This is a genomic window from Idiomarina sp. 017G (assembly GCF_004362265.1).
Taxonomy (GTDB): Bacteria; Pseudomonadota; Gammaproteobacteria; order Enterobacterales; family Alteromonadaceae; genus Idiomarina; species Idiomarina loihiensis.
This window is the reverse complement of the sequence record NZ_SNWT01000008.1, coordinates 1-54,472: the sequence shown is the minus strand read 5'-3', so window position 1 is coordinate 54,472 and position 54,472 is coordinate 1. Positions and strand designations below refer to the sequence as shown.

Below are 54,472 nucleotides of genomic sequence, written 5' to 3'. Positions count from 1 at the left end.
GACACCACAACTCTACGGCGGAACCTACACACTATTCCAGCATATGTTGCCTTCATTTGGCATTGAAGTCCGTTTTGCCGAATCGGATAAAGCAGAAGACATAGGCAAACTTATAGACGATAAAACTAAGGCAGTATTCTGCGAGAGTATTGGCAACCCGGCGGGAAACATCGCCGATTTAGAAGGCTATGCTGAGGTCGCCCACCAGCATGGCGTTCCACTGGTCGTGGACAACACGGTTGCTACACCGATACTTTGCAAACCCATTGATTTTGGCGCTGACATTGTGGTGCATTCACTGACCAAATATATTGGGGGTCATGGCAATTCAGTTGGCGGCTTAATAGTCGATGGCGGACGGTTTGACTGGGTTAAGCAAAAACAACGCTTTCCTCAGTTTAGCTCACCGGAGCCAGCTTATCACGGCGTAGTCTATACCGACGCTTTTGGTCCGGCGGCTTTCATAGCCCGCGTTCGTACTGTCGCTTTGCGTAATACCGGTGCTTGCTTGTCACCCTTTAACGCCTTCCTGTTACTGCAGGGTTTGGAGACTTTACCTTTGCGTATTGAGCGCCACTGCGAAAACGCGCTGAAAGTGGCTGAATACTTACAGTCGCACCCAAGCGTAGACTGGGTAAACTTTGCAGCGCTGCCAGAGCACACTAACTACGAGCGAGCGAAAAAGTATATTAAAAATGGGGTTCCTGCGTCGCTGTTAACTTTTGGCGTTAAAGGCGGCTACGATGCTGGCGTTGAGTTTTACGATAAGCTGAAACTGTTTAAACGCCTGGTCAACATTGGTGACGCAAAGTCACTGGCCTGCCACCCGGCCTCCACAACTCACCGGCAGTTGTCTGCTGGCGAACAGGCCGCGGTTGGCGTAAAACCAGAAGCTATTCGTTTATGTGTTGGCATTGAAAATGCGGAAGATATTATTGCCGATATCTCTCAGGCACTCGCTTGAGCACCCACAAAAAAGGCCACTGTTGAAGTGGCCTTTTGTCAGAACAACAATACGTTAGTCGTCTTTTTTCAGGTGAACGTCCATTTGGGGAAAGGGAATACCAATGCCCTCCTCATCCAGACGGTCTTTAATTCGCTCTAGTAAATCCCAGCGGGTCGGCCAGTAGTCCTCATTTTTCGTCCACGGGCGAACATTAAAGTCGACCGACGAATCGCCAAGGTTGGTCACCGTAACAACAGGTTCAGGATCTTTTAATACCCGCTCATCGCTGGTAATCACATCCATCAGTGCTTTCTTCGTCTGCTGTAGATTCGCACTGTAACTTACACCAATAACCAGGTCGATACGGCGCAATTCTTCTCGGTTATAGTTAACAATAGGGCCACCGATAATTTCAGAGTTAGGCACAAAAACCACCTTACGGTCAGGGGTTTTCATAATGGTCTGAAAGATATTAATTTGCTCAACGGTTCCTGAAACACCACCAGCATCAACATATTCACCCGCACGAATTGGACGGAACATAATAAGCAGAACGCCCGATGCGATATTAGACAGGGAGCCCTGCAACGCCAGACCAATTGCCAGACCTGCGGCACCTAGTATGGCAATGAAGGAAGTAGTTTCAACGCCCACATGCGACAGTGCCATCATGATAGCGGCAATGAATATCACCGTTTTTAAAATTGCACCGACAAAGCTGATAACAGCACCGTCGACCTGACGCTTTTTCATGCCTTTGGTCATCACACCTGTCACGGTGTTAGCAACAATCTTACCGACGACAAGTATCGCAATAGCGATGACAAATTTAATCGAGAAACCGATCAGCATGTCCTGATTATCGTTAATCCACTGGACGATGTTATCCATACAAATTCCTTATTTCACGAAGACTTTAATTAATGACTTATTATTACAGTAATCATAAACGTTTTTGCCCGCAAGTGGGATCACAAGCGAAATGAGTAACGTCCGTGCGAATCTGGTGTTCCCATGTACTCCATCATTTTAGCCAGCCCTTCCGGGGTTTCCAAATTCGGCTTAACCGTCCCTTCAGCACTGAAACTCTGGCTATTAATGCTGCCTTTAAAATCTAACCCCAGACTGTTGTTGCCATTCATGGCTAAGCCCACCGAGTTATTCTCGTTACAGCTAAGTTGTACCGGGAAGTCTCCCAACGACTGCCATTGATTATTCACCAACACCCGAATTTGCTCGCCTTGTGCCTTACCTTTTAACTCGTCACACCAACGTACCGGACCGGGCGCAGTAACGACAAAGCTGTCTAAGGACAAACGCCAGTTCCCTCCGGTTTTTAAAGGCAAGCGGGTATTTGCCAACTGCAGCAGAGCATTAACATCGCCACTGGCCGTTATATCTTTGGCCCCGACCTTGGTGGACCCCGCCAGCAGACGTCCATTCAGCGCAAACGGATTGTTCTTTGCCGGCAAATTGACATCCATCACCAGTTCACCCAGAAATACCGACGACACCTGCCAATTCCAGCTAAGGTTAGTCAGTACGATATCGTCAACTGCAACCTGCCCGGCAACACCATTCCACAAACTCCCGCTGACCTGAGAGAGCCTGATGTTATCCGGCAAAGGAAACCAGTAGATGACCCTTGCCGGTAACATCACCAACATGGCAACCAGATACACGACCACTAACCAGGGTATCCAGCGTTTTAAGTTCATGAAGCCTCACTTACTAATAGTTTACGTAAACGCACCTGTCCGGGCGTATTTAATTTCGCAATATCAACAGCTTTTAGTGATAACCCCTGGCGTTGCTCCAGTTCGGCTAAAAAGCTTAATAAATCAGAAAAAGCCACCTCATCAACACTTAACAGATACTCCTGCCCCTGAGGCTGCAAACGCGCGATTTGAATATCCTGCGCAGCTGCAGCACGGTTGATACGTTGACTGACAGAGCCTGATGCACTTTGTTGTTCAGAGCTGCTCTCTTCCAGTTTTTTATAGCGCGCTATTGCCTGCTGAACCCATTGGTATTGCTGCTGTTGAGCTGCAAGCTGACGCTCTGCATTGGCTACTGCCTGAGAGCTGGGCTGCCAAATGACAAAGTACAGAAAAGCAATAAACAGTACTCCTGCCAAAACAGCTAACAAGCTCTGCTCGCGCTGGTTAAACTGTTGCCAGCGTTGCTTGCCTAAGTCCAGATAAGGCGTTAAATGACCTGTAATTCTGTTCATGACTGCGCCCCCTGAGCATCGAGTTGCACGGTTAGAGACCCCGAAACTTGTTCACCACGGTTACTCATTGAGCCCGCTTCAACAGTTAACCCTTCGGCTTTCGCCGCCTGTTGAAAAGCCTCAAATTGAGAAAAGCTGCTGGCGGTTGCCTGTAAGCGCAACTCATTGTTCTGAAAACGAAGTAACTCAAGCTGCAGCTCAGGCTGCGACTTAAACGCAGGCGCCAGTTGCTGCAAAACCGCAAGCACCGAAGCTTCATCCGCACTACCCAGTCCAAGGCTTTCCAGTTGCCGTTGCAACTGTACTTTTAAATTCACAATACGAGTCTGGCCTGGAAAGGCGTCACGATAAAGTTGCTCAGCCTGCGCTTTTAAGGCGTCCCGCTGAGACTCCAGTTGCCAATAGCGTACGCCGTTTAACAACACGGCCAAAACAAAGAGTACACTTGCGGCAGTAGCCAGCCCCTTCCAGGGTAAATCAACTGAACGTTTTGCCCGTTGTGAGCGATAAGTTCCCTGCCTTAAGTTAATACAGTTCCCTGTCGCGATACTTTGCACGGCAATAGTAAAAGGCACCTCAATATCAGCAGGCGTTAAAGGCGCTGGCGATTGTGGCCAGTTGAGCGCGCCATAGTGAATAATTTCCGTTGGATTGTTCTGTTCAGCAGCAAAAGCTGGTGCTAACTGAGCAAACTGCTCTTTTTCTATGGTAAAGCCCTGCCACTCACCAGTTCTGACAATAACACTGTCGGCAAGCTCTATGGCCTGCCAGGTATCGTTCTGATGCGGCAACAAGAAGCAGTCGGGTACCCAGAAAGCCGAATCAATGCCGGCTTCGGATAACACCCGCAACCAATAATTCATTCGTTCTTTAGCAACTACAGCAACTGGCAGCTCTGTGCCTTTGACATCCGGCCAGGCAAAATGCAGCTGCTCAATATCACTTGCCAGCTCTTCTTCCAGAGCATAAGGAATAATGCGCTGCAGATGCCTTTTTGTGCCTGCGGGCAAAGTCACTCTTGTCATCGAAACATCTTGCCCGGGCAAGGCCACAATGACTTCGCAACGGTTGGCTTTATCTTTTAACTGAACAAGCTCTGCTACCGAACTCAGCTCTCCACTGGCTATTAATTCTTGCTGTCCTTTATGCCAGACCAACCAGGGTATGGGTTCTTCGGTACCATAAGCCGGTAACCGCAGAATCAGTGTTTCATGCATAAACTAATCTCCCATCGCCCGGTACAGGGTTTGTACTCGACCTTCGTTTAAATGTAATACCGAGCGCGCTCTCATTTCTACCTCGCCCCACTGAATCATTGCAACCAGCTGAAAATACTCACTACTCACGGTCAGTTCCGGCAACTCACCTTCTAATTCCGACCTCACTCCCGAAAGCTCAGCCAACTCAGCGAGTTCCTCATCGGATTCGTAGCCTTGTGGTGGTCGGTTATTCAAAAACGCCATAGCGTCAGCAAGTGCTAACTTACCTTCGGTAACCCCGGTTAAAACCGCAGCCTGATCCTGTTCCAGAGTATTAATATTAATTTTTAAGTCTGTCTCATTGGGAATAACGCAAGCAACAGAGTTTAAAGAATTGACAATTTTAGCGCTGTATCCACGCACCATTCTTAGTTCACTCATCTCAAGTAGTTGACTGTTTGCGGCCAAATAAGGCTTAGGTAGACTCTCGTAATCAGGGTCTTCGGCACCGTTACTGCCCGACAACTGACTGTCTTCATCCAGCCAGTCTACCAGACTGTCGGTTAAAATTTCGGCCTGATAGTTATCAATTTCCAGTGCTTCCAGCAGCGCTTTGTATTGTCGTTTGCGCTTTTCCAGAGTTCCGGGATCTTCTGCATCGGTAACCAGGCTATTAAGGTTAAAGCAACTGTATAAATCCCTGACTTTCGCGGCAATCTGCCCGCCTTCTACCGGAAAAGGTCCGCTGCGCTGAGCCCAGTTTTGCTCTTTGTGCGCAACTCCATCGTTCTCTTCCAGCTCAGTTTGCAGCACTTCTTTTAGAACATCCTCTGCGCTTAACCACATCCAGTAGCTTTGTTCAGCTTGCTGCAAGTTGCCCATACGGGTTATTTGCAACTGCAGTTTGCCGCCTAAATTCACTGCAATAACCGACACAATAGCAATAACCAGCAAGACGGTTATCAGTGCCGCTCCGGCTTGTGATGACTTACGCGGGTTAATTGGCACGTTGCAGCCCTCCGCTATTAGTTTCCACTTGCTGTCCTACTGCGGCTATCAAAAACACGCGTCTGATGGTGCCAAAGTTTTTGCTACGAATGGTCACTTCAACGGCTTGAGGCAAATCACCTGCGCTTTCCCAGTTGTCGCTCCAGCCTTGTTCTAGTCCCTGATTCGCGTTACTCACGCCATCACTGCGGTAAAACCGAAAAGACAGTTCTTCAACGCCTTCTAATAAGGTCTGAACGGATGGCTCTGAGGAGCGATCGTTAACGAAAGTCTCGGTTACTCGCTGTAAATTCCCATCCCATAAACGGTAAACTACCGGCTGCAATTCGCTACGGGGCATCATATTACCGGGGTTATCAAAACCACTTCTGACAAAGGCCAGCACACCGCCGTCAGAATCGAAGTAACTCGGATCATTACTCAGGTATTGATGGGTAACCTCGACACCCGATGGTCGCGTTGGTTTAGCGACCATTTGCCGAATATCCTGCTGTATCAGCAACTGGCTAAACTGCAAACGTTCCAGTTGTTCGCGCTGTTTTTGAGATTGCTCTTCGGTATTGACCATTTGGTTCAGAACCTGAAAGCTGGCAATACCGATAATGGCAAATATCACCATGGTCACCAGCACTTCTACTAAGGTAAAACCCTTGTTTGCGGAGTTAACGACCATTGCTCGTTCCTCCCGCTGAATCCGGTTTACGCACATAGCGGGTTAGCCGAAAGTGCTCACGACCGTCCTCGTTTTTCATCACTTTCACCGTCACTGCAACAACATTCGGCGTGACGGTTTCAGTCACTTGTTGCTGCCAGTACCAGGTAACATCGGCCTGTTCCTGCTGGCCGCTCCGTTTATCTTCAAGTGGCCACTTTTGTTCAAGCGACAATTCTGCGAGGCGGTTAGAAGCTACGTACTGAGCAAAGGTTTTATCCTGTAAAGCACTTAACCCGGTTAGATGCCCACTAGCGGCCTGTAGTGCAGCAAGTGCCGCCAGACTGAACACCGACAAGGCAACCATCACTTCAATTAAGGTAAAGCCACGCACCCACCGCATAGTTACTCCGGAGCCTCGGCAGAAATACTGACTTGCCAGCTGTTTTCAGCAATAAGCCAACGTTCAGCATCGGGGTCGTTTAAATGCTCAATATGCACTTCAAACAAAGTCATTTCACCACTGGGCAGAATCAGAATATCGGGAATGATGCTGTCTTCGTCACTTTCCTCAGCAAACAACCCGCTACTCAGCGATTCGTTTTGTTCTAATATCTTCAGACCCCGGCTAGTAAACTGCCAGCGTAATGGCCATTCTGTTTCCTGCGCCCGCAAGCCACGAGCGTTTTGTTCGCGCCATTGCTCATCTTTCCAGAATAAGAAACGATAGCCATCTTCTTGAAACTTTAATCCGAGAGGTTGTTGTCGAACCATGGCGTATTCGCGCGCATAGTTTAGCTGTTGACGTAAACTCACGCCCGCATTTTGAGGAGAGTCCTGCCCACGATCACCACCGGGCAGTGTAAACATGACAGCGCTGGCGATGAGACCAAGAATGGCCATCACCAGCATGACTTCAATTAAAGTAAAACCAACCGAACAACGCTTATTGATCACGATTGTTGTTGCCAATCATCCAGTTGCCAAAATCATCATCTGTTCCGGGCTGACCGTCCGGGCCCGGGGAAAAAATATCAACATCATCGTACTGCCCCGGGTTCAGGAGTAAATAGTCATTGCCGTAAGGGTCCTGCGGTAAACGACGAATATAACCGCCACTGCGGTAGCTGCGAGGCTGCGGATCCATGTTCGGTTCATTGACTAAAGCCTCAAGTCCCTGCTCGGTCGTTGGAAACATACCGTTGTCTAAGTGATACTGAGCCAGTGCGTTTTCTAAAGCGACAATATCGGCTATCACTTTTTGCTCGTTGGCCTTTTCCTGATTACCGAGTACATTTGGTAACACCATAGTGGCCAAAATACCGATAATGGCAATAACCACCATTACTTCGACCAATGAAAAACCTTGTTGATTACGTCTCATAGCTAAAGCCCTACACTATTATTTAATTGTAAAATGGGTTGAATGATAGACAGCACAATAAAGAAGACGATACCTGCCATCGTCACTATCAACACCGGCTCAAATACTTTTAAGCTAACCGACACCAGATTTTCAAATTCTTTGTCCTGATTATCGGCTGAACGTTTTAACATTTGTTCCAGTTCACCTGACTTCTCACCTGCCGCTATCATGTGCAGCATCATTGGTGGGAACAACCCCGTTTCCTGCAACGCACCGCGCATTGACGCCCCTTCGCGAACGCGTCCGGCCGCTTCATCTACCGCCTGGCGTATGGCTAAATTACCAATCACTGAAGAGGTAATGCGTAACCCGTCAAGCAAGGGAACCGCCGAGGACGTCAGTATACTTAAAGTCCGGGCGAAACGGGCAGTACTCACACCTCTTATGACCTTACCCAGCATGGGAAGTTTTAACAGCCTGCGATGATATTTCAGGCGGTTCTTGTCATTTCTCAACCACTGGTTAAAGGCCACCAGTACCAAAGCAATACCAATAAGTAACCACAGCCCCCAGTTTTGCAAAAATTCACTAATGGCTATCATCGCCAGAGTGGTTGGCGGCAAGTCCTGGCCCATGGTTGAAAAGTTATCCACTATTTGCGGCACAATAGAAACCAACAGAAAAACCACAATGCCAATGGCAACCAAAGTCAGCATAAGCGGATAAATTAGCGCCTGAGTCAACTGGCTTTTCATGTGCTGCCGCTGCTCGGTATAGTTTGCCAGCTCATCCAGTACGGTGTCTAAATGGCCGGATTTTTCACCTGCAGCGACCATTGCGGTATATAAAGAATCAAAAACACCGGGAAACTCCGACATAGCTTCGGCAAGGCCATAACCTTCAACCACTTTACTGCGTACCGACATCAGTAACTTTTTCAGGCGCGGCTTTTCGGTTTGATCAGCAACGGCTAACAATGCCTGCTCAATGGGCAACGCTGAACCTACTAAGGTGGATAACTGACGGGTAATTAATGCCAAGTCCTGCGCTTTAACCTTACGCTGTGGAAGCCCAAACCGGGGCTGTAAGGTTTTCTTTCTGTCTTGATCAGCGGCAGGTTCAATGGTTAAAGGCATTAAGCCTTTTTCACGCAATAACTGACGTACCTGTCGCTCAGTATCGGCTTCCAGTACGCCCTTTTTCTTTCTGCCGCTAGCTTCAACGGCTTGGTATTCAAATGCTGCCACCCTCTACTCCTCGCGGGTAACCCGCAGCACTTCTTCCAGCGTTGTCTTGCCTTTCAGTACTTTTGCTAATCCGTCCTGGCGAATACCGGGCGTCGACTGGCGAATATACTTTTCAATAGACTGTTCGCCGTGACCATTATGGACTAACTCACGTACATGGTCGTCCACCAGCAGCAGTTCGTGAATACCGGTTCGTCCACGATAGCCGGTGTGATTGCATCGTTCACAACTCCCTGCACGATAAATCACACTCGTATCTGAAGCATCAAGGCCCAGCATATTCTTTTCTTCGTCATCAGGCTGGTGCGGCTGTTTGCACTCGCTACAGAGTGTCCGCACCAGGCGCTGTGATAACACCGCCAATAAGCTCGATGAAAGCAGGAAAGGTTCTACTCCCATGTCTTCCAGACGAGTAATAGCGCCGGCGGCAGTATTAGTGTGCAATGTAGACAAGACCAGGTGACCGGTGAGCGACGCCTGCACAGCAATCTGCGCGGTTTCTACATCACGTATCTCACCAACCATCACTACGTCCGGGTCCTGGCGCAAAATAGCGCGTAAGCCGCGGGCGAAGGTCATATCCACCCGAGGGTTAACCTGGGTCTGCCCAATACCATCAATGGCGTATTCTATAGGGTCTTCGACGGTCAGGATATTACGGTCTTTAGAATTAATTTCGCTCAGTCCGGCATACAACGTCGTACTTTTACCTGAGCCCGTGGGGCCGGTTACCAAAATAATGCCGTGGGGTTTGTAAATCAGTTCCTGGAAAATTTTTCGGTTTCCGTCAGTCATTCCCAGTTCAGTCAAGTTAAGCCTTGCGTTGTTCTTATCCAGCAAACGCAGTACCACCCGCTCGCCGTGGTTCGACGGCATAGTCGAGACCCGAACATCCACAGCCCGGCCAGCAATAAGCAAAGAAATACGACCATCCTGCGGAACGCGTTTTTCGGCAATATCCAGCTGCGCCATAACTTTTATGCGCGACACCAGCAGCGATGACAACTTACGGTTTGGTCGTAAAACTTCGCGCAAAACGCCGTCTATGCGAAAACGTATAAGCAAAGCTTTCTCAAAAGTCTCAATGTGAATATCCGAAGCGCCCTCTTTTATCGCCTCGCTCAGCATAGCGTTAATCAGCTTAATAATAGGCGCGTCGTCTTCGCTTTCCAGCAGATCTTCGGTCTGCGGCAACTCATCAGCCAGAGAGAATAAATCGGACTCGTTGCCAATGTCTTCCATTAACTGCTGGGCTTCCGATGAGTCTCGTTGATACGCACGGGTTAACAAGCTTTCAAAGTCACTTGCAGCGTGCTCCTGAAGAGTGACCGGCTGCCCCAGCGCGCGCCTCACTTCTTTTAACGCAGCAGCCGAGATACCGGCACGGCAATGCAAAATTAACGGCTCACCCTGCTCAACCACCACGCCAAAGCGTTTAGCAAAGCTAAACGGGAGGCGAGCTGTTGCAATGGCACTGGCTTCAGTCATTTTGCGGATCTTCATTCTGTTCGTCGCTTTCTTTATCGCTTTCTTCGCTATTCTTCTTGTCGCTCTTCTCGCTACCTTGTTTTTTCAGATATTCGTCAAAGCCCGGCGGTAACGTCAGTTCACTGTCCCAGTCGTTAAGCAACGGTGAATCCTCAGAAGGCATTAGAGAGATACCGCGCGAACGTTCATCCAATTGCAGCGCCCGCATATAATTGTACTTTGCCGAACTTAACTCACGCATGCGGTTACCGTCACGGACTATGGTTGGACGGATAAAAACCATCAGGTTGCGCTTTTGCTTAGAGGTTGACGTAGAGCTGAATAATTTACCTAAAATTGGTATGTCGCCTAATAAAGGAACTTTAGAGACCGACTCCTGCACGTCTTCGTCAATTAGACCGCCCAGTACAATGGTCTCGCCGTCGTCAGCCATAACCGTGGTTTTCAGTTCCCGCTTATTAATAATCACGTCAACCGCAGTGGCACCGCTTAAACTGGACACTTCCTGTTCTATCGTCATTTGCACGGCGTCCCCCTCGTTAATTTGAGGCGTTACCTTTAACTTAATACCTATCTCGGTGCGATCAACCGTCTGAAAAGGGTTGTCATTGTTATCCCCCGTAGTAGAGCCACTAATCGTAGGGACTTCCTGACCGACCAGGAAGCTCGCTTCTTCGTTGTCGACGGTAACAATACTTGGCGTGGCCAGAATATTTGAGCGAGTATCCTGTGTAACCGCCTGTACTACCGCTGCCCAGTCGTTCTGAATGGTGCCGAACATCATGCCGTTTACCGAACCCAATAAATTCGCCAGCAACGAAACGTCACCAGGTTCATCCGGTTCTGTCGTCGTCACCTCGACCCCGCCATCTGTTATCCGGGTCGTCGTTGTACCTTCCCTTTCACGTGCCTGATAAGCACCTGCAGCCAAACTCCCTATAGGTACCTGATTACCGTTATTATACTGAACCATACCGCCGTCTTCGCTGATCCACTGCACGCCAAAGTCAACGTTATCGCCTTCCATAATCTCGACAATAATAGCTTCAACCTGAACCTGAGCACGACGGATGTCTAAATCCCGAATCACTTTTTCCAGCGACGCCAGCATATCTTTTTGGGCGGTAATAACCACCGAGTTAGTCGGCTCGTGCGGGCTGATACTGACCGTTTCATCACCTCCGGTACGACGACGCTGCGTTGCATTACCGCTACTTGACTGCTGTTCAACTTCAGCCTGAATAGAGCGGCTGACATCTTTCAATACTTCAACCACCTCAGGCGCTTTCGCGTATTTTAAGTAAAAAACACGAGTGTTCCCCTCGGTTTTTAAGTCCTGATCAAGCTGTTTAATCAACTTAACAACTCGGGCTCTAGCACGGGGCTCACCGCTAACAATAACGCTATTACTGCGCTCATCAGCAACAATTTTAGGAATAAGTAACGCCGGTACGCCTTCATTATTTTTCTCGAACAGCGACTGAGCTATACGAACAATTTCACTGGCTGACGCATACTCCAGACTAATCATATCAACATCTTGATCGCCAGCCCGATCCACCCGCTCAATAATCTCTACTAAACGCTGCACGGTTTCAGCGCGCCCGGTCATCATGATCACATTTGATGGGTCATAACTGACGACCATACCGCCACCGCTTTGGTCATTTAGCTGACGCAATAAAGGAGCAAGCTCCCGTACGGAGACATTCTCTACCGGCACAACCCGGGTCACCATTGTGTCGCCCAGCATTTTTGTGTCACTACCAATAACAGGCAACGAAGAGGTTTTTGCGTCTTTATCACGAATGACTTTCAGGACACCGGACTCCATTTCAACAGTGGCAAATCCGTAGACCTCAAGAACATTAAGAAAAAACTGATAGTACTGCTCTTCATCCATCACATCATAGCTGCGCACATCTATTTTGCCCCGCACGTTAGGGTCGATAATGATGGTTTTACCTAAGTTTCGGCCGACAACCTGAATAAACTCGTTAATATCAGTATTTTTAAAACTGGCGGCATATTCTTCGCTGCTTAATGGTGAACTCATCAGTGTTAATGCCAAACCGAGAGCTCCCAACCATGCTTTTAAGCCACTCTTTGCCACTGTCATATCAATTATCCTGTTTTACCGGTAGCTCAAACGACAGTTCCATCCTTTCACCGCCGCGCTCAATTTCTATGGTGACCCGCTCTTGTTCCGACAGTTCCTGACTAGCAAGCATGGCCTGCTCCATGTCGGTCAAATCGTAGCCGTTTATAGCCACTGCAAGATCACCGTTCTGGAATCCAGCATCCCGAAATAACTCGGGGTTCTTACCTGAATTCAATTTGTATCCTTTTAACTCGCCATTAATTTGTACTGGCGAAATATTCACGTAATCGAGTAACGACGAAGGATTATCAGCAACCTGGGCCAACTGTTGTTCAACAGTCGCATCATCATTAACCGGATTGCTGTCATCACTATCGACAGGTATCAGCGCACCAGAGTTATCTGAGTCACCTACAATTAAAGACAGTGCAGGCCTGTCCTCACCAATGTCTTCCATTTTCAACGTTTCTAATCGGCCGTTATTATCAAGAATAACGCGATCGGCATGAATCTCTTCTACAGTCACCGATGAACTGCCAAGGCTCTCACCAATAATGTAGGTTTGTTGCTTGCTGCCTTGCTGAATAATAGCTGCTGAACGTTCAGGATTAGAGCTGGCAGAGACGCCTATCAGACGGACATTTAATGATGTTTTCGGCGCATTTTGAACGCTTTTAGGACGGTTCCCCCGCTCTGCTGCTCCGAAAAGATTCAGCGTCGTTAAAGTCTCTAAATTCATCGAGCCAGTTGCAGTAGAATCAACCGTAACTATAGGTAACACCGCGCTGTCGTCGGGCTCTGCAGGGTTAATCAGTGACCAGGTAAACCGGGCCAGCAATACCGCAACCAAAAACCATGCGAAAGCCGTTAGCGCTTGCATTAAGCGGCGCCACATTTGAGTATCTTTAAATATTTGTTGGAGTCGGGCAGTCACTTTATTCTTATTCTTGTTACACTGACAAAAGGCGATTCATGCATTCTAGCGCAGGCGACATGAGTCAACAATCGATTAACACAAAGTTTATAACGAATTCGTTGCGTTTTTATGACAAAAACTCGAAAAGAAAGCCCCATTCGTCTGGATAAATGGCTGTGGGCAGCAAGATTCTACAAAACCAGAGCACTTGCCCGACAAATGATTCAGTCAGGCAAAGTACATTATGACGGGCAACGTAGCAAGCCTTCTAAGGTAGTGCAGGTTGGCGCTATTATCACTTTGCGGCAGGGCTTCGATACAAAAGAAGTTGAAGTCATGGAGCTAAGTGAGCAACGCCGCGGTGCCAGCGAGGCGCAACTACTCTACAGAGAAACTCCTGAGAGCATAGAAAAGCGCGAGAAAAATGCGGAAGCAAGAAAGCTTAATGCGTTGTATAATCCGCACCCGGATGGACGGCCAGATAAAAAACAGCGCCGTCAACTTATCAGAATGAAAGATAGCGGTGAATAAATCGCTTGTTGTCGATAAACAGGAGTGCCCATGGAATACCCAACTGATCAATTGTCACGCTACACCTTTGAAGAGCAAGATGTGCGGGGTGAGCTCGTTCAGTTGACCAGCAGCTATCAAACTTTGCTCCGTGGTCATAACTATCCTGCACCTGTTCAGGAGTTACTTGGGCAAATGATGGCCGCAGTATCACTACTAACTGCCACTTTAAAGTTTGAAGGCCATATTGCGGTGCAACTTCAGGGCGATGGGCCACTTAACTTTATTGCGGTTAATGGCAATCATAATCAGGAGTTAAGAGGCATCGCACGATTAAAATCCGAGCTTGGTGCAACGGATTTACAATCGATGATAGGAAAAGGTCAGTTGGTCATTACCTTAACCCCGGATACCGGTGAGCGTTATCAGGGCGTTGTCAGTGCCAGCGCCGATTCAATTGCAGCCATGCTGGAAGACTATTTTGAACAGTCAGAACAGCTACACACCCGGGTCTGGCTGCACGCCGACGGCGAACATGCAGCAGGAATGCTGTTACAGCGCCTGCCTGCAACCGGCATGGACTTAACCGGGTTCGAACATCTGGCCACTTTAACCAACACCATTACAGCCAAAGAAATTTTCACACTACCGGCTGAAGAGCTATTGCATCGTCTTTATCATGAAGAGCAAGTGCATCTGTATCCGTCACAGGAAGTCACTTTTGTTTGCGGCTGTTCACGTGAGCGCACGCTGGAGGCACTGGCCTCAGTAAGCCCGGAAGAAATTCAGGAAATTTTAGCCGAGGAAGGCGAAATTATGATGACCTGTGATTACTGCCTGACCGAGTACCGTTTTAGCCCCTCAGACTTTAATTAATAGATAAAGAAAAGCCTGCTCAATTAGCAGGCTTTCTCGTTTAAAACTATTTTTTCTTCTTCAGAAACTTCATCAAGCGTCTGCGTTTTCGCTGCTGCGACAAAGTAAGTTGGTTTTTCTTACCTTCATAAGGGTTAACCGGTTCACGGAATTCTACTTTTATTGGCGTACCCATAACGCCCAGAGATTTCCGGAAGTAGTTAATTAAATAGCGCTGATAAGCCCCCGGTAAATCCTTTACCTGGTTGCCGTGAATAATAATACGTGGTGGATTATAGCCACCTGCGTGCGCATATTTAAGTTTCACCCGGCGACCGCTTACCAGTGGCGGCTGATGCTCTTCCTGCGCCATTTCCATTATTTTCGTCAGCTTAGAGGTACTAATGCGTTGCGTTGCGCTGGCATAAGCCTCTTCAACCGACTCAAATAAATGACCAACACCTGTACCGTGCAGCGCGGAAATAAAATGCAAACGGGCGAAGTCAACGAAGCCTAAGCGTCTATCCAGCTCGCGCTTTATCTCTTCTTTGTGGTCGTTTTGCAAACCATCCCACTTATTCACCGCAATAACAATTGAACGACCGGCATTTAATGCAAAGCCAATTAAGTTGAGATCCTGATCACTGATAGTTTCACGTGCATCAACCACAATAAGGACAACGTTTGCGTCCTCAATTGCCTGCAGGGTCTTAACCACCGAAAACTTCTCGATAGCCTCACCAATACGCCCACGACGACGGACTCCTGCGGTATCAATCAGAACATATTCCCGCTCGTTCCGCTGCATAGGAATATACACGGAATCGCGAGTAGTGCCTGGCATGTCATAAACGACAACCCGCTCTTCACCTAATATGCGATTGATTAAAGTTGATTTACCGACGTTCGGACGACCAACAATAGCCAGTTTAAGTGGCAGCTTATCGTAGTCAATTTCATCATGCTCCAGCTCTTCAGACTCAACGTCCTTGGGCACGATAACATCGGGGTATTCTTCCGCTATTGGCTTAAAGCAAATTTCCAGTAACTGCTCAACACCACGGCCGTGAGCCGCCGCAATACCGTAAAGTTCGCCTAAAGATAACGAATAGAAGTCGGCCATTGCCGAATGGGCATCAATACCGTCAATTTTATTACAGACCAGGTAAACTTTCTTATTCTGCTTACGCAAATGGTCAGCAATGGCTTGATCACCAACGGTAACACCGTCACGCGCGTCCACCATGAAAAGAACCACATCGGCTTCGTCAACAGCAAGCAGCGACTGCTTTGCCATTTCTTCGTCAATGCCTTCTTCATCACCATGAATACCACCGGTATCAATAACAATAAATTGATAACCGTCGTAATTTGCCTGACCGTATTTACGATCCCGGGTTAACCCGGGAAAGTCCGCTACCAGTGCGTCGCGAGTTCGCGTTAAACGATTAAAAAGCGTGGATTTCCCCACATTTGGGCGCCCGACGAGCGCGACAACAGGTAACATCTCTTATTCATTTCCTGATTGAGTATCGAGCGCGATGATATCACCGTCCCGAGTTTGTACATACATAATGTTGTTATCCACGACAGGAGCAACATAGACTCCATCGCCGCCAACGTCGTAACGACCAACAATGTTGCCGGTTTCACTGTCCAGCCAATGCAAGTAGCCTTCAAAGTCACCAACAACAATATTACCGCGATGCCATGCGGGGGCGCTTAGCTTACGCCCAAACAGCTCGGTGTTACTCCAACGCTCAATACCACCGCTCTGGTCAAGTGAGTAAACGTGGCTGTTCACATCGGTTAAGAAAATTCGGCCACTAGTCACCAACATGTTTTCAAATGCTTTGTAGTCGCGTTTCCAACGTACTTCGCCACTCATGAGTTCAAGCGCGACCAGCTCTCCGTTAAACGCAACCATATACAAGGTAGTTCCCTGCGTAGCGGGTTTTGCGTCAACGTCGGCTAAACGTTCCAGTTCTGTACTTCCACTGGGCTTACCAATAGGCTGACTCCAGGCTTGCTGCCCACTGTCTGCAATTAGCACCATACCAGAACCGTTGCTATCACCAACGACAACACCACCACTAATAATCGCCGGAGCGGAGGCACCACGAACAGTCAGCATGGGTGTCTGATACTCATATTCCCATTGCTCTTCACCGGTTTCGGCGTCCAGACTAATAACTTTCCCACCACCAGTGTGAACGACGACACGGCCTTCGCCAACGGCTGGGTCTGACATGACCTCGTTGTTCACCTCGGTATGCCAAACAAGATCGCCAGTTTCAGCATCCAGAGCAACAACATCACCATTTTCAGTGCCCAAAAAGACACGGTCATACTGAGCAACTAAGCCACCAGATATGCGCGCCGGGAAAGGGCTAGCAAATAAGCCGCTGAACCAACCTTCATCCGTAGCTTCATCAAATGTAATACGCTGACGCAAATCAATTCGCCAAAGGCGTTCACCTGTGGACTTATCAAATGCGCTGACGATGCCATTGCGGTCGGCGGCGAAAACCTTGCCATATTCAACCACAGGATTCAGTCGGGAGAAGTGCTCACCTATACCGCTTCCAACTGAGGCGTCCCATAAAACTTTTGCTTGTACTTGCTCGGAAATAGGCTGAAGTACAGCAAACTTAGGCTCTTCATCATCGTCGCCGAATATAGAGCAACCACTAACAAGAACTGCAGCAGTCAATAACAAACTGCCTTTGGTAAAGCGTTTAATCAATTGCATTATGACTTAACCAGGCTGTTGAGTTTCATTTGCAGCGCCGGAGTCAATGACTCACCAGCCTGCAATGCGCGTTCGTATGCGGCACGAGCTTCTTCGGTATTACCCTGCTCAGCCAAAATGTCGCCTTCAAGCTCTGCGGCAAAGCCCGCATAAGCTTCTGGCAACGGTTTCTTAACCAGACTTAAAGCAGCGTCAAGCTGTTCCTGAGCAATTAATACCCGAGCTAACCGGATACTGGCTAAGGCCGACATGTTTTCGTCTTCAGCGCTGTCGACTACCGACTGTAACGCAGTAACCGCTGTTGCTAAGTCAGCGCGCTCCACCGAGTGCTGAGCCAACTGCAAAGCCACCAACTGCGCGTAAACATTTTTGGGGTTCTCGCTGACAAACTCTTGCGCTTCCAGTACCGCGTTCTCGCTACCTTCAGAGAGTTCGGCCGTCAATTGCTCGTAATTTGCTGAAGCACGCTGCTGAGTTTCCAGCGTATGCTGGTCATAATAACGCCAGCCATAAAACAAACCAAAGCCAATAACCACGCCGGCAACAATACCTTTACCGTGTTCTTTCCAAAACTCTTTTAAACGTTCTACTTGTTGTTCTTCGGTATTATCCACCTGACTACCCTCTTGTCAGCGGCTGCAGAAACTCAATAAGTGCCTGCCAGCCCAGAGTTTGTTGTTCTTCAGCAGTGCGTAACGGTTTTACGGTTACCTGCTGCTGAGCGATTTCATCCGCACCGATAATGAGTGCCACTTGTGCACCCGACTTATCGGCTTTCTTCATTTGTTTCTTCATAGAACCGCCACCACAGTGGCTTACCAGTCGCAGTTCCGGCAACTCATTTCTCAGCTGTTCGGCAATTCGCGGGGCATTTAGTTCCGCTTCTTCGCCTAGCGGCATTAAGTAAGCATCAACCACTCGTCTTGGGGTGAGCTTACCTTGTTCCTGTAGCAACAGCACCAAACGTTCCATGCCCATGGCAAAACCGACTGCAGGCGTAGCCTTACCGCCTAATTGTTCAACCAGACCGTCATAACGACCACCGGCACAAACGGTACCCTGAGCGCCCAGAGCCGTGGTGACCCATTCAAACACGGTACGGTTGTAATAATCCAGACCACGAACCAAACGTTCGTTTAAAGTATATGAAATACCAGCCGCTTCCAGACGAGCCGTTAGTTGTTCAAAATGCTCTTTCGATTCAGCGTCCCAGTATTCGGATAGACTAGGCGCACCTTCCAGAATCTTCTGAGTCTTTTCGTCTTTACTATCCAGAATACGCAACGGATTGCTTTCAAGCCGGCGTTTACTGTCGTCATCCAGCTCGCTTTCATAGTCAGACAAGTAAGCTTTTAACGCATCACGGTAATTCGCCCGAGCTTCATTAGATCCCAGAGAGTTCAGTTGCAGCTCGACCTGATCGGCAAGACCAAACTCGCGCCATAATCTGGCTGAAAGCAGAATGACTTCCGCATCGGCATCGGCACTTTCTAAACCAAAGGTTTCAATGCCAAATTGATGGAACTGACGATAACGCCCCTTTTGTGGGCGTTCGTAACGGAACATAGGCCCCATATACCACAAACGCTGAATTTGGTTGTACAACAAACCGTGCTGATTACCCGCGCGCACGCAGCTCGCTGTCCCTTCCGGACGCAATGTTACGCTTTCGCCATTGCGGTCATCAAAGGTATACATTTCTTTTTCGACAATATCGGTAACTTCACCAATAGAGCGTTTAAACAGTTGTGTGCTTTCCAGCACCGGCATACGGATTTCGCTATACCCGTAGCTTGCAGCAACGCGTCGTATTACTGCTTCAACCTGTTGCCAGGCCGGACTCTGCTCTGGCAACAAATCATTCATGCCACGAATTGCTTGGATTGTATTCGCCACGGAACCTTCTCGTCTGGTTATCGATACAGAAAATAAGCGGGTATTATAGGGACTTTGTCGATGCGGGTAAAATCAACCGTTAATTTCTTTTACGTCAATTTTATTAGCTTCAATGAACTTTACCTGCTCGCGAATTTGGGCTTCCAGTTCATCTACTAAATTCTGGTTATCCAGTCGGAGTTTTTGACGTGCTCCGCCAATGTACAAACCACTTTTGTTTTTTGCGCCGGCAAGACCGACATGCGATACCAGAGCTTCGCCCGGACCATTCACCACACAGCCTATTATTGAAACATCCATTGGAATAGTAATATCTTCCAGGCGCTCCTCTAAAGCATTAACAGTGTTAATAACATCGAATTCTTGTCTGGAACAACTTGGGCAGGCAATAAAGTTGATACCCCGCGCGCGAATACGCAGTGACTTTAATATATCAAAACCCACTTTAATTTCTTCAACCGGATCGGCAGCAAGGGACACCCGCAACGTGTCGCCAATACCTTCAGCCAGCAACATGCCTAAACCAACTGACGACTTCACCGCACCGCTGCGCTTACCACCGGCTTCTGTAATGCCTAAGTGCAAAGGCTGATCAATTTTTTGTGCCAGTAAGCGATACGATTCAACGGCTAAAAATACATCGGAAGCTTTAACGCTGACTTTAAAATCGTAAAAGTCCAGCTTATAGAGAATATTGACATGCCGCATTGCGGATTCAACTAACGCCTCAGCTGTCGGTTCTCCGTATTTTTCTTGCAGATCTTTTTCTAGTGAACCGCCATTAACCCCAATACGAATTGGAATGTTACGTTCACGTGCTGCATCGACTACGGCTTTAATTCTGTCTTCGTGACCAATATTGCCCGGATTAATACGTAGGCAATCCGCGCCATATTCGGCAACTTTAAGCGCAATACGGTAATCAAAATGAATGTCAGTAACTAAAGGCACTGGGCTGCGCTGCTTTATTTGCTTAAAAGCTTCGGCGGCTTCCATTGTTGGTACAGACACACGAACAATATCGGCACCAGCTTGAGCCAGCGCTTCGATTTGCGCTACGGTCGCATCAACATCGGTTGTTTCAGTATTTGTCATGGACTGCACAGCAATCGGTGCGCCATCGCCAATAGGCACATTACCTACATACAAGCGGCGTGAAGGACGGCGTTTAATTGGATTTTCGTGCATCATAACCTTAAATTGACCTCTACTGCTCTTCTGACGGTACGGTAAAGCGCGCGACACGACCAGTCCGGAACTGGTCCATATTAAAGGCATTACCGTTAAAGCTGACATTAACAGCTTCAGGTTTACACAGTGTTACTGAAAAAGGCGCTTCGCCAGGGACTGGCATACGGTAGCCTGCAGCTTTTACACCAACAGCCTGAGTTTCACCGGAAGCATCATCAATTTTAACCCAGCATTCTTCATTAAACTCTAACACCAGGCTGGCTGAAACCGCTTCTGGTTGCGGCGACGGCTCAACAGCTTCTGACTCGACCGAAGTTTCAGCTTGGTTATCTGTCTGCTCGGCAGTTTCAGTTGGTAACTCTTGGGTATCGTTAACATCATTAGCCGCCGAATCAGTGTTAGCGGCCTGCGATTCGTCGTTATTCTCGTTGTCATTCTCGCCGCTTTCACTAACGGGTTCTTGTACCGACTCGACCGCAACATTCGTGTCATCAGCTTCAACTTCTGACTCTAATATAGCTTCATCTTCATTCGGCGCAATTTGTGGCTCTGTCGGCTGGTTTGAAATTTCAATATCACCGACGTTATCAGCTTCATCATCAGTATTTACCGGAGAAACTTCTGAACTTTCCTGCGTGCCAGTTTCGCCTTCACTAAAACCAAGATCCGGCTCTTGCCACCACCAAATAACCAAGGCCACAACAATAATGATAACCACATAAGTAATTAACATTAAGCGGTTGTCACTTTCCTCGTGCTTTTTACGTCTTGAGAAGCTCTGCATCTGGCTGCTTTCAACTTCTTTATAGCCTCTGGCTTTATAAGCCTCAAACAGCTCGGTATCGTCTAAATCAAGCAGTTTGGCGTAGGAGCGTAAATAACCTTTAATAAAGGTTGCCGTAGAGAAAGTTGAATAATCATCGGCTTCCAGCAATTCAATAATCTGCTTTCGCAAACGCAACTGGTCTGCAACCTCGCGTTGCTCTAAACCTTTAGCTTCACGAGCTTCTCTCAGAATTTCACCAGGACCTTTACTCGGCTTTTGCTCTGTTTCTTGTGCCGCTTCCGATTCTGGCTTTTTGTTATCTTGTGTTGATTCGTTTTCAGCAGTCATGATTGTAAGGGGTTTCCCTGTTATGGTTGAGCTGCGTCGTGACCTACCCGAGCCAGACATTCGGCTTTATTGGCCTCAGCTCTGGCATGATGTGGATACGCTGGATCCAATGTCACTTTATCAAAATACCTGAGTGCTTTTTCCCAGTCACCAGCCACACACAGTGCAACCGCATAGTTATTGTACAATGCACCGCTCATAGGTTGCCATGATAATGTCTGTTGGTAAAGTGACAAAGCAGAATCAACGTCATTTGTCGCTAAATACCATTGCCCTAAGGCAAGATTGGCATCCAGAGACCGGGGATTGTTCGTCAATGCGGTTTGCAAATGCGGATGCGCAAGCTTCAATTTCCCTTGCGCCAAATAAGCAAGTCCAAGCTGCAACCGTACATCATTACCCACAGATACCGACTGTTCAGGGTTAGCGGTACAACCATATAGCGCTGCGGCTATCAATAATAAAGCGGTTCGCATTATCACACTCCTTGTGCCTGCGATTCTGTTAATTTACGTGGTCTTTACAGCTATTGCTTCCCCACCACGCTGTTTCTGCTGACGTTTCAGTATACGTTTTGTACGATCGATGACATCGCCCACTAATTGCCCGCAAGCTGCATCGATATCATCCCCACGAGTCTTCCGTACCATTACCGTCAAACCGTACTCCATAAGCACTTTGGCAAAACGGTCAATTCGCGAGTTACTGGAGCGTCCGTAGTCCGAACCCGGGAAAGGATTAAATGGAATAAGATTAATTTTACTCGGGGTATCTTTTAAGGTTTTTGCCAGCGCATGTGCCTGATCGGTTGAATCGTTCACATGATCCAGCATGACATACTCTACCGTTACTTTACGCTGAGCTTTTGACTGCTCAACATAACGACGGCTGGATGCCAGAAATTCTTCAATATTGTACTTCTTATTAATAGGTACAATCTCGTTGCGCAACTCATCGTCTGGCGCGTGCAACGAAATAGCCAACATCACATCAATGCGTTCACGCAGTTTTTCCAACGCAGGAACAACACCTGAAGTACTTAACGTAACGCGGCGTTTGGATAAACCGAAACCCAGGTCATCTAACATTAGCTCCATTGCCGGAACTACATTATTTAAGTTAAGCAAAGGTTCCCCCATGCCCATCATAACCACGTTCGTTACGGGTTTAATTCCGGTCTTGCCATAAGCCCCTAACAGCTGATTCACCCGCCATACCTGACCGATGATTTCTGCCACACTGAGGTTACGGTTAAAGCCCTGAGCCCCGGTTGAGCAGAAAGTGCATTCTAATGCACAACCAACCTGAGAAGACACGCACAACGTAGCGCGATCACCCTCGGGTATCCATACTGTTTCCACGTCCTGACCGTCGAACAGGGTCATAGCGAACTTAATCGTACCGTCCGATGACTGCTGTTGTTCGCGAACTTCAGGCGCGCGTATTTCTGCGACTTGCTTGAGCTTTTCACGCAAGGCTTTATTAAGATTCGTCATCTCATCAAAGTCATCGACACAAAAGTGATACAGCCACTTCATTACCTGTTCAGCACGAAAAGGTTTCTCACCCATCTCACGAAAGAACTCTTTAATTCCCTCACGATTCAGGTCGAGTAAGTTCACTTTTTTATCTATTGCGTTGGTCATAAAGCTCCGGTTTTTTGATGTGCTTCGACGTATTGTAGCCTGACATTCATGTCAGGTGAGCTCCTGACATAAACGTCAGGCTACCTACATCTTAGATCTCACCTGATGCAATAGCATCAGGCTACATTCAAATACAGTCTTAGCGAGTACGCTGGCAAACTTCTTCGTCGCTGAAGAAGTAAGAGATTTCACGTGCAGCAGATTCAGTTGCATCTGAACCATGTACCGCATTTTCGTCTATAGTTTCAGCATAGTCGGCACGAATAGTTCCTGCCAGTGCTTCTGCAGGATTCGTAGCACCCATGATGTCGCGGTTTTTACGTACAGCGTCTTCACCTTCAAGAACCTGAACAACGATAGGGCCTGAAGTCATGAATTCAACCAAAGCACCAAAGAAAGGACGTTCTTTGTGTTCTGCGTAGAAACCTTCAGCCTGTTCTTTGCTTAAGTGCATCATTTTAGCACCAACAATGCGAAGACCAGCAGATTCAAAACGGTTGTAGATAGCGCCGATTAAGTTTTTTGCAACTGCATCAGGCTTGATAATTGATAGAGTGCGCTCTAAAGCCATGGTTATAAACTCCAATAAAATTAAGGGATAAATCAGTCGCGCGGATTATACGTGAGATCGGCGCAGAAATCGAATACCCAGTGATTGTTTTTTCATTCATTCTCAGCTAGGATGAGAGAACTTATATAGCCATATAGACGTCTATTTGACGATAAGGAGTTCTGACATGGCGAACAATGAATATGAACAAGCCACCCTTGGCGGAGGTTGCTTCTGGTGTGTTGAGTCAGCCTTCCTTCAGGTAAAAGGCATTCAGTCAGTTAAATCGGGCTACACTGGCGGGCATACCATCGATCCAACTTACGAGCAGGTTTGCAGTGGCGAAACAGGACATGCCGAAGTTGCACAACTCCAATACGACCCAGAGCAGATCTCTTACCGTCAAATCTTAGAAATCTTTTTCACTCTGCACGATCCAACTCAGGTGAATCGTCAGGGCAACGATGTGGGTACTCAATATCGCACATCAATTTTCTATCATAACGACGCGCAAAAACGCGAAGCGGAAAATATTATTGCGGAACTTGAAGCCGATGCAGCATTTGCGGCTCCCATCGTAACGGAAATCACTGAGTTAGGGACTTTTTACCCGGCAGAGGACTATCACGAAAATTATTACGCCAGAAACCCGGAAAACCCGTATTGTCAGGCGGTAATTTCACCGAAGCTGGCTAAGTTCCGTAAAACCTTTGCTGGCCTGCTAAAGGACTAAGCAGCGCCTCTTAAGGTTCCGATAGTGCGGTGGATAAGCTCTACCGCACTATCGATATCTGCTTCGGACGTGTAACGCCCAATACTAAAGCGCAATGAACTCATTGCCAGCTCATGTTCAACGCCTAATGCTCTTAACACATACGAGGGTTCAACACTGGCCGACGTACAGGCCGAGCCCGATGAGAGCGCAAGATCTTTTAACGCCATTAGCAACAGTTCACCATCAACTCCGGCAAAACTGATGTTAGTAATATGCGGAACCCGTTGCTGGTCAGAGCCATTCAAAGTTACACCTTCTAACTGGCTAACCCCTTTCCATAGTCGCTGACGCAAGTTTTCAATTCGTGCGGGCTCCAGTTCCAGCTCGTTAAGAGCCAGTTCCGCCGCTACACCCATACCGACAATTTGGTGAGTTGGTAACGTGCCTGAGCGCATGCCACGCTCATGACCCCCGCCATGCATTTGCGCAAGCAGACGAACTCGCGGAGTGCGGCGTACATACAACGCCCCAATACCTTTAGGGCCATACATTTTATGAGCAGAAAGAGATAGTAAATCGACCGGTAATTCCGACATATCCATTGGCACTTTGCCGGACGCCTGAGCGGCGTCAACATGAAATATTGTGCCATTTTCACGGCACAAGTGACCTATAGCGGTTATATCCTGAAGCACACCTATTTCGTTATTAACCAGCATTGCGCTCACTAACACCGTATCTTCGCGCAAGGCTGAGCGGAACAAATCCATATCCAGCAAGCCGTCAGTTCCGACATCCAGATACGTCACTTCAAAGCCTTCTTTTTCCAGCTGTCCGCAGGTATCTAAAACCGCTTTGTGCTCGGTTTTAAGTGTAATAACGTGTTTGCCTTTATCTGAGTAATACTGAGCTGCGCCTTTTATGGCGAGGTTATCTGACTCAGTCGCACCTGAGGTAAAAACAATTTCGCGCGCGTCGGCATTAATAAGGTCAGCAACCTGATTCCGGGCAATATCGACAGCTTCTTCTGCCTGCCAGCCGTACTTATGCGAACGCGATGCCGGGTTACCAAACAAGCCATCCTGCGTTAAACATCCCATCATTTTTTCTGCTACAACAGGGTCTACCGGCGTGGTTGCAGCATAATCAAAATAAAGAGGTAACTTAGACACTTGCTTGCTCCTGACAACTTAAAGGCAATATTATAGGTGAGAGTTTAACTTAATCTCTTCTTCACTGTGGTTATGCAACGCATTCTGCCTATTCAGAACGTCACCGACGTCCTCTTTCTTCATCAACTCGGCCAGCGTAATACCGTCGAGAAAGTCGGATATTCTGTCGCTTAACCCTTCCCACAAAGAGTGGGTCAAACAACGTTCGCCGCCCTGACAGTTAGCTTTACCCTGACAACGTGTTGCATCAATTGACTCGTCTACCGCGTGAATAACGGCACCAACAGAAATATCGTTTGCGGCACAGCCCAGACGATAACCACCACCGGGACCTCGCACACTGTCCACCAACCCATGCTTACGTAAGCGCGAAAACAACTGCTCTAAATACGACAGAGATATTCCCTGACGCTCAGAAATATCCGCTAACGGCACGGGACCATTTGCCGTAAAAAGCGCAACGTCCAGCATAGCTGTTACTGCGTATCGACCTTTTGACGTCAGGCGCATGGTGGTTTCCTCTGCTGTTTAATTCATCGTTAATGTATTGAGATTCTACATTCCCGACTATTTTAGTCAAGTATTACCCGTTGATTTGTCCACAGAGGCTAAGATGCCACGTAAAATATTAATTTCATTTTCTTCCGGGCGGGCTCGGTTAAATAAACGACGCAATTTCGTCATGACTTGTCCGGGGTGCTGAGGAACAATGAACCCAGTCTGACCCAGAGTCTTTTCAAGATGCTCATAAAACCGTTCTAAATCTTCAGCGCGCGGGTACTCCGGTAAATTTTCCGGAGCGCGTTGTTTCGATTCAAGCCACTGCATGCGTAATTCATAACTCACAGTCTGCACCGCCATAGCCAGATTCAGTGAACTGTAATCGGGGTTAGTTGGTATGTGTAAGTGAAACTGACTTTGCTGTAGCTCTTCGTTGGTTAATCCACTGTTTTCACGGCCAAATACCAGAGCAACCTGATGCTGGCTGGTCTCCTCCAATACTTTTGCCGCACACTCTCGCGGGCCTAGCAGCGGCCAGTCTAAAGTTCGATTCCGGGCACTGGTGGCAATAACCAGACCACAGTCGGCAATCGCCTCCTGCAAAGTATCCACAATAGTCGCCGACGCCAGAATATCGGTTGCGCCAGCGGCCAACGCCGATGCGTGACTGTCAGGCTCCTGCACAGGGTCAACTAAGGTTAGTTTAGACAACCCCATAGTCTTCATGGCACGGGCGACAGAGCCTATGTTTCCGGTATGAGACGTATTCACCAGAACAATACGAATGTTATCAAGCATGGCGTTTCCCTTGAGTTTTTCTCGGCTTATGGAAAAGTTTGGCATGATACCGTAACACTGGTATGATCCGCGACCGAAAATTGTTCTTTTACAGCACAGGTAATTGGTATGCATCCGATGTTAAATATTGCGGTGCGCGCAGCGCGTGCGGCCGGCAAAATTTTAGTTAAAAATTTCGACCAGGGCAGTCCTGTTGAAGCCGAATCAAAAGGTTTGAACGACTGGGTTACTGATATGGATAAAGCCGCAGAGCAGGCTATTATCAACACCATCAAAAAGTCTTACCCTGATCACGGCATCATCGCAGAAGAAAGCGGTACTCAGGCTGGAAAAGAAAACGACTTCCAGTGGGTTATTGATCCGCTAGACGGCACCACCAATTACATGCGCGGTATCCCCCATTTTTGTATCTCTATAGCGTTGCTTCACAAAGGCTCTGTTCAACAGGCCGTTGTTTATGATCCTATGCGCGAAGAATTATTTACCGCTACCCGCGGCGCCGGTGCGCAGCTAAATGGTCGTCGTTTACGTATTTCACCTAAAGTGGAATTAAAAGGCGCTATTTTAGCAACGGGTTTCCCGTTCAAAATGAAAAACCGTTTACCGGAATACCTGGAAATGTTCAGCAAGTTGTTTGAGCACTGTGCCGACGTTCGTCGCGCAGGCGCAGCAGCACTAGATTTAGCTTATGTTGCGGCAGCACGCCACGATGCATTCTGGGAAATGGGTCTTAAGCCCTGGGATATGTTGGCTGGCGAATTATTGGTTCGCGAAGCCGGTGGCATAGTCAGTGACTTTCAGGGTGGCCACAACTACATTCAGTCGGGCAATATAGCAGCCGGTGCGCCAAAAGCATTAAAACAAATGCTGGCACAAATTCGCTAAGCTCTTTCTAAAAACAAGAGCAGTAAGCCCAAAAGCAAAACGCCGTCTGAGCTAACCCAGACGGCGTTCTTTTTTATAGTTCGATTTCTTCTAAATCGAGTTCAAGCGAGTAATCCATATCAGAGAGTTCTTCCCGCAACCGGTACTTCTCTTTTAGTTGTTCTATTTCACGCCATTTACGTTTTGCCGCGCGACCCTTACCAGACTTGTCATTAACCTTTTGCAGTTCTTCTGAATGATCCATGTTATGACCCTCTGCTTTTTTGATACAACTTTTTTAATTATGGTATTTAGCGCTGCAGTTAATCTGTTTGTTAACAAAAAAACCACAACTCATAAGTACCACACACCAGGCCACATTAAAAGAACTTTGTTACGCTTTTGTTAACAAATGATGGCGAAGGTGTGAAGAATTAGGTGAGCAATTCAACTTGCGGATAATGCGTTTTGAAAAATTCGCGGACTGAACCGAGCTGCTGAATGGGGAATAGATGGTCACTCGAGACTTGATAATTAAAAGGGAACTGTAAAATAGCGTATTCCTCGTCGTATTCGCCCACCGCTACGCGTTTCAGCTTTTTATTGGGGACTTGTTCCAACCCAACACGTAACTTTTCACCATTAACATCCAACAAAGTCATGATATTTTTAACTTTGTTCTGCTCTCGATCTCTGGGGCTAATGAGCGACGCAGAGGCAACGATTACGGCTACGAACAAAACTGCAAATCCCTGGCCGATAAAGTGCAAGACCATAAAGTAACTAAGGTAAATGGTTAATAACCAGAGCCAAGCAGGAATGCCTTTGGTTTTCCGGGCCAGCCTCGCCCTAACGGTTTGTTCTTTATACATCTTTCAGCTCGTCATTTGTTTAAGTTCTATTAATTGTTGAACGACTTTCTCAACATTTGACGGTGCCCGTTTGGGCTGATAATTCAAAATATACTCGACCAATCCTTTACGTTCAAGAACGGGAACGCTGGGAGGTGAAGACAGCTTAACCCGTGCGCTGCGGTGTGAGAAAAACACAACGCCGTCTATCCATATAGATGCGCGGTTTTTCTTCAAATGCTCAGCCAAAACATGAATTTGTTTTTTTAACTGTTTTATTGGATTGCGAACTTTCGCTGTATATCGGCCACCTTTACGACCTACTTTATGGGCTACCCAATTAGAAGATTGCTCATCTCCCGTTACTTTAGAGTTGTTGTTCTTCACTTCGACTACAAACACGCCGTTAGGGCCCACAACAATTAAATCCAGCTCCGTGAAGCCGCGTTTTGCTCGCGAATTGGGTACATCAATCTGGTTAAACAAAACATAGTTATCGGGGAGTTTCTCTAAAAGCTGCAGTGTTTTTAATTCGCCTCTGGCGCCCGAACGCTTAGTGGATGCTGCTCCAATAATGCTGAAGAGGTAAATTAGTCCGACAATCCACCAGAAATTTGGTAATTTGTACATTAAAAAACCCGCAATAGGCGCGCCAATAATAGCGACCCATACGCGGGCTTTATTCACTTCTTGCGAAAGACAATTTTTGGTTATGTACTGCGTGTCGGCCATGACAATTTGACTACTTTTCCTTGCAAATAAGGGGCTATATTAAACCATCAAAGCAGACATCCGTCAGCTTTAACCCTTAGTTATCGGCTGGCTCCTTCAGCAGAATAAAGTGTTCGATCAAACGAATCATCAGCTCTTTTTGATTTGGTAAGCTCTCAGCTACCAGTAGTGCCAGAGCCACGAGAGTGTTGTCGTTAATCAACCGCTCAACAGGCTTAGCTAATAAATGCTGATTTAATCGCAGATACCACAAAAATAGGAAAGAACCCGAGCGTTTATTACCGTCGGCTAAGGGATGATTCTTGATAACAAAGTACAACAGATGGGCAGCTCGGCTTGCTATGTTGGGGTAAAACAACTCATCTGCAAAACCTTGTTCTATCGTCGCTAATGCCGAGGAAAGTCCATTGCCACGAACCTGTCCGAATAATTCAGTGGCTTCGCCTTTAGCTATAAGTGTTTTTCTAAGCTGTTGAATGGCATCGGCTGCATTATCTGGATCCAGAGCCTGCATACCATTTTGTCTGGTGCCTATTTCCGCTAAAACTTGCTCGTCATAACCTTGCAGCAGTGACCAGGAACGAGCGTACTCACTTATAACCTGAGCAACGGCTTCACCAGCTTCAGATACCAAGCCTTGGTTGCTCAGTGTACGACTGAGTAGATTCAGAGCCTGTTCAAACTCAACGCCCCGCTCTTGCAGCCGACGTTGGTTTAAAGTGTAGCCTTCAACCAGGTGCTCTTTTAATATTCGGGTTGCCCATTGGCGGAACTGTGTCGCGCGTTTGGAGCTCACGCGGTAGCCCACAGAAATAATGGCATCAAGGTTGTAATGTTTTACACGACGGCGGACTTGTCGTTTACCTTCTTGCCGAACTACCGAGAAATCCTCGGTAGTTGCCATTGCTTCCAGTTCATCTTCCCTGTAAATATTCTTCAGGTGCAAACCGATGTTATCGGTCGAGGTATCGAATAGTAATGACATCTGAGCTTGGTTCAGCCAAACTGTATCCTGTTCCAAAGCCACTTCCAGTTGTGCTTGCCCATCCTGGCTCTCAAATATTTGAATTTGCTTGTCGTTCACGCTTTATCCCTCATCCTTGAGCTTGATGTTTTCACTAAACGTTCCAGCATAGTCAGCATTTCTTCTTTCGGCCACAATGATTTCATTAAACCACCAAAGCCGTCATTCGTCAGCTTTAATCCCTTACTGCTTTTGCCTTATTGCCTCAATCAGTTCGTCTTTTGTCATTTCGCTGCGGTTATCAATATTGAGTTGCTGCGCTCTATTGTATAACTCATCTTTGGTGCGCTCTTCCAACCGACTATTGGGGTTACCTGTCCCTTGGGTAGTGGTGTTATCGGTAACCCCCTCCTCGCGTCGCTGCTTATTCACAGTGCGACTGGCAATTTCCTCTGCTTCGTCTTCACTCTTTCCGTCATCCAGCTGTGACTGCTTAATATGCTGATACATACGCTCGTCTTTGTCGCGCCAAACGTCTGGCATAGCTTCCTCCTTAATCATTAAAATGTCAGTGCGTTTCGCTTTCTCCACTTTTAAGCCTAGTACAACACATCTTAAAATGAAGACACGCAGGTCATCTTTACGGTTTATAGAGTAGAGCAGGTTTAGCTGTGAAGATCTGATTCACAAAGGCTAACGTAATTGAGTGAAAGACATTAAGTAGCCTGTTTATGAACCTGACTGAATCTGAAGTATCACGCGTTATAGAAATGGCGTGGGAAGACCGCACGCCATTTGAAGCTATTGAAGAACAATTTGGCCTGCAGGAAAAGCAGGTTATTAAGTTTATGCGTTCGCAACTTAAGCCGGGCAGCTTCCGCTTGTGGCGGGAACGTGTATCGGGGCGCAATACTAAACATCGTAAACTGCGCCCTGCGGAAGTGTCGCGCGGCTACTGCCCAACACAATATAAACAGCGTTAGGCAACAACCTACTAAAGCATACTTTTCAGAACCTTGTCCTTGCGGATAAAGTGATGATGAAAGGCCGCAGCAACGTGCAAAGCAACCAGTGCCATAAGTGCTATTGCCAGCCAGCCGTGCAGTTCCCGGAATACAGCATAGTTCTCAATATCGACAGTAAGCGCCGCCGGTAAGCGGAACCAGCCAAATACGTCAATTGGCCGCCCGGCAAAGTACTGCATTAAGTACCCTGAAATTGGCATGGCGAACAACAGCAAATAAAGCAGCCAGTGAGAAGCCTTGGCGACAAATGTCTGCAAGCTTGATAAGTCTCCGGGTAATGCCGGAATTTGATGGAACAAACGATTCACTAAACGGGCAATAACCAGTACGGCAGCCACAACACCAAAGGCTTTGTGCACGGTTAAAATGCTTAACTGCCAAGGTTCTAAAGAACGAACCATCAATAGACCAGCCGCCAGCATCGAAATAACCAAAGCCGCCATAGCCCAGTGGAACAAGCGCATCGACAAGGAAAACTGTTGTGTGTTATTCATTACCCTGCTCCTCCAGCTCGCCCATTAACGCTTCTTTTGCTCTGCGCCTATAAGACTCAGCATAAGCAGCAGACCTGGCACGGAGTATAGGGTCACGGGTTGCCTCAATACCGGTTGGTAACACCAGAGGGTCGTAATTTATACCGTGACATTCGCCCTGTAACTGCGGCGTTACCCCGGTAATAACAATTTGTCCCGCTGTAATCTGCTCACGGCTGTCCGGCCATGCTTTTGCTGGATTGTTCTCGTCATCTTTCTCATTTGCCAAAGTAAAAACCCAGTCAAAAACGATATTTTCTTTCGCTACCCGGTTGGTAATTTCTTGATGCAGAGCGTCCACACCCTCTAAGTTGTCAGAAGAAACTGAAACCGTCGGCTGCATAGTCCAGCGTACGGCTTGCTTTTCACCGTTTGAATTCACCAAATAAAACGCATTAATGCTGTTATAAGTTTCGGCAGCAAAACTTCCGCTGGGTTGGTATTGCCCTTTCCAGCTTAAAAAGTCACTGCTTTCAGGGTGTTCGGCAAAAAACTTTTGTATTGCTTTAGAACCGGCCTGAATCGCCTGAATTTGCTGGTAAAACGTATGCGGATCTTTAACAGCCATTACCGGCGGCGTGTTCATTGCAATACGCCATTGCTCGGTCGAACTCATGGCAAAGCTCAGAGCTAAACTGCGCACCGGTGCTTTTAAGTCAGGCGCTGTTGGATTATTCCCGGCAACAGAAAAACGCCCGATAAAAGGCATGGATCCCGTTTCAAATAGTGCCGCTTTTGAATAGCTGGCTAATTGTCCGTTTGAACGAAACTCACCACTAAGGCAAATACCTTTTGCGTGAGCTCTGCGGAAGCCTTCATGGCCGGTTTCTCCCTGCTGTAAATTCACAAACTCTTGCGCACTAACTTTGGGGGGATCATCGGCTGCCACGCTCATCATTGGCGCCAGCAATAACACCAGATATAGCTTCTTCATGTCAAAAGTACTCTTGTTATCATTTCTTTGGTTAGAGTATATCAGTCAATCGAGCACTGCGAGCAACGCTCTTTCCCTGTTAGTAGCTTGGAAATGCGGTTACGGTAGCGCGCGAAAAATAAGTAGGCTTTATCGGCAAACCACCGAATGAGAGGCCAGCGTAAAGGCGCGATCATCCAGCCTTTACCCACCTGCGACCAGGCCGCATAGGTTACATCCAGACCATAAATCATTTCACCGGAACTGGTCTGCCCGTGTAAATACTGGTTAGCCTTAGCAACGTCTACTGCAGGATAGCGCTGATTAAAATCCGGCTCGTTAATGTTCTCAAACTGGATCTTTCTTTGTTCGTCCAACTTCCTTAAATGACGCATTTCTTTCACGCACAACGGGCATCCACCGTCGAAGAAGATAACAAGTTTTGAGCTTTGCTCTGACATTAGAACCACCGTTTTGCGAATTACACCTTCTTATACGTTGTTTTTGCGTATTTGACTCATAATGTAATGCGAAAATCGGTCTGCAAATGCCTAAGGCTTATTTTCCCCGCTGGTCATCAATGGTATAAAGTTAAGTCTCTATAACAAAAACATAAACCATTCATCAGCTAAGGAACCTCAGCAGTTGTTAGTTTTCCACAAGGTCAGTCAGTTTAACGGGCATCGGTGTATTTTCCGTCATTTATCCTTAACTGTTGATGCGCCCCGCGTTTGCATTACCGGCCCCAATGGCATTGGCAAAACCACTCTGCTTTTATTAGCGGCAGGGCTTATCTCCCCGCGAGAAGGGGAAATTACCTATCAGAAGCAAAATGTTCTTCTGACAAGCAGTAAAAAGAACATAGGCATAAGCGCCAGCAAAGTTGCCTTACCAGCATTTATGACGGTGAAGGAGTTACTTAAATTTCACGCGCTGCAATTTAACTGCCCTACTAACAAATGGACCAGCGAGTTTGGGCTGGAGCCATATCTGGCAACTAAAGTCTCAAACCTCTCTCTTGGTAACTATAAAAAGCTGAGTTTAATTACCGCCTTAATGCATAAACCCGATCTGCTGCTACTGGATGAACCCGGTAATGGGCTTGATGAGCAAACTCGGGCGGTGCTGGAAAAGGTTTTGAACAGTTATCCGGGTCAGATTATCGTCGCCAGCCACGAGACTGTATTTTCGGACAATACCGACGTGCAGCACATCGCTCTGGAAAACATCATTGATGGTGCGGTGTGAGTTACTGGTTATTTCGAATCAGAATTTACCATGAGTCACTGAAGCAATGGCTGGACAGCCTTAGACAAATTAGCATGGGACTGGTGGCACTGTTTCCTCTCGCCCTGCCAGCACTTATTATGCTGCCGCTTTTGTCGATAGGCATTATGGCCAGCCCGGAAACCAGCGCATCGGTTTATCTGAACACCCTATGGGGCTATTTGTTGTTGCTGTATAGCTGGATGAGTTTTCAGCGGGACGGTATTTGCGCCACCCACTACCAGCTTTATATAAAATCATTGCCGACCAGGCCGCTCGTCAAATCCTTCAGTAACTTGGGGTTAATACTGTACGGAGCAAACTTTTTTATTCTGGGGCCGCTGGCTTTACTGCTTATTGTGGCGTTTCAGCAAAATGGAAGGCTGTTGTCCGGCGACGAGCAGCTTTGGTTTGAGCTAATTCCTTTAACGGGTGTCGTGGTCTTCGCTGCTTATTACGGTTTTGTTGCCGTTAACAACAGGCTTCCCTGGTTCAGCTTGCTGCTTTTTCCATTTCTTGCTTTTGCATTGCCCTGGGAATTAACCAAACCCGAATGGCTGCTACTGTGGAGCGCCGCAATTCTGGTTGAGCGTTTTATACCAAGCTTCTCAGTAGCACCCGGTAAATGGCCGAAAGGGCTGTTTCGGTTGCTTTTACAAGCCGACACCGACTCCCCCAACGGCGAGAAGTTAAGACTGGTGACTTTGCTACTGCTCATCGCTATCACTCGTCTCAGCGTTTCTCAAATAGCACCCGAAACGCAGCCATACCTTCTTAATTTGGTTAGTTTTGTCAGTGCAATATTATTAGCAAGTAGCTTATTCGGAACTCAGGCCCTTAGAAAACACTATCATTTGTATTTGAGCAGCTTGCCGGAAAAGCCGTTAGTTCAGCTGGGTAAAAGCGTTATTTATGCTTTTATTAAAGCGCTGGCAGGCGTGTTGCTTATCCTGCTATCGGGTATTTTTACAGAACAACAATGGACATTATGGCTATTGTTTTATATCAGCACAGCGCTTGGCATATTATTGCGGCCGCAGTGGTTTCTGTTGTTTCCCTGCGTGGCAGCACTTCTGGTTTTTCTGTCTTCGGCTGCATTGTAAAAACAATAGCCATTTTGCTTAGCTCATAATACGACATTGCCGCGCTGCCAACTTTAGTGAGCAATGCTAGTCTCTTTATGACACCTGGCGCAGACGCGCTGTAACTCGCTCCAAAATAAGAGGCAAGGATGCCAAAACTCTCTAAAATTCGTTTCATTTACTTAGCGGCATTTTTTATCGCTGCTTTTTGTACCTTCCCCGCAGCCGCATGGCAGGACTCAACGCAAACACAGCTCGCAAAAGTGTACGAACAGGACACAACCATTCCCATTAGAAACTACTTAGTAAGTGAAAAATACGACGGTATCCGGGCCATTTGGACAGGATCGCAACTACTGACCCGACAAGGCAATCTGATATCAGCTCCGGAATGGTTTACTGCACCACTACCCGCCGTTTGGCTTGACGGTGAGCTGTGGACAAAACGCCAGAATTTTGAGGAATTAAGTTCTATTGTGCGAACCCAAACACCAAAGAATAACCGTTGGCGGCAAGTGAAATATATGGTGTTTGATATGCCTGACGCGCAACTGCCTTTCGAGGAGCGATACAAAAATTATTCAAGCTTAATTGAGCAAATAAACGCTGAGCATATTAGGCCGGTTAAGCAGCAACGGTTTCATTCCAATCATGAGTTAAGCGAACACCTGCAAGCCATGGTTGATCAAGGCGCAGAAGGCCTGATGTTGCACTTAGCTACAGCGCTTCATCAGTCGGGTAGAAGCGACGCTTTATTAAAATTAAAACCCTATTTCGATGAAGAGGCAGAGGTTATCGCCCATTTACCCGGCAAAGGTAAATACACCGACATGCTCGGGGCGCTGCGCGTGCGCAATCAGCAAGGCATTGAGTTCTCTATTGGCACCGGCTTCACCGACGCCGAACGCGCTAACCCTCCGCCTGTCGGCAGTATCATTACCTACAAGTATCACGGCTACACCAGTAATGGCGTGCCACGCTTTGCCAGCTTTTTACGAATTAGGGAGGTTGTAGAGGGTGAATAAGCTTTTAGACACGGTGCGTATGCAAAAAATACAAAGAAACCACGAATTGACAACGTTGCGCAACACGCTACACTAAGAGCTCATGATCAAAACTTATCACTGATATCTATTATGTTTAACCCAGCCCACCCAGGCGAATTTATTCTAGCAACTTATATGCAGCCTTTTGGCTTGAGTTGCCGGTATTTAGCTACAAAGTTAAATGTTTCTCCATCCACTTTAAACAGAGTTTTGAAATGCCAAAGTGGTATAAGCCCTGAAATGGCGTTGCGTTTATCGAAAGCTTTGGGCAGAAGCCCGGAGAGTTGGCTAGCGATGCAGGATGCATACGATTTATGGCATGCCGGAAAAAATTTAAGTTTAGATAAGGTTCAAAAGCTTGATCTTACAGTCGCATCATAAATGCCTAACAGGCTCGCGATAAGCTGAGCTTTGAACAGAGTCCCGCATCCAGTCAATTCACCGCCAACAACTGGACATTACTTTACAAGATGGCGGTAGCGGTATGAGCGAACAGCAACTTGAACACGCGCTTATCCCCTTTTACAGCACTAAAGTCAGAGGCTCAGGTATTGGCTTAACACTGTGTCGCGATATTGTCGAAGCCCACGGAGGTAGCATTAACTTAAGTAATCAACCGAGAGGGCTTGAGGTTAAGCTTTTGCTTAAACTCCCATCATAACGTCCCAAAACGAGTATTGATATTTGTACTCCAGTGGAAGCGTATAAGACACCGTCTTTTCTTTTCCATTAATGATGAGCTTAAAACTGACTTTTTCCAGGAGCTTTTCAGGCATGCCCTTTTCGTAGTGCAAAACAACAGACTCCCGGCAACCCACCTTACCCGCGCATTTAGATATCGTTGACTCAACCTTTAACGGCTTGAAAAGCTCACCCGATTCAGAATAGTGCTCCAGAACCACCGACTCGGGTATAAGCTCTACGCCGGACTCACCACTCAAATTGAAGCTTAAAAATGATTTTCTCCAGGTCGACTCCGGCGTTCCTTGATGACTATTGTACACATCGTTCAAATGCGTAATCTCGACCAAATCGCTAAACCGACTGTCTGCGTTTACTTTATAAAGAGTGCTGTAAAACTCGTACTGGTTGCCATCATTGTCAGCATACTTATTTTTATAGGGAACAGGTGACCCACCCCGCTTTACGGCATAGTTGTAATGCCCGCAACCAGCGAGCAATAAAGAGGCCAGAGCTGTCAAAATTGTCAGTCGTTTCATAATAAGGTCTCGACACCGTGAAGCCGATTTTCAAATATTTTAAAGTACGCCGTCATCTGAGCAGGAGCAACATCTTTTACAATAAAGGCTGCTTACCCATCCCGCTTTTTTTCCCGTAGGCTCAAGAGCTGGTTAGACCTGCCGATATAAATGAATTATTGTTAACTGGAATATCCAGATGTTTAATCGCCGCCTCAAAAATGAACTCGAAGATCAGCGTAAGGAGTTAGCGATGCTCCGCCAACTGGCTAGCCAGATGGATCGGGGGATGCTGTCCATCACACTGAACTCCGATTTATGCATATCTGCCGTAAACCAAAGCTTTGCTGATGTTCTAGGTTACCAACGCGAACAGCTGTTAGGACGACCCATGTCAGAGATTGTGCCAGCTTACGTTCCGAAGCTAGCTTGTTTTCGAGACTTTAATCAGGCCGTTGCAAAGCTCGCACCGATAAGCGATGACTACCGCTACTTGCGTGCTGATGATTCCCTCGCCTGGCTTCGTATCAGTTGGCTTCCGATACAGAACGCGGACGGCAAACTATCCCATGTACAGGGATATGGCCGCGATGTAACCAAAACCATTGAAGGAAAAAAAGAGAGTGAAGCATTCATTGATGCGCTGATCCGCTCCACTGCGGTTATTCAGTTTAACCTTGATGGCACGGTAATTACCGCAAACGAACAGTTTCAGGACGCCATGGGTTACCGGCTCGAACAGATTGCAGGCAAGCACCACCGTATATTCTGTACACCAGAAGAGATTGAGTCGTCCGAATACACCGCATTCTGGAAAAAGCTAAACAACGGAGAGTATGTAGCAGGCCGCTTCAAGCGCGTCGACAGCCGTGGCCAAGAAGTGTGGCTTGAAGCCACTTATAATCCGGTGTATGACGCCGAGGACAACTTATCTAAGGTTGTGAAATTTGCCAGCGTGGTCACCGACCAAGTGGAGCGGGAAGCTCAGGTAAGAGAAGGTGCAAGCGTCGCCTACGACGTTTCACAACAAACGGATGTAAGCGCTCAAAAAGGCTCCGCTGTGGTTCAGAAGACAGTCGAAACCATGCAGCAGATAGCCGGGCAAATGCAAGGGACGAGCGAGAGCATTGAAGCGCTGGGTAAACAATCTCTGCAGATAAACGCTATAGTGCAAACCATCGGTGGCATCGCAGAGCAGACAAACCTGCTGGCACTAAACGCCGCTATTGAGGCCGCCAGAGCCGGTGAACAAGGGCGCGGATTTGCCGTGGTTGCCGACGAGGTTCGGAATCTGGCTGCCCGCACCAGTAAAGCCACAGAAGAGATTGTAAAAGTAGTCGAGAAAAATCAGACTCTCTCTGATGAGGTGATGCGTCAAATGTCCAGTACCCGAGAGGAGGCAGAACAAGGCCTGGAATTAGCCAACCAGTCGGGTGCCGTCATTGTAGAGATTCGGGAAGGTGCCAAACAGGTGGTCAACGCTGTAGAACGCTTCGCCAATGAGTTGTAGTAAAAATACATTGAAACCATGCTCCCGGGGGAGCCAATTTAGAGAGTGCTCCCCCTTCTTTTCAAAGGCGTACGGCCGCCGCAGTGTCTGTGATAGTCAAACACGCTCTTCAGTTCTGAGCGTCAGCACTTCGTAGTCATCCGCTTGCGCTAACTCTGCATCCGTAACCTCAAATACTGTTACTCCAATATTTGGAGTTCATTATAAAGAATGTTGCTCCCACTGGGATCGGTTTATCTTATACAAAACATGATCGCAAAGCGGGTGAGAAGGTTCTAAGTCCGGATGCTTAAAATTACAGGCATAGGACATTCCAATTTTTTTCATTACGGCTTGAGAACGCATGTTGTGCGCCGTCGTAAAAGAAACCACCTCTTCTAAACCCAAGTGAGTAAAAGCATAGTGCAGTGACGCTTTAGCAGCCTCGGTTGCGTAACCCATGCCCCAATATTGTTTCGCCAGACGCCAGCCAACTTCAACACATGGTGAGAACGGCATATTCTCTTTGGGGGTATGCAACCCGACAAACCCTATAAATTTACTCTGTTCAGGGAGCTCTACCGCCCAGAAGCCCCAACCTCGTTCAGCGATGAGAGACTTAATTCGTCTTCCCCCACTGTAACTTTCTTCCTTCGTTAAAAGCTTCGGAAAAAACTCCATCACGTCCTTATCACTGCACATCTGCGAAAAGGGCAGGAGGTCTTCGTCATCCCATTGCCGAAGTATGAGTCTTTCCGTTCTAATCATAATTCATGTCATTTGACGCCGTGTTTGTTAAATGCTTATCTCTTTTACTATTGCCCACAAGGAAAAGACTATGCTGGCAATAAAGCCCAGGGCCACCAGCCCTAATAAGGTGTAGAACCCGAACCGAAAGGCGTTAACAACGCATTCGTAAACTACGGACAGCGGTGGCTTTGCTTTTAATAGAAGGCTGCCTGTCCGAGAATTCGCGCTGAAATAGGCTGTGTAAATTGAATAAAATACACCCACCGCCATCCCAACATAGGTGACTGAGAAATATGCTTCAAGAAAATGTATCCAGCCCACTTTTTATCCTATACACGTATAACGCTTTAAGCACAGCGGCTCAGTTTCCAGCGTCCGATGCCTTCACTTGTTAACAGATTCTAATCGACTTTCGAAATGAATTCACAAACCTCGTCAGAACGTAATGGCCTCACTAGACGAGCCACTTCATTGCCATTGTGCAAGAGTATCAGAGTCGGCCAAAGCTTTACCTTGAACGCACGCCCCAGTGGTTTGCCCTTGCCGTCGTATATTTTAATATGACGTAGCCCTGAATGTTCAGTTACTGCTTCTTTTATCGCGGAACTTGCTGCCTGACAGTGTCCACACCAAGGCGCGCCAAACTCAAGTACAACGTCACCGGATAACTCGCCAGTTTGTTCAAAGGTAAATGCTTCTTCCGCGTAATCGGAGTTAGAGCCAATATCGTCGGTTTTCATCCAACTTACTCCTCACCAAGCTCGGACATTCGCAATAGCTGACTACTACGACGCACAGTCAGAACATCAACCTGATCTTTGATGCTGTAAATAACCCGATACGATCCAAATATCAGCTCCCTGATGCGAGATGAGCCCACCTCAGGAACCATGCGCCCACTTTTAGGAAAATCAGCTAACCGCTCAACCGTGGCAAATAAATCATCAACCCAATGTACCGCAGCCGCCGGATTATCTTCTGCAATATACCAAGCAATGTCCTCTACACGCTCCAGCGCAAGCGGGGACCAGATAATCTTCATTGAGCAAGCCTACTCAAAACCCGAGCCTTCGCATCTTCATGCGAAATACCATTCCCGGAAGCAATCTGTTCTTCCGCCTTGTACACCTCTTCTAGTATTTCCAGACGTTGTTGCATCTTCTCATATTCGTGAACATCCACCAGCACTGCAACGCCTCGACCTCTTTGTGTCAGCACCATAGGACGACGGTTTTCATGGAGCTGCTTTACGAATGTGGCTACCCCTGCACGAAATTCAGACAGAGGGCGGATATCTTCATCTACTCGAACCCTTGACATGGAAATCACCTCAGTACTTTTTAATGTACATCAAAGAGTACAATATGACTTGAAGGCAAGCAAGGTATCTGTAGGAAAAACCAGCGCTCTGCTAAAGGGATGCCGGAGCGAAATTAAGCAACTTGTTAAGCTCCTTTTCGGACCACTTCTCCAGTTCAAGAACTGCCGTGTAGGGGTCTCCAGAAATTCCCATAATCTGACAAATAGCAGGTTCTGTTTTGAGACCGCTTTCTTTAAGCTGCCGTATCCTGTCGATGAACTCATTGCCGCCAATTTTTACAAGGCGTTTCATTACCTGATAATGGCGAAATGCAGCCTGTAACTCCACTGGCGTTTTTGACGCATAGATTTCAATTAAAAATTGGTTACAGTGAAACTGACCTAAAGCGTGATCTTTGCGTTGGCGTATGCTGTATGCTTCATAGCCGGAATATGCCGATTCAAATGCCTCAATAAACGCTTCCTGTTCCTGGTACGTACAAACGATATCGATGTCGCTTTCCTTCGTATCCAGAGAAGCAAATATCGTACTAACGACTTCCGGCGAATAGGCGTTAAGTTTAATCAGAATTCCCGATTCTTCTATCGCTTTGTTGGCGCGGACGATCTTGCTATTCATTTTGGCCATTTTTGGGATTCATATAGCATCTATCTATATTGTGCCGATACAACAATAAACTAAGCTATAGTACTGATAAAAATGAGCGTTAGGTTAAACTAGAACTAAAGGTAAAATCGTTTCTCAAAAAGCCCTATGCGAGGCACACCATGAACTCAACTAAAATTAATTACATTGAATTACCAGCGCGGAGCCTTGAAGCAACAAAGCGCTTCTTTCAACAAGCCTTTGGCTGGGAGTTTGTAGACTATGGTCCGGAATACGCGGCTATTCAAAATGCGGGGCTCGATGGCGGGTTTTACCAATCTGATTTAGTTGCTCAAACGTCAACGGGCAGTGCGCTGGTGGTGTTATACAGCAAAGACCTTGAGCAAAGCCTGAAAAGCGTTGAGGATGCAGGCGGTAAAATCCTCAAGCCTATATTTGATTTTCCCGGTGGTCGGCGTTTTCAGTTTACCTGCCCAAGTGGAAATGAGTATGCAGTATGGTCAGAGTAGTCACACAAATACCAAACGACGCCCTCAAGCACCTGCGTGCCCGCATGGACAGCTATCATGTCATTACGGAGAGCTGTTGGCAGAAGTTTCAGAGCCTGCTGAGTTATCACGAATACGTTCGTGGTGACTTAATCTACTCTGTAGGTGAGCATCCCGACAGCTTTAGTTTTATCCATAAAGGCTTAGCCCGGGTGTTTCATTTGGATGAGAACGGTCAGGAGTACAATAAGCGGTTTTTTAGTGAAGGTGAGTTCCCCGCCTGCATGACATCGCTATTAACGGCCACACCTTCGGCATTAAGTGTTGAGTGCTTAGAAAACTCGGCGGTGCTACAAATTAACTTTCGTGGTTATCGCCAGTTGCTGGAGCAAAGCCCTGACTTAATGCGTTATCACATCCTCTATTTAGAGAAAAACTGGCTGCTGGAAAAAGACGAACGCGACAATGCCTTTGGTCAAACTACGGCAAGTAAGCGTTACCAAACTTTTGTAGAACAACTTCCGCATCTTGTTAGTCGGGTGCCTCAATACCACATTGCCTCTCACTTGGGTATAACGCCGGTGCAACTGTCACGATTACGCAAACAGTTACAAAACCCTAAGTAATTTTCCGCTTATTAAACTATGTTAATGCGGCCTTTCCCGGGTCTCTGAATAATAGAGCTCACTTGCAGCAATAGAAGCTAACAGGAGCTCTAAATGTATTTAGAAAAATTACAGCAATGGCGTTACGCCACCGCTGACTTCTCTGGCGCCGAAATCGCTGACGACGTTCTCGATAGAATCTTAAACACCACCCGTTTAACGGCCTCGTCTTATGGTTTGCAGCCTTACTGCACACTGGTTATTCGCGACAAAGACCTACGTGAGCAGTTGGTTAATCACTCTTTTGGTCAGCAAAAAGTTGCGGACAGCTCGGCGCTGGTCATATTTGCTGCAAAAACAGGTGTGGTTGCAGACATAGTCGCCCCTTATATTTCGGAATTAAGCCAGCAGCGCCAGCTCACCAACGAAGAAGCGGAGAATACCCGCAACTATTTAACGCAAAAGCTGCAGGCCATGTCAGCCGCAAAGCGCAAAGAATGGGCAGCGCGTCAGGCCTATATTGGTCTGGGTACATTTTTGCTGGCCGCCGCTGAACTCGAAGTCGACAGTTGCCCAATGGAAGGCATTGAGCATGACGCCTATGACAATATTCTCTCGCTGAAAGAACTCGGCCTTAGCACCGTATTCGCTTGCCCTGTGGGCTATCGCAGCGAGGCAGATGCAACCCAGTTCCAGAAAAAAGTCCGCCAGCCACTATCGCGGTTTAAGGTTGTTTTATGACCCAGACAATACTTGTGATATTGGCTATTGCAGCGGGCATGTCGATAGCCATTCAGGCCAGTATTAACGCTATGATGGGGCAACTGGCGCACAATACGTTCTTGTCGCTGACCATAGCCTTTACTATTAGCGCGCTGTTCTCCGCACTGGCTCTGTGGGGCTTTAGCGAACGAACCAGCATTACTTTTTTTAGCCTGCCCTGGTACTTCTGGTTAATTGCCGCCATTTTTACCTGCTTTGGCGTCGGCACCATGTACTTTCTAATACCAAAGCTGGGCGTGGGACAAGTCATGGCTTACGCGCTGGCCGGGCAGCTCATTGGTGCCATGATCATCAATCATTTTGGCTTTTTAGGGAATACCGCAATTGCACTTAACAGCTACCGCCTAATTGGCGCTTGTTTTCTTATCGCCGGGGTATTTTTAATTAATATGGGGGCACGGCAATGACAACCGAGCAACAACAAAACCTTTATAACTTGCACCAGCTTTGGCGCATGCAGCCTTATCAGGAATTTACCACCAACCAAGGCGCTACACTTTACAAGCTAGAACAATGGCCGCGCAGAATATGGTGCGAACCGGGCAATTACTCAGAAGCGGAAAAAGAGCAACTGGTGACAGAGCTAAGTGCAAAAGCCTCTGACTCTCATATCTTATCCATGCCCGAAATACTGTTGCCAAAAGCCGGAACGGGGTTACTCCTGCTACCGTCGGAGTTAACACCCAGTTTTAGTCAGCAAATGATGGTGAAAACTCTGAGTACATCAGCGCTTTCAGACCCCGGCCCCAGGCTAACGCTAGAGCCAATAGAAGATAACCAGGCTCAACAATGGGCGAATACCACAGGCGCATGTTTTGGTTATGAGGTTGAGTCGTCGTCTGTTCAAAACCTGTTACTTGGTGGCGCCTGCTTGTACTTTATAAAATATCAGGGGCAAGTAGCCGGTACCGCCATGACCTTCATCCAGGAACAACAAATGGGTATTCATCAGGTGGGTGTACTGGACGACTACCGGGGCAAAGGGTTGGCCAGAGATGCCATGCTAATACTTGAGCAATATGCACTGGATGCTGGCATCAATACCCTCCAACTGCAGGCATCTGCTATGGGAGAGCCACTTTATCAATCCCTGGGCTATCGCTCGTTAGGTGCCATTCACAATTTCATAAAAATTGACGCTACATAGCTTTTTACGTAAGTTACTTACAACTTAATTGAAACAAGGAAGAAAGCATGTCTAAGTTTACGGAATACAAAGTCATTCATATTGCGGAAGGTGGCTGTGGAACTTTGCTTCTGGGCTCAAGTGGTCTGCCGTTAAAGAAAATTGAATCGACTTTGAACCAGGAAGCTGCCGACGGCTGGCAAATGGTGTTTCAGGTACTTGAGCAAAAACGCTTTTGGCTGTTTTGGACACGTGAAGCGGCCATTGTCACTCTGGGTCGATAAAGCCCGTCATGGTAAAGCGGCTCATTTTAGCCTCAATTCGTTGGTATCAGCGTCGTGGCGGTTCGCGCCACTTCTTTAATACCGAATGTAATTTTGAGCCGTCCTGTTCGCACTATACGTATCAGGCCATTAGCCAATACGGTAGCTGGCGCGGTATAAAGCTTGGTGTAGCGCGCATGAAGCGTTGTAACGACCCTGACTGCGTTCACAAAAAGCACGACCCGGTTCCTGAAAAGATCCTTAAATGAGGTACTCTTATGTCTTCTGAACAATTACGTGATGAAGAAGAAGCTCTGCGCAAGCAAATACGTGAGCTAACGCCTGAACAGCGAAAAGAATATTTCCGCCTTGAAGGTGAGCAGATAAAAGACCCCGACACTTACGCCGTTTTAAACTGGTTTGTAATGGCAGGCTTACACCATTTTTATCTGGGTAAAACGCAGCGCGGCGTTATCAACCTCTGCGTCATGCTGCTCGGGCTGGTTCTATTGCCCTTTTTTCCTATCGTCGGAATTATCGTTCTGCTCGGCATTGTCATTGTCGAGCTGCCGCAATTGTTTAAGTCACAACAAATTGTTCATGCTTACAACAATAACGTTATGCGCGAGCTCCTTCATAAAGTTAAGTCAAATAACGCCTAAGCGCCTCTCAGGCAAAATCTTTCAGCCTGAGATGACCCTCTATTGAGTCGGCAAGTGCTTTTGGCACCTCATGTTCAGTGGCTAACTCCCGCCACTGAGACACCGCGTTAATCACATCGTCAATAATTGCATCAATTTCTTTGCGCTCTATCCGCGGAAGCTGAACGTCAGCAAGCGCGTAAAAATCGGCGCGGGTATGGCCGCTGCGCTTGCCATTTAGCGACATCCAGTGCTGCTCTACCCATGGGTTTCCGGGTTTATAGCTAAAGGCCACATCATAAGCCGGGCTCAACCGCCATTGCTTGTCTTCCAGCATAAAACCAAAGTTCTTGGAGTGATCATCGTGGTTGGTTGCTACGTGGTTAAACACCATACGGCGAAATAAGTCTATAGCGTCCGCCCGTGGCAACCTCAGCTGGCGGGCAACCTGAAACAGCTCTTCATAAGAAAACGCACCAATGTCGTGATAGTTCACGTGCTTAATAGCGGTAAGCGTTTGAATGTGCTTTTTTTCATTGCCTATTCTGTCAAAGCGCTTGGTCACAAAATGGCGTCGGTTGCCTTCATCCAGCAGGTGGCATGGCATCATATGAATGCCGGCTTGCGTGGCCATTAAGTAATACACATACTCCATGGCGCCGTAGCCTAGCGGGTCGCCAAAGGTTTGCTGAGAAGGGTCGCGCTCTTTTACGCCGTCAAACTTCAGCAGATAATGCTCAAAGCCCTCGGGTACAAGCCCCTGCCCTGAGCGAACCTGGCTGAAATCCTTATTAAACGCCAGTACCGCTTTTGGCCTTGCGCCACCGGCGCTGGTGCCAACCGCTAATAAGGCCTGCATCATTTCTTTGTCTGCCGCGTCGTCAAAGTGCGTGCTCTTACGAAAGCCCTTTCGTGCATCGAGCACTTCCTGCGCTAACCTCATTAAGCTCTCAAGCTCAATGTCTTTGTTTTTGACGTTGGTTTGATTCTTACGCGCCGGGTGATATTCAAGCGCCCCCATGCCCCGCTCGCCGGTGTACTGAAGCCGCTCAAGCGGACTCAAAGGCTCGGTGCGATCGGGCTGTTGCGCGACCCATTGGTTCAGTACCGCATTACCAAAGTCGTCGGGCAAAGAGTCCGCCAGCATGCCCGGCAGGCCTCTGAAGGTATCCCAGTTTAACCCCGGAAAAGAGTAAATTCGCCCCTTCTCGGCAGGCATAGTTAAAGGCGCCAGCGGAATATTTTTTTCGACAAATTCAGATAAGTACTCGAACCGCGCAGCCGTGTCGCCTTTGTTATAACTTAAGGCACCGACAGGCTCACCTTTGTAGCGAACTTCAATGGTATTAATCACCAATCCAGCTCCTTGTCATCAGCAGGTTTCACACGCGTTTTACCGCTCGCTCGCTTCTTCTGCTTGGTGCTACTTTTGAGCAGTTGCACAGGAGAAACGCCCTCGTCCGGGAATGCGGCCAGTAAATTGTCGATATGCCCCAAAGCCTGAAGAATAGCGACATAGGTCGGTAAGGTGCTTTTACCACCCTCGGCGGATTTAACCGCATTCAGTGAGACATTAGCTAAGGTAGCTAAGTCCTCCTGAGTTAAATCCTGGTTCAGCCGATACTGCCTGACTCGCTGACCAATGATTGCTGAAACACGTTCAGAATCCATATAAAGAACCTTAAACAGACTTTAAACTTACAATTTGAGTGTAGCAGACCATTTGAGGGATGTAATTATTTTTATGTAAAAGTATTTATATGGGCTTTAATATTAATTTTTGACAGCAAAAGCCTTTTTGGGGGCTGTAAAATAGATTTAAAACAGGCAGTTGATAATACTTGTTTTGGGTATCACTCGATAGTCTGCTTTGTGGCTGTGAGTTCAATCGGTGAATGCAACGCTATCCTTATTTAAGGGAGGATCGGACCTTAGAATTTTTGCCTCACTTAACTGGTTACTTGCCTCCCTGTCATTAGTAAGTGTGGGGCGCGCGAATCAGGCACGGTATACCTATCCCCGCGTTATTACGTGTTTTTTTATTGTGTTGTGGATTTAAGTCGTTTACTGTCAATGACATAACGAAACATCAAAGTTGGTTATTGTGCGCTCGTCAGAGTCTAATTGAGCATGCTCAAATTACTTCCGCTTATTCAGAACGTTTTAAGGTCGAAATTTTGGTTAGATCGATAACTTAAAAGTCGACACCTATCAATTAAACGAATTACAAAGTGCACACGAACAATATAAAAGTGTTAGGTGAGAGATGAACCTCAGTCAAATTGAGACAATAGCAAATATCGTAGAATCGGTATTTATAGCATTTGCTGCGGTTCTTGCTGGTGCTTGGGCTCTATATCAGTTTTTTACTCTTAAAAGAATTGACCAAGCAAGAGCTGAAGTAGAAAAGCTAAAAAGGGAATTAAAACAGCAGAGCGTAGCTGATGTTACGATGGATGCTGAGATTATCCGAAGTTCTGAGGGGGTGTTTATCTCCGTAGAAGTAAAAATTCATAATCTTGGAAACCGTACGGAACTCATTAACCTAGAAGAAAGCTGTCTATCTGCTACCAAGGTACTAAAGAGTACAGAAAGCTTTGTAAATTTTTCACCTGAAATGATTGAGGGGTATAGAGATCCCAGAACAGCGAGAGAGGAAGCCAGTCTTCTTCCTGGTGAAACTCAAACAGAAACATACCTTATTTGTGTTGAAAATCCTGGAATCTATTACCTAGATTTAGAGATACAAGGATCGCATGAGTCCAATGAAGAATATAAAAAAATCCTATCAAGTGTTGGGAAGAAAATGGAAAAAGATGAGCGCTTTGTATGGTATATCTCTAAATCAATAGTTGTTACCTAACAAAGCCATCAAGTGGGACACCCAATACTCCGTTGCTTTTGTATTGTCGCTGAGCCCCTTTATAACACCAAAGCGACTCCGCATTGGCCGTCCCTTATTCCGTGCGTTATAGCGCAAAGAATAGGAAATTAGTTTTTGACTATAAATGAAAATTTGATTCGAGATAAATTAGCCAATAACTTGGAAGTTCTGGAGGAGGGATTAACGCTAGTCGAAACTGAGCTCCAGCTATCAAATGACTTTGGCTCAGGAGGTCGGATTGATATTCTAGCTAAAGATGAGTTCGGTCAATATGTAGTCATCGAGCTAAAGAAAAATGATCAAGCTGAATCTCCACTAGTTCACTAATCCAGTCCACCCGACTTAATTTTTAATAACCCTAGATTGAAATTTTTTTCATTTGCTAGCCTCACCTTTTATCCAGTTCGAAAAATCTCCTTTTTCAATAAGTTCAAATCATCAACAGCCCGAATCACGAAAGTATTATTTGGCTCAATAAATTTAATAAACTGCCCTAAACCTATTAGCTTATCAAGAGATAAAAGGTCGAAATCACCGTGAACACCGTTAAATGATTTTTCTTTATTGAGCATCATATAATGGTGCTTTTGTCTAAACTCCCTACGAGTTTTTTTGGGAACTCTTACAAAATCTCCAGATATAGACAAACCGGATATCATTTTTCCTTGATTTATTTTTCTATGAGTAAATTTTTCATGATTCAACATAAAACCGTAATTCTCAATCTGCTTTACGGCTTTTACTATAAAATCACTTGGAATAGCTTTACCTGAAAAAGCCAAATCATCTGCATAGCGACTAAATTTAATATTATAAAAATCAGACAGATAGAATAAGCTTTGATCCAACTCCCTCATTACAAGGTTACTAAGAGTAGGGCTTGAAGGCGCACCTTGAGGCAAACTACCATAAACACAACAAAGTTTTGACAACTGATAACTTAGTTTTGGAGTAAACCCTGCCTCATTGAACACTCTATTAACCATGGCTCTAGAAATATGAGCAAAATAATCTTTAATATCTAATTTTAGAAGTTCTGTACAGCCTAAGTGAAATTTCGCGTTATCCAGTATTGAACGAGATTTTACATATCCATATGCATGTTCGCTCACAACGAATTTTTCTAAAATTTGTTCTTTTATCCAAGATTGGATGTAGCTAAGGATTGGGTATGGTGAACTGATTAGCCTCTTTTTTCTTCTTCCATTGATTTCAAAGGTACGATAGAACTCACTCCCCTTGAACATCACACGATATAAATAGTTCTTTTCGACTCCCAATAATCTAGATAGGTGTTCTAGCTCAAAGATCACAGGGAAACCACGATTTGCCAGCCTCTCAGCATAATTAGCTAAATGCTCAGACTGCTGTTCGCTAATCCCCTCGCTTTGTAAGAAACTCTTCCATTGACTAAAATTTAACAATTTTTAACCTAACCCATTGATTTTAAAAGTCGCTTACTACTACAAATTACCCGTTTACTTCTCATCTATGAGGTTAAAACCTACCTTCCATTAAAGGGCGAATGCACCCTTACGCTAGTAAGTAAGCGACAATTTAAAATAACATGTTACTCACTAATTAGTCGAGCTTTAAAGTCTTATCAATAATGTCTAAATTAGGTTTATATGGCTCCGTAATCTCACACGCTTTATCAACCATGGTTTGTATTAAATTCTTGTCTAACTCCAACTTCCTTGAAGACATAGCATTATAAATGAAAGCCAATTGCTCATTTGAAAGCTTTGAGTTCAGCTTGAAAACATGTTCTCGATGCTCTATTACTTTTTTAGCACTTAAAAACTCTATTATTTTTTTAACTTCTGAAGGTGTGAAGCGAAATTTTTCATGTAATTCATAAAATTCGTGTTCTTCCTTATCTTTCGCCAGCTCTATCACTAATTTAATCAGTATAGGCTCCATAATTATCTTAGCCTTCTAAATAATGTATTCCGCACCTTTCCAAACCTCTTTTTAGGCCACCAGAATAGAGGGAAAACATTATTTGAACAGTTATTACCATATACTTGATATAGAGTCTCAGAGCCTTTATATCCTAATGCGAAATCTCTGATATTCAAACCTTTGTATTTTTTTTGAAGATTGCTTTCCAGATCCAACATCATTTTTTTGTATTCATCAGCCTTGTCTGATTCATAATCTGATATTCCCTTTCTAAGGATGACAGGGCAAAACATTTCTACCTTCAAGTTTTTTTCAATATGGCGAACTCCATGGTTCATCGCAGCAAACCCTAGAATCCTAAAATTAACACCAACTATACCCAATTCAGCCAACCTATTTTTAAAACTTTTCAGTTTTGTCACCATCGTTTTCCCTGAGCCTATGAAGTCATCGAAAACTAACACTTCAGTTACTCCTTTTTGGATATGTACCAAGGCCGCTTCGAAATTAGAAAAAAGTAACTTTTCGCTCCAGTCGTCTAGTGTAGCTAGATTATTTTTTAAAAATTGTAATCCTGCAACTGAACCATCTATCTCATTGCCATCAGATGTAGCAACCATAAGGACATTTTCTGGTTTTATTTCCCATTCCTTAATCTTGTCTACTATTAAATATGCGTTATCATTCAAGCATCTGTCGTTTAAATGTTCCAGACGTTTCAACAATTCAACTACTAGTTTTTTACTTTCATCATCCTCAAGTTCTTCCCATAGAGCTAAAATCCCCGATTGATATTCCCTATCATCCAACCAAGGTATCTGTTCAGCTATACTAGCCAATGAATAAAAGTCTTCTTTAGAAGTTTTTTCTGTTTTTATAAACATGTAAAAGCCTTTATTTACTTGTGGACTTCCCAGCTTTCACTAGACAGTCTGTAGATCCTCAAACTCTGGGAAGTCCAGTCCTCTGTATCTTATATCACTCCCATTAAAGGACTTGTTAAGTAACTTCACAATAACTCCGAATGAAATCTAATACTTCTAATAATAAACACGCCCTTCTATCTCCAATACATCATGTGTACGCAACAAAATGTAAACTGCGCATGAAGTGCGGTTCTCGTCTTTAAATGAATTATTGAATGGGCTCAGCTTAGGTCTGATAAGTAGGCCGTATTCAATCATCCGCATAATGCGTCAAACTTTCGAATGAACGCCTCTTGCAGTGGCCCATCACACACAAGTTCCTCGCCGTATTGTTTAATATATTTTATTGTGGCGGCCTCAAAGTCATCCCGATACACAGTTTTAGTTTCCATGCACACAATATCCACTCCTGAATCAGATTTACCCCTTATACGCCATCCATTTTTTGTTGATGCTTCGTGAAGCAGACCACACCTGACTGACGAGTAGAAATCTATTGCTTCAACTTCTGAAAACTTCTCGGAGAATGGTTCTCGCTTGGTTAGGAAATCAATGAAACATTGCTTGCTTCCGTTGTACTCGTGTACCTGAAGCTCATTTTTGTGACACCGGCGATATGTCTTACCTTCGTAACAAGATTCTAGGAACTCAATGAGAGAACATAATAAAGTCATTATAGTAAAGCCGTACCCATGATAACTGTCGTCATTTCTTAGGCTATGTATCGGTTCGAGATATCGAGACTGAACTCGCCCCCAAAAGAAATCCTTAAACGCTTTTCTCCATTCCAATTGGTCACTTGAATCAATTATCGATTCTCGTGTCTTTTGCCAGTCTTTAACTGTTCTACTGTCAGTTATATACATAGCTTTGATATGCCTAAAGCCGACCGCTAGAGCCGAACGAAAGGAAGTTCAACAACTCAATCTTGCTCAGCATTTTGTACCTCTCCGATATGAAGCACTTCACCCAAAATTAAATATGTATTAAGAAAGAGAGACCGTGCTTCTTCAGCAGTAACATCTTTGTGAACCCCGGTAGATACGCGATCATAAAGATTAGAGAGGTTCTGACGGATCTTAGCTTTTCTTGATTTGCTCTCTACTCTCTGGTGAACAAAAGCATTTATTCGGTTTTGGTGTCTGTTAGGCCCTAGTGAGACCTCATTATCACCCATTTTAATAGTGTCATCCGTTGGAGGAAATATTGAGTCAGCGAATGATTCAATTATCCGGCGAACCGTTGTTAATGCTTGGCTAATAGACTCGGGTTCGTCTTCTGAAAGTCGGGACATAACAGACGGAATTTGCTCAAGAATTTCACCAGCATGCCCCGCTATTAATGTATCGATATCACTTTTATATTTTTCGAATATTGACTCGCTTAAACTATCAAACTCCTTTTCGTAGTACACATCAGATACAAAACTATGGAGTAGAGCAAAGACCCTACTTTTAATACCACTCAGTCTTGAAATATAGTTGGTTGTCGACAACTGTTGTTGCTGATACATATGCATTACGCGAACACCAAAATCACCACCTGTATCCGGCGTTGTCATTGAGCGTAGCTTAATATTCTCAGCTTCAAGTGCTGCTTCATGCTGAGCTAGTGGCCCCCAGTAACCTTTCTCCTCGTCTTTCTTAACCCAGCGCCCCGTCTTACCCATGTATTTTATTGATGTAGCTTCAGAGGAGTTGTAACCTCTCATCTCGAAACTTATCCAATGTTTTATTTCTTCTGAACCTACCCATCTAGCCAAGCGAGATGCCTTTAGCAAAAGTGCCTCAGCGGATAATCTGCTTAGTTCAATATCATCAAGCAGTTCTTTCGCTAATTCTAGAATATGTTCAGATCTGCTTTGGGACACTAATATCTCCTAAATGCTCAATATATAAAGCTCATGCACGAGCGTTTCTATCTCTTAATCGACACTAAAAGACTTTACTGCACAACGCAACCACAAACACCCCAGCGCAATGAAGCGCTGCGCTTCCAAATGCAAACCAATTGTGCCCGCCAGGCGCCTTGTCAATTTCATATCGAGATGGTGGTTTTATAATTTTCAAAGCGACAACCAAATTTACACGCAAAACGTCATTTGAAACTGAAAATGGATAATAAAAAAGCCCGCTAAAAAGCGGGCTTCAGATTCATGTCAGTGAGGCATCGAACCTGACGTGAACGTCAGTATTCTCATGAAATAAGTCGTTTAATTCGACCCTTTATTTTACAGGGCTTTGAATTCGTGCGATTTTAAATAAGATGTTTAAAAGTGAACATAACACTAAATAAGACATAATTATTTACATCCTAAGGACACAAGATGAAGACAATATCAATTATCCCCTTGTTCAGCTCAATGTCGCTTATATTGGCAACGATTTACCTGATGTTCTTCTGGCGAGAGTTTGGAGTTGATATCTTCCAATTCTTGGGTTTATCTGACTATATAGGTCAAGCAATAGCACCTCTTATAATATTTATTATTAGCACGTCGTTTGGCCTAGTGGCATCTAGTATCCTTTTAAAGCCAATGCTAAATATGGTGTTAAAGATAGAACCCCATGATTCAGAGCTAACGGTTGATGGAAAAGTTATTTGGCAAAGACGCATAGGGAATTTTATCGCCAAAGCAATCCCTGTGATATTTGGGTTCCACTTTATATTTACGGGAACAACCCCTCTCGAAATAGGCATTGGCTTTTTGTTAATCGCAGTTCCATTTTATGACAACATCAGAGGAAAGTATTTTGATGAGATTATTCCTAAAGAATCATTAATTAATAGCCTTATACCTGTCTTTTTGCTTTTTTTAGCTCTGACTCCGGGGGTTGCATCTATGAATGCTAGTGCAGTTAAAGCCTCCACCATGGAAGTTCGCATAAACAACAATATTGTAAGGAATAGTGTTTTTATTGGAAAATCTGGAGATTATTTTTTCTTTTGGAATAAGGCTTCTCATAGGACAGAAATTCATAGCAGTTCAAACCTAAGTTCACTTCAAGTTGTAATTCCGAGAAAAGATAAGAAGACCTTATACGAAATTTATAAGACGTTATTTTCAAAAAAGGAAATAGATACTGACACCTAGTCATCCTATGTAGAACATTGATATCAGTTAAACAGATTCATCAGCTTTCAACAGGTTGATTAACCTCTATAAGATTATTAACCTCAGATGTATCACAAAGTAATGCAATATCGCTAATATCACCAATCTCTAACTTAATAGGATTATTGCCAGAAATACCTGTATGAGAGTGTTCAATATTCTGTGTCAGCCAAGTTTTCATAAATCTATGTGGCCATCCAGTCGACCTTCAAAGTGGATGGTTAGCTGAGACAGTGTCA

Annotated in this window: 70 protein-coding genes (1 of these 70 cut by a window edge); 23 read left to right on the top strand and 47 right to left on the bottom strand. The window is 46.1% G+C overall.

The features are described from left to right. Positions 1–964 carry the 3' portion of an O-acetylhomoserine aminocarboxypropyltransferase/cysteine synthase gene (locus DEU30_RS10745; RefSeq protein ID WP_114982196.1) on the top strand. It extends 305 nt beyond the left edge of the window, so the window shows 964 of its 1,269 coding nt (coding positions 306–1,269); its start codon lies beyond the left edge, outside the window; its stop codon occupies positions 962–964. A gap of 54 nt (positions 965–1,018) precedes the next feature. On the opposite strand, the gene DEU30_RS10740 is transcribed toward DEU30_RS10745, so the two are convergent. The 13 genes from DEU30_RS10740 to gspC form a co-directional block, all read right to left on the bottom strand. After that, positions 1,019–1,837, bottom strand: coding sequence for a mechanosensitive ion channel domain-containing protein (locus tag DEU30_RS10740; protein ID WP_114982197.1), 819 nt, complete (start codon positions 1,835–1,837; stop codon positions 1,019–1,021). Between the two features lie 80 nt (positions 1,838–1,917). After that, positions 1,918–2,664: a type II secretion system protein N gene (locus DEU30_RS10735; protein WP_114982198.1), complete on the bottom strand. Its 747-nt coding sequence runs from the start codon at positions 2,662–2,664 to the stop codon at positions 1,918–1,920. After that, positions 2,661–3,179, bottom strand: a complete 519-nt coding sequence (locus DEU30_RS10730; protein WP_110013935.1) for a type II secretion system protein M — start codon at positions 3,177–3,179, stop codon at positions 2,661–2,663. The genes DEU30_RS10735 and DEU30_RS10730 overlap by 4 nt, the downstream gene beginning before the upstream one ends. Continuing rightward, positions 3,176–4,396 (bottom strand): type II secretion system protein GspL, encoded by a 1,221-nt coding sequence (gene gspL, locus DEU30_RS10725; RefSeq protein WP_114982199.1) that lies wholly within the window; start codon positions 4,394–4,396, stop codon positions 3,176–3,178. The genes DEU30_RS10730 and gspL overlap by 4 nt, the downstream gene beginning before the upstream one ends. 3 nt (positions 4,397–4,399) lie before the next feature. Beyond that, a complete protein-coding gene (gspK, locus tag DEU30_RS10720) occupies positions 4,400–5,386 on the bottom strand; it encodes a type II secretion system minor pseudopilin GspK (protein WP_114982200.1) in 987 nt (328 codons plus the stop codon). Next, a complete protein-coding gene (gspJ, locus tag DEU30_RS10715; RefSeq protein ID WP_114982201.1) occupies positions 5,376–6,059 on the bottom strand; it encodes a type II secretion system minor pseudopilin GspJ in 684 nt (227 codons plus the stop codon). Before gspJ ends, gspK begins: the two co-directional genes overlap by 11 nt. Further along, positions 6,049–6,441, bottom strand: a complete 393-nt coding sequence (gspI, locus tag DEU30_RS10710; RefSeq protein ID WP_011235249.1) for a type II secretion system minor pseudopilin GspI — start codon at positions 6,439–6,441, stop codon at positions 6,049–6,051. Before gspI ends, gspJ begins: the two co-directional genes overlap by 11 nt. A 2-nt stretch (positions 6,442–6,443) precedes the next feature. Then, complete coding sequence (gene gspH / locus DEU30_RS10705) at positions 6,444–7,010, bottom strand: type II secretion system minor pseudopilin GspH (RefSeq protein WP_227016376.1); 567 nt, start codon at positions 7,008–7,010, stop codon at positions 6,444–6,446. Further along, positions 6,985–7,422: a type II secretion system major pseudopilin GspG gene (gspG, locus tag DEU30_RS10700; RefSeq protein ID WP_011235251.1), complete on the bottom strand. Its 438-nt coding sequence runs from the start codon at positions 7,420–7,422 to the stop codon at positions 6,985–6,987. Before gspG ends, gspH begins: the two co-directional genes overlap by 26 nt. Before the next feature lie 2 nt (positions 7,423–7,424). After that, entirely contained in the window at positions 7,425–8,651 is a 1,227-nt protein-coding gene (gene gspF, locus DEU30_RS10695) for a type II secretion system inner membrane protein GspF (protein ID WP_114982203.1), read from the bottom strand. A gap of 3 nt (positions 8,652–8,654) precedes the next feature. Continuing rightward, on the bottom strand, positions 8,655–10,139 hold the full coding sequence (gene gspE, locus DEU30_RS10690) for a type II secretion system ATPase GspE (RefSeq protein WP_011235253.1): 1,485 nt from the start codon (positions 10,137–10,139) through the stop codon (positions 8,655–8,657). Continuing rightward, entirely contained in the window at positions 10,132–12,258 is a 2,127-nt protein-coding gene (gene gspD, locus DEU30_RS10685; RefSeq protein WP_114982204.1) for a type II secretion system secretin GspD, read from the bottom strand. Before gspD ends, gspE begins: the two co-directional genes overlap by 8 nt. A 1-nt stretch (position 12,259) precedes the next feature. Next, positions 12,260–13,135 (bottom strand): type II secretion system protein GspC, encoded by an 876-nt coding sequence (gene gspC, locus DEU30_RS10680; RefSeq protein WP_114982205.1) that lies wholly within the window; start codon positions 13,133–13,135, stop codon positions 12,260–12,262. 150 nt (positions 13,136–13,285) lie between these two features. Between gspC and hslR the strand changes: the two genes are divergently transcribed. Together hslR and hslO are read left to right on the top strand one after the other, a co-directional pair. Beyond that, entirely contained in the window at positions 13,286–13,687 is a 402-nt protein-coding gene (gene hslR, locus DEU30_RS10675) for a ribosome-associated heat shock protein Hsp15 (RefSeq protein WP_110013929.1), read from the top strand. Positions 13,688–13,717: 30 nt separating this feature from the next. Next, on the top strand, positions 13,718–14,542 hold the full coding sequence (gene hslO, locus DEU30_RS10670) for an Hsp33 family molecular chaperone HslO (RefSeq protein ID WP_114982206.1): 825 nt from the start codon (positions 13,718–13,720) through the stop codon (positions 14,540–14,542). Between the two features lie 46 nt (positions 14,543–14,588). Here hslO and der read toward each other — a convergent pair whose 3' ends face one another. The 9 genes from der to ndk form a co-directional block, all read right to left on the bottom strand. Further along, positions 14,589–16,028 (bottom strand): ribosome biogenesis GTPase Der, encoded by a 1,440-nt coding sequence (der, locus tag DEU30_RS10665; protein ID WP_034822384.1) that lies wholly within the window; start codon positions 16,026–16,028, stop codon positions 14,589–14,591. Positions 16,029–16,031: 3 nt separating this feature from the next. Continuing rightward, the gene (bamB, locus tag DEU30_RS10660; RefSeq protein ID WP_114982207.1) at positions 16,032–17,273 is read right to left on the bottom strand and encodes an outer membrane protein assembly factor BamB; all 1,242 of its coding nucleotides are present in this window, start codon (positions 17,271–17,273) and stop codon (positions 16,032–16,034) included. After that, positions 17,273–17,887: a tetratricopeptide repeat protein gene (locus tag DEU30_RS10655; protein ID WP_011235260.1), complete on the bottom strand. Its 615-nt coding sequence runs from the start codon at positions 17,885–17,887 to the stop codon at positions 17,273–17,275. The genes bamB and DEU30_RS10655 overlap by 1 nt, the downstream gene beginning before the upstream one ends. Before the next feature lie 4 nt (positions 17,888–17,891). Beyond that, complete coding sequence (gene hisS, locus DEU30_RS10650; RefSeq protein ID WP_114982208.1) at positions 17,892–19,169, bottom strand: histidine--tRNA ligase; 1,278 nt, start codon at positions 19,167–19,169, stop codon at positions 17,892–17,894. 72 nt (positions 19,170–19,241) lie between these two features. Beyond that, positions 19,242–20,360 (bottom strand): flavodoxin-dependent (E)-4-hydroxy-3-methylbut-2-enyl-diphosphate synthase, encoded by a 1,119-nt coding sequence (gene ispG / locus DEU30_RS10645; protein ID WP_011235262.1) that lies wholly within the window; start codon positions 20,358–20,360, stop codon positions 19,242–19,244. A gap of 16 nt (positions 20,361–20,376) precedes the next feature. Continuing rightward, positions 20,377–21,474 (bottom strand): RodZ domain-containing protein, encoded by a 1,098-nt coding sequence (locus DEU30_RS10640; protein ID WP_011235263.1) that lies wholly within the window; start codon positions 21,472–21,474, stop codon positions 20,377–20,379. A gap of 20 nt (positions 21,475–21,494) precedes the next feature. After that, a complete protein-coding gene (locus DEU30_RS10635; protein WP_110013924.1) occupies positions 21,495–21,950 on the bottom strand; it encodes a tetratricopeptide repeat protein in 456 nt (151 codons plus the stop codon). A 33-nt stretch (positions 21,951–21,983) separates the two neighbouring features. Further along, positions 21,984–23,120, bottom strand: coding sequence for a bifunctional tRNA (adenosine(37)-C2)-methyltransferase TrmG/ribosomal RNA large subunit methyltransferase RlmN (locus DEU30_RS10630; protein WP_011235265.1), 1,137 nt, complete (start codon positions 23,118–23,120; stop codon positions 21,984–21,986). 139 nt (positions 23,121–23,259) lie between these two features. Continuing rightward, positions 23,260–23,691 (bottom strand): nucleoside-diphosphate kinase, encoded by a 432-nt coding sequence (gene ndk, locus DEU30_RS10625; RefSeq protein ID WP_011235266.1) that lies wholly within the window; start codon positions 23,689–23,691, stop codon positions 23,260–23,262. 166 nt (positions 23,692–23,857) lie between these two features. Between ndk and msrA the strand changes: the two genes are divergently transcribed. Then, positions 23,858–24,403 (top strand): peptide-methionine (S)-S-oxide reductase MsrA, encoded by a 546-nt coding sequence (msrA, locus tag DEU30_RS10620; protein ID WP_110013923.1) that lies wholly within the window; start codon positions 23,858–23,860, stop codon positions 24,401–24,403. On the opposite strand, the gene DEU30_RS10615 is transcribed toward msrA, so the two are convergent. The 3 genes from DEU30_RS10615 to trmJ form a co-directional block, all read right to left on the bottom strand. Further along, the gene (locus DEU30_RS10615) at positions 24,400–25,557 is read right to left on the bottom strand and encodes an IscS subfamily cysteine desulfurase (RefSeq protein ID WP_114982209.1); all 1,158 of its coding nucleotides are present in this window, start codon (positions 25,555–25,557) and stop codon (positions 24,400–24,402) included. The two genes, msrA and DEU30_RS10615, sit on opposite strands and share 4 nt — an antisense overlap. Positions 25,558–25,587: 30 nt before the next feature. Further along, positions 25,588–26,067, bottom strand: a complete 480-nt coding sequence (gene iscR, locus DEU30_RS10610) for a Fe-S cluster assembly transcriptional regulator IscR (protein ID WP_011235269.1) — start codon at positions 26,065–26,067, stop codon at positions 25,588–25,590. A gap of 66 nt (positions 26,068–26,133) precedes the next feature. Next, positions 26,134–26,856 carry a tRNA (cytosine(32)/uridine(32)-2'-O)-methyltransferase TrmJ gene (gene trmJ / locus DEU30_RS10605; RefSeq protein WP_011235270.1) on the bottom strand — a complete coding sequence of 241 codons (723 nt, stop codon included), beginning with the start codon at positions 26,854–26,856 and terminating at the stop codon, positions 26,134–26,136. 108 nt (positions 26,857–26,964) lie between these two features. Between trmJ and suhB the strand changes: the two genes are divergently transcribed. Further along, positions 26,965–27,741, top strand: a complete 777-nt coding sequence (gene suhB / locus DEU30_RS10600) for an inositol-1-monophosphatase (RefSeq protein ID WP_011235271.1) — start codon at positions 26,965–26,967, stop codon at positions 27,739–27,741. Between the two features lie 73 nt (positions 27,742–27,814). Here the strand turns inward: suhB and DEU30_RS10595 are convergent, their stop codons facing one another. The 5 genes from DEU30_RS10595 to DEU30_RS10575 form a co-directional block, all read right to left on the bottom strand. Continuing rightward, the gene (locus DEU30_RS10595; RefSeq protein ID WP_011235272.1) at positions 27,815–27,985 is read right to left on the bottom strand and encodes a DUF3545 family protein; all 171 of its coding nucleotides are present in this window, start codon (positions 27,983–27,985) and stop codon (positions 27,815–27,817) included. Between the two features lie 169 nt (positions 27,986–28,154). Further along, the gene (locus tag DEU30_RS10590; RefSeq protein ID WP_011235273.1) at positions 28,155–28,592 is read right to left on the bottom strand and encodes a hypothetical protein; all 438 of its coding nucleotides are present in this window, start codon (positions 28,590–28,592) and stop codon (positions 28,155–28,157) included. Between the two features lie 3 nt (positions 28,593–28,595). Continuing rightward, positions 28,596–29,303, bottom strand: a complete 708-nt coding sequence (locus DEU30_RS10585) for a nuclease-related domain-containing protein (protein WP_114982210.1) — start codon at positions 29,301–29,303, stop codon at positions 28,596–28,598. A 76-nt stretch (positions 29,304–29,379) separates the two neighbouring features. Next, a complete protein-coding gene (locus DEU30_RS10580; RefSeq protein WP_114982211.1) occupies positions 29,380–30,387 on the bottom strand; it encodes a virulence protein RhuM/Fic/DOC family protein in 1,008 nt (335 codons plus the stop codon). A gap of 123 nt (positions 30,388–30,510) precedes the next feature. Next, entirely contained in the window at positions 30,511–30,810 is a 300-nt protein-coding gene (locus tag DEU30_RS10575; protein WP_114982212.1) for a Rho termination factor N-terminal domain-containing protein, read from the bottom strand. A gap of 188 nt (positions 30,811–30,998) precedes the next feature. On the opposite strand from DEU30_RS10575, the gene DEU30_RS10570 reads away from it, so the two are divergent. Beyond that, a complete protein-coding gene (locus DEU30_RS10570) occupies positions 30,999–31,250 on the top strand; it encodes a TIGR03643 family protein (protein ID WP_011235278.1) in 252 nt (83 codons plus the stop codon). Positions 31,251–31,261: 11 nt separating this feature from the next. On the opposite strand, the gene DEU30_RS10565 is transcribed toward DEU30_RS10570, so the two are convergent. The 3 genes from DEU30_RS10565 to DEU30_RS10555 are packed head-to-tail and all read right to left on the bottom strand — an operon-like array spanning position 31,262 to position 33,199. Beyond that, the gene (locus tag DEU30_RS10565; protein WP_114982213.1) at positions 31,262–31,786 is read right to left on the bottom strand and encodes a cytochrome b; all 525 of its coding nucleotides are present in this window, start codon (positions 31,784–31,786) and stop codon (positions 31,262–31,264) included. Further along, positions 31,779–32,759 (bottom strand): catalase family peroxidase, encoded by a 981-nt coding sequence (locus DEU30_RS10560; RefSeq protein WP_114982214.1) that lies wholly within the window; start codon positions 32,757–32,759, stop codon positions 31,779–31,781. Before DEU30_RS10560 ends, DEU30_RS10565 begins: the two co-directional genes overlap by 8 nt. Positions 32,760–32,800: 41 nt before the next feature. Next, positions 32,801–33,199: a DUF393 domain-containing protein gene (locus DEU30_RS10555; RefSeq protein WP_114982215.1), complete on the bottom strand. Its 399-nt coding sequence runs from the start codon at positions 33,197–33,199 to the stop codon at positions 32,801–32,803. Between the two features lie 184 nt (positions 33,200–33,383). Between DEU30_RS10555 and DEU30_RS10550 the strand changes: the two genes are divergently transcribed. The 5 genes from DEU30_RS10550 (at position 33,384) to DEU30_RS10530 (ending at position 36,793) form a co-directional block, all read left to right on the top strand. After that, positions 33,384–33,986 (top strand): ATP-binding cassette domain-containing protein, encoded by a 603-nt coding sequence (locus DEU30_RS10550; protein WP_114982216.1) that lies wholly within the window; start codon positions 33,384–33,386, stop codon positions 33,984–33,986. Beyond that, positions 33,983–35,107, top strand: a complete 1,125-nt coding sequence (locus tag DEU30_RS10545; RefSeq protein ID WP_114982217.1) for a DUF6136 family protein — start codon at positions 33,983–33,985, stop codon at positions 35,105–35,107. Before DEU30_RS10550 ends, DEU30_RS10545 begins: the two co-directional genes overlap by 4 nt. Before the next feature lie 128 nt (positions 35,108–35,235). Further along, on the top strand, positions 35,236–36,111 hold the full coding sequence (locus DEU30_RS10540; RefSeq protein WP_114982218.1) for a DNA ligase: 876 nt from the start codon (positions 35,236–35,238) through the stop codon (positions 36,109–36,111). 111 nt (positions 36,112–36,222) lie between these two features. Beyond that, positions 36,223–36,513 (top strand): HigA family addiction module antitoxin, encoded by a 291-nt coding sequence (locus DEU30_RS10535; RefSeq protein WP_181813912.1) that lies wholly within the window; start codon positions 36,223–36,225, stop codon positions 36,511–36,513. 103 nt (positions 36,514–36,616) lie between these two features. Beyond that, a complete protein-coding gene (locus tag DEU30_RS10530) occupies positions 36,617–36,793 on the top strand; it encodes an ATP-binding protein (protein WP_243734120.1) in 177 nt (58 codons plus the stop codon). Here DEU30_RS10530 and DEU30_RS10525 read toward each other — a convergent pair. Then, entirely contained in the window at positions 36,777–37,352 is a 576-nt protein-coding gene (locus DEU30_RS10525; RefSeq protein WP_114982220.1) for a hypothetical protein, read from the bottom strand. The two genes, DEU30_RS10530 and DEU30_RS10525, sit on opposite strands and share 17 nt — an antisense overlap. Positions 37,353–37,530: 178 nt before the next feature. Between DEU30_RS10525 and DEU30_RS10520 the strand changes: the two genes are divergently transcribed. Further along, the gene (locus DEU30_RS10520; RefSeq protein ID WP_114982221.1) at positions 37,531–38,841 is read left to right on the top strand and encodes a methyl-accepting chemotaxis protein; all 1,311 of its coding nucleotides are present in this window, start codon (positions 37,531–37,533) and stop codon (positions 38,839–38,841) included. A gap of 201 nt (positions 38,842–39,042) precedes the next feature. Here DEU30_RS10520 and DEU30_RS10515 read toward each other — a convergent pair whose 3' ends face one another. The 6 genes from DEU30_RS10515 to DEU30_RS10490 form a co-directional block, all read right to left on the bottom strand. Then, positions 39,043–39,588: a GNAT family N-acetyltransferase gene (locus DEU30_RS10515; protein WP_114982222.1), complete on the bottom strand. Its 546-nt coding sequence runs from the start codon at positions 39,586–39,588 to the stop codon at positions 39,043–39,045. A 27-nt stretch (positions 39,589–39,615) separates the two neighbouring features. Then, positions 39,616–39,891, bottom strand: coding sequence for a hypothetical protein (locus DEU30_RS10510; protein ID WP_114982223.1), 276 nt, complete (start codon positions 39,889–39,891; stop codon positions 39,616–39,618). Between the two features lie 80 nt (positions 39,892–39,971). Further along, positions 39,972–40,310, bottom strand: coding sequence for a thioredoxin family protein (locus tag DEU30_RS10505; RefSeq protein ID WP_114982224.1), 339 nt, complete (start codon positions 40,308–40,310; stop codon positions 39,972–39,974). 5 nt (positions 40,311–40,315) lie between these two features. Beyond that, complete coding sequence (locus DEU30_RS10500) at positions 40,316–40,612, bottom strand: type II toxin-antitoxin system RelE/ParE family toxin (RefSeq protein ID WP_114982225.1); 297 nt, start codon at positions 40,610–40,612, stop codon at positions 40,316–40,318. Beyond that, positions 40,609–40,890, bottom strand: coding sequence for a type II toxin-antitoxin system Phd/YefM family antitoxin (locus DEU30_RS10495; protein ID WP_114982226.1), 282 nt, complete (start codon positions 40,888–40,890; stop codon positions 40,609–40,611). The genes DEU30_RS10500 and DEU30_RS10495 overlap by 4 nt, the downstream gene beginning before the upstream one ends. A 91-nt stretch (positions 40,891–40,981) precedes the next feature. Continuing rightward, positions 40,982–41,518, bottom strand: coding sequence for a DUF4269 domain-containing protein (locus tag DEU30_RS10490; RefSeq protein WP_227016377.1), 537 nt, complete (start codon positions 41,516–41,518; stop codon positions 40,982–40,984). Between the two features lie 140 nt (positions 41,519–41,658). Between DEU30_RS10490 and DEU30_RS10485 the strand changes: the two genes are divergently transcribed. The 8 genes from DEU30_RS10485 to DEU30_RS10450 all read left to right on the top strand — a co-directional run bounded on the left by DEU30_RS10485 (position 41,659) and on the right by DEU30_RS10450 (position 45,424). After that, positions 41,659–42,006 carry a VOC family protein gene (locus tag DEU30_RS10485; RefSeq protein WP_114982227.1) on the top strand — a complete coding sequence of 116 codons (348 nt, stop codon included), beginning with the start codon at positions 41,659–41,661 and terminating at the stop codon, positions 42,004–42,006. Beyond that, positions 41,994–42,611, top strand: coding sequence for a cyclic nucleotide-binding domain-containing protein (locus DEU30_RS10480; protein WP_114982228.1), 618 nt, complete (start codon positions 41,994–41,996; stop codon positions 42,609–42,611). The genes DEU30_RS10485 and DEU30_RS10480 overlap by 13 nt, the downstream gene beginning before the upstream one ends. 93 nt (positions 42,612–42,704) lie before the next feature. Next, positions 42,705–43,331: a nitroreductase family protein gene (locus tag DEU30_RS10475; protein ID WP_114982229.1), complete on the top strand. Its 627-nt coding sequence runs from the start codon at positions 42,705–42,707 to the stop codon at positions 43,329–43,331. Beyond that, positions 43,328–43,780 (top strand): DMT family transporter, encoded by a 453-nt coding sequence (locus DEU30_RS10470; protein ID WP_114982230.1) that lies wholly within the window; start codon positions 43,328–43,330, stop codon positions 43,778–43,780. The genes DEU30_RS10475 and DEU30_RS10470 overlap by 4 nt, the downstream gene beginning before the upstream one ends. Then, positions 43,777–44,520: a GNAT family N-acetyltransferase gene (locus DEU30_RS10465; RefSeq protein WP_114982231.1), complete on the top strand. Its 744-nt coding sequence runs from the start codon at positions 43,777–43,779 to the stop codon at positions 44,518–44,520. Before DEU30_RS10470 ends, DEU30_RS10465 begins: the two co-directional genes overlap by 4 nt. A 47-nt stretch (positions 44,521–44,567) precedes the next feature. Then, positions 44,568–44,783, top strand: a complete 216-nt coding sequence (locus DEU30_RS10460) for a DUF4177 domain-containing protein (RefSeq protein ID WP_011235308.1) — start codon at positions 44,568–44,570, stop codon at positions 44,781–44,783. An 8-nt stretch (positions 44,784–44,791) separates the two neighbouring features. Beyond that, positions 44,792–45,031, top strand: a complete 240-nt coding sequence (gene yidD / locus DEU30_RS10455; protein WP_114982232.1) for a membrane protein insertion efficiency factor YidD — start codon at positions 44,792–44,794, stop codon at positions 45,029–45,031. A gap of 9 nt (positions 45,032–45,040) precedes the next feature. Continuing rightward, positions 45,041–45,424, top strand: coding sequence for a TM2 domain-containing protein (locus tag DEU30_RS10450; protein WP_114982233.1), 384 nt, complete (start codon positions 45,041–45,043; stop codon positions 45,422–45,424). A 7-nt stretch (positions 45,425–45,431) separates the two neighbouring features. Here the strand turns inward: DEU30_RS10450 and DEU30_RS10445 are convergent, their stop codons facing one another. Together DEU30_RS10445 and DEU30_RS10440 are read right to left on the bottom strand one after the other, a co-directional pair. Then, positions 45,432–46,757, bottom strand: a complete 1,326-nt coding sequence (locus DEU30_RS10445) for a type II toxin-antitoxin system HipA family toxin (RefSeq protein ID WP_114982234.1) — start codon at positions 46,755–46,757, stop codon at positions 45,432–45,434. Further along, complete coding sequence (locus DEU30_RS10440) at positions 46,754–47,074, bottom strand: helix-turn-helix domain-containing protein (RefSeq protein WP_114982235.1); 321 nt, start codon at positions 47,072–47,074, stop codon at positions 46,754–46,756. The genes DEU30_RS10445 and DEU30_RS10440 overlap by 4 nt, the downstream gene beginning before the upstream one ends. Positions 47,075–47,669: 595 nt before the next feature. Here DEU30_RS10440 and DEU30_RS10435 point away from each other — a divergent pair. Both DEU30_RS10435 and DEU30_RS10430 read left to right on the top strand, forming a co-directional pair. Beyond that, entirely contained in the window at positions 47,670–48,266 is a 597-nt protein-coding gene (locus DEU30_RS10435) for a hypothetical protein (protein WP_114982236.1), read from the top strand. Between the two features lie 135 nt (positions 48,267–48,401). Further along, complete coding sequence (locus tag DEU30_RS10430) at positions 48,402–48,614, top strand: endonuclease NucS domain-containing protein (protein WP_114982237.1); 213 nt, start codon at positions 48,402–48,404, stop codon at positions 48,612–48,614. Positions 48,615–48,682: 68 nt separating this feature from the next. Here DEU30_RS10430 and DEU30_RS10425 read toward each other — a convergent pair whose 3' ends face one another. The 4 genes from DEU30_RS10425 to DEU30_RS10410 all read right to left on the bottom strand — a co-directional run bounded on the left by DEU30_RS10425 (position 48,683) and on the right by DEU30_RS10410 (position 52,988). Continuing rightward, positions 48,683–49,711, bottom strand: a complete 1,029-nt coding sequence (locus DEU30_RS10425) for a reverse transcriptase family protein (RefSeq protein WP_114982238.1) — start codon at positions 49,709–49,711, stop codon at positions 48,683–48,685. A 157-nt stretch (positions 49,712–49,868) separates the two neighbouring features. Beyond that, the gene (locus tag DEU30_RS10420; protein WP_114982239.1) at positions 49,869–50,210 is read right to left on the bottom strand and encodes a hypothetical protein; all 342 of its coding nucleotides are present in this window, start codon (positions 50,208–50,210) and stop codon (positions 49,869–49,871) included. 2 nt (positions 50,211–50,212) lie between these two features. After that, entirely contained in the window at positions 50,213–51,076 is an 864-nt protein-coding gene (locus DEU30_RS10415) for a hypothetical protein (RefSeq protein WP_114982240.1), read from the bottom strand. 964 nt (positions 51,077–52,040) lie between these two features. Continuing rightward, on the bottom strand, positions 52,041–52,988 hold the full coding sequence (locus DEU30_RS10410) for a hypothetical protein (protein ID WP_208107277.1): 948 nt from the start codon (positions 52,986–52,988) through the stop codon (positions 52,041–52,043). A gap of 456 nt (positions 52,989–53,444) precedes the next feature. On the opposite strand from DEU30_RS10410, the gene DEU30_RS10405 reads away from it, so the two are divergent. Then, complete coding sequence (locus DEU30_RS10405; RefSeq protein ID WP_114982243.1) at positions 53,445–54,212, top strand: hypothetical protein; 768 nt, start codon at positions 53,445–53,447, stop codon at positions 54,210–54,212. A gap of 40 nt (positions 54,213–54,252) precedes the next feature. Here DEU30_RS10405 and DEU30_RS13600 read toward each other — a convergent pair whose 3' ends face one another. Then, positions 54,253–54,414, bottom strand: a complete 162-nt coding sequence (locus DEU30_RS13600; RefSeq protein ID WP_166649037.1) for a hypothetical protein — start codon at positions 54,412–54,414, stop codon at positions 54,253–54,255. Between the last annotated feature and the right edge of the window lie 58 nt (positions 54,415–54,472).

Coding starts and splice junctions, on each gene's coding strand:
- DEU30_RS10740 (WP_114982197.1), bottom strand. CDS start 1,837: ATGGATAACATCGTCCAGTGGATTAACGATAATCAGGACATGCTGATC.
- DEU30_RS10735 (WP_114982198.1), bottom strand. CDS start 2,664: ATGAACTTAAAACGCTGGATACCCTGGTTAGTGGTCGTGTATCTGGTT.
- DEU30_RS10730 (WP_110013935.1), bottom strand. CDS start 3,179: ATGAACAGAATTACAGGTCATTTAACGCCTTATCTGGACTTAGGCAAG.
- gspL (WP_114982199.1), bottom strand. CDS start 4,396: ATGCATGAAACACTGATTCTGCGGTTACCGGCTTATGGTACCGAAGAA.
- gspJ (WP_114982201.1), bottom strand. CDS start 6,059: ATGGTCGTTAACTCCGCAAACAAGGGTTTTACCTTAGTAGAAGTGCTG.
- gspI (WP_011235249.1), bottom strand. CDS start 6,441: ATGCGGTGGGTGCGTGGCTTTACCTTAATTGAAGTGATGGTTGCCTTG.
- gspG (WP_011235251.1), bottom strand. CDS start 7,422: ATGAGACGTAATCAACAAGGTTTTTCATTGGTCGAAGTAATGGTGGTT.
- gspE (WP_011235253.1), bottom strand. CDS start 10,139: ATGACTGAAGCCAGTGCCATTGCAACAGCTCGCCTCCCGTTTAGCTTT.
- gspD (WP_114982204.1), bottom strand. CDS start 12,258: ATGACAGTGGCAAAGAGTGGCTTAAAAGCATGGTTGGGAGCTCTCGGT.
- gspC (WP_114982205.1), bottom strand. CDS start 13,135: ATGTGGCGCCGCTTAATGCAAGCGCTAACGGCTTTCGCATGGTTTTTG.
- hslR (WP_110013929.1), top strand. CDS start 13,286: ATGACAAAAACTCGAAAAGAAAGCCCCATTCGTCTGGATAAATGGCTG.
- hslO (WP_114982206.1), top strand. CDS start 13,718: ATGGAATACCCAACTGATCAATTGTCACGCTACACCTTTGAAGAGCAA.
- der (WP_034822384.1), bottom strand. CDS start 16,028: ATGTTACCTGTTGTCGCGCTCGTCGGGCGCCCAAATGTGGGGAAATCC.
- bamB (WP_114982207.1), bottom strand. CDS start 17,273: ATGCAATTGATTAAACGCTTTACCAAAGGCAGTTTGTTATTGACTGCT.
- ispG (WP_011235262.1), bottom strand. CDS start 20,360: ATGATGCACGAAAATCCAATTAAACGCCGTCCTTCACGCCGCTTGTAT.
- DEU30_RS10640 (WP_011235263.1), bottom strand. CDS start 21,474: ATGACTGCTGAAAACGAATCAACACAAGATAACAAAAAGCCAGAATCG.
- DEU30_RS10635 (WP_110013924.1), bottom strand. CDS start 21,950: ATGCGAACCGCTTTATTATTGATAGCCGCAGCGCTATATGGTTGTACC.
- DEU30_RS10630 (WP_011235265.1), bottom strand. CDS start 23,120: ATGACCAACGCAATAGATAAAAAAGTGAACTTACTCGACCTGAATCGT.
- ndk (WP_011235266.1), bottom strand. CDS start 23,691: ATGGCTTTAGAGCGCACTCTATCAATTATCAAGCCTGATGCAGTTGCA.
- msrA (WP_110013923.1), top strand. CDS start 23,858: ATGGCGAACAATGAATATGAACAAGCCACCCTTGGCGGAGGTTGCTTC.
- iscR (WP_011235269.1), bottom strand. CDS start 26,067: ATGCGCCTGACGTCAAAAGGTCGATACGCAGTAACAGCTATGCTGGAC.
- trmJ (WP_011235270.1), bottom strand. CDS start 26,856: ATGCTTGATAACATTCGTATTGTTCTGGTGAATACGTCTCATACCGGA.
- suhB (WP_011235271.1), top strand. CDS start 26,965: ATGCATCCGATGTTAAATATTGCGGTGCGCGCAGCGCGTGCGGCCGGC.
- DEU30_RS10595 (WP_011235272.1), bottom strand. CDS start 27,985: ATGGATCATTCAGAAGAACTGCAAAAGGTTAATGACAAGTCTGGTAAG.
- DEU30_RS10590 (WP_011235273.1), bottom strand. CDS start 28,592: ATGTATAAAGAACAAACCGTTAGGGCGAGGCTGGCCCGGAAAACCAAA.
- DEU30_RS10585 (WP_114982210.1), bottom strand. CDS start 29,303: ATGGCCGACACGCAGTACATAACCAAAAATTGTCTTTCGCAAGAAGTG.
- DEU30_RS10575 (WP_114982212.1), bottom strand. CDS start 30,810: ATGCCAGACGTTTGGCGCGACAAAGACGAGCGTATGTATCAGCATATT.
- DEU30_RS10570 (WP_011235278.1), top strand. CDS start 30,999: ATGAACCTGACTGAATCTGAAGTATCACGCGTTATAGAAATGGCGTGG.
- DEU30_RS10565 (WP_114982213.1), bottom strand. CDS start 31,786: ATGAATAACACACAACAGTTTTCCTTGTCGATGCGCTTGTTCCACTGG.
- DEU30_RS10560 (WP_114982214.1), bottom strand. CDS start 32,759: ATGAAGAAGCTATATCTGGTGTTATTGCTGGCGCCAATGATGAGCGTG.
- DEU30_RS10555 (WP_114982215.1), bottom strand. CDS start 33,199: ATGTCAGAGCAAAGCTCAAAACTTGTTATCTTCTTCGACGGTGGATGC.
- DEU30_RS10540 (WP_114982218.1), top strand. CDS start 35,236: ATGCCAAAACTCTCTAAAATTCGTTTCATTTACTTAGCGGCATTTTTT.
- DEU30_RS10535 (WP_181813912.1), top strand. CDS start 36,223: ATGTTTAACCCAGCCCACCCAGGCGAATTTATTCTAGCAACTTATATG.
- DEU30_RS10530 (WP_243734120.1), top strand. CDS start 36,617: ATGAGCGAACAGCAACTTGAACACGCGCTTATCCCCTTTTACAGCACT.
- DEU30_RS10525 (WP_114982220.1), bottom strand. CDS start 37,352: ATGAAACGACTGACAATTTTGACAGCTCTGGCCTCTTTATTGCTCGCT.
- DEU30_RS10520 (WP_114982221.1), top strand. CDS start 37,531: ATGTTTAATCGCCGCCTCAAAAATGAACTCGAAGATCAGCGTAAGGAG.
- DEU30_RS10515 (WP_114982222.1), bottom strand. CDS start 39,588: ATGATTAGAACGGAAAGACTCATACTTCGGCAATGGGATGACGAAGAC.
- DEU30_RS10505 (WP_114982224.1), bottom strand. CDS start 40,310: ATGAAAACCGACGATATTGGCTCTAACTCCGATTACGCGGAAGAAGCA.
- DEU30_RS10500 (WP_114982225.1), bottom strand. CDS start 40,612: ATGAAGATTATCTGGTCCCCGCTTGCGCTGGAGCGTGTAGAGGACATT.
- DEU30_RS10495 (WP_114982226.1), bottom strand. CDS start 40,890: ATGTCAAGGGTTCGAGTAGATGAAGATATCCGCCCTCTGTCTGAATTT.
- DEU30_RS10490 (WP_227016377.1), bottom strand. CDS start 41,518: ATGGCCAAAATGAATAGCAAGATCGTCCGCGCCAACAAAGCGATAGAA.
- DEU30_RS10485 (WP_114982227.1), top strand. CDS start 41,659: ATGAACTCAACTAAAATTAATTACATTGAATTACCAGCGCGGAGCCTT.
- DEU30_RS10480 (WP_114982228.1), top strand. CDS start 41,994: ATGGTCAGAGTAGTCACACAAATACCAAACGACGCCCTCAAGCACCTG.
- DEU30_RS10475 (WP_114982229.1), top strand. CDS start 42,705: ATGTATTTAGAAAAATTACAGCAATGGCGTTACGCCACCGCTGACTTC.
- DEU30_RS10470 (WP_114982230.1), top strand. CDS start 43,328: ATGACCCAGACAATACTTGTGATATTGGCTATTGCAGCGGGCATGTCG.
- DEU30_RS10465 (WP_114982231.1), top strand. CDS start 43,777: ATGACAACCGAGCAACAACAAAACCTTTATAACTTGCACCAGCTTTGG.
- DEU30_RS10460 (WP_011235308.1), top strand. CDS start 44,568: ATGTCTAAGTTTACGGAATACAAAGTCATTCATATTGCGGAAGGTGGC.
- yidD (WP_114982232.1), top strand. CDS start 44,792: ATGGTAAAGCGGCTCATTTTAGCCTCAATTCGTTGGTATCAGCGTCGT.
- DEU30_RS10450 (WP_114982233.1), top strand. CDS start 45,041: ATGTCTTCTGAACAATTACGTGATGAAGAAGAAGCTCTGCGCAAGCAA.
- DEU30_RS10440 (WP_114982235.1), bottom strand. CDS start 47,074: ATGGATTCTGAACGTGTTTCAGCAATCATTGGTCAGCGAGTCAGGCAG.
- DEU30_RS10435 (WP_114982236.1), top strand. CDS start 47,670: ATGAACCTCAGTCAAATTGAGACAATAGCAAATATCGTAGAATCGGTA.
- DEU30_RS10420 (WP_114982239.1), bottom strand. CDS start 50,210: ATGGAGCCTATACTGATTAAATTAGTGATAGAGCTGGCGAAAGATAAG.
- DEU30_RS10415 (WP_114982240.1), bottom strand. CDS start 51,076: ATGTTTATAAAAACAGAAAAAACTTCTAAAGAAGACTTTTATTCATTG.
- DEU30_RS10405 (WP_114982243.1), top strand. CDS start 53,445: ATGAAGACAATATCAATTATCCCCTTGTTCAGCTCAATGTCGCTTATA.
- DEU30_RS13600 (WP_166649037.1), bottom strand. CDS start 54,414: ATGAAAACTTGGCTGACACAGAATATTGAACACTCTCATACAGGTATT.